This window comes from Rhodococcus sp. 14C212 (assembly GCF_011058195.1).
GTDB classification, from domain to species: Bacteria; Actinomycetota; Actinomycetes; order Mycobacteriales; family Mycobacteriaceae; genus Rhodococcus; species Rhodococcus aetherivorans.
Map to the genome: position 1 here is coordinate 1 of NZ_JAALEH010000010.1, position 56818 is coordinate 56818.

The 56818-nt window shown below is 68.7% G+C and carries 56 protein-coding genes, 1 tRNA gene and 1 pseudogene (1 of these 58 cut by a window edge); 30 read left to right on the plus strand and 28 right to left on the minus strand.

Translation table 11 applies throughout. The annotated features are described in order from the left end of the window. From G6038_RS07125 to G6038_RS07135, 3 genes and pseudogenes are all read right to left on the minus strand, one after another. Positions 1 to 436: pseudogene (locus tag G6038_RS07125) on the minus strand (lytic transglycosylase); the annotation flags it as partial. A gap of 285 nt (positions 437 to 721) precedes the next feature. Continuing rightward, a complete protein-coding gene (locus G6038_RS07130; RefSeq protein ID WP_165036964.1) occupies positions 722 to 1876 on the minus strand; it encodes a cystathionine gamma-synthase in 1155 nt (384 codons plus the stop codon). 70 nt (positions 1877 to 1946) lie between these two features. Further along, on the minus strand, positions 1947 to 3332 hold the full coding sequence (locus tag G6038_RS07135; protein WP_165036966.1) for a cystathionine beta-synthase: 1386 nt from the start codon (positions 3330 to 3332) through the stop codon (positions 1947 to 1949). Positions 3333 to 3453: 121 nt separating this feature from the next. On the opposite strand from G6038_RS07135, the gene G6038_RS07140 reads away from it, so the two are divergent. Next, positions 3454 to 4416, plus strand: a complete 963-nt coding sequence (locus G6038_RS07140) for an SGNH/GDSL hydrolase family protein (protein ID WP_165036968.1) — start codon at positions 3454 to 3456, stop codon at positions 4414 to 4416. Here G6038_RS07140 and G6038_RS07145 read toward each other — a convergent pair. From G6038_RS07145 to G6038_RS07155, 3 genes are all read right to left on the minus strand, one after another. Continuing rightward, positions 4413 to 5264 (minus strand): Bax inhibitor-1/YccA family protein, encoded by an 852-nt coding sequence (locus G6038_RS07145; RefSeq protein WP_029542200.1) that lies wholly within the window; start codon positions 5262 to 5264, stop codon positions 4413 to 4415. The two genes, G6038_RS07140 and G6038_RS07145, sit on opposite strands and share 4 nt — an antisense overlap. 96 nt (positions 5265 to 5360) lie before the next feature. Continuing rightward, positions 5361 to 6506 (minus strand): methyltransferase, encoded by a 1146-nt coding sequence (locus G6038_RS07150; RefSeq protein WP_165036970.1) that lies wholly within the window; start codon positions 6504 to 6506, stop codon positions 5361 to 5363. Continuing rightward, positions 6500 to 6859 (minus strand): hypothetical protein, encoded by a 360-nt coding sequence (locus G6038_RS07155; RefSeq protein ID WP_165036972.1) that lies wholly within the window; start codon positions 6857 to 6859, stop codon positions 6500 to 6502. The genes G6038_RS07150 and G6038_RS07155 overlap by 7 nt, the downstream gene beginning before the upstream one ends. 161 nt (positions 6860 to 7020) lie before the next feature. Between G6038_RS07155 and G6038_RS07160 the strand changes: the two genes are divergently transcribed. Both G6038_RS07160 and G6038_RS07165 read left to right on the plus strand, forming a co-directional pair. Next, the gene (locus G6038_RS07160; protein WP_165036974.1) at positions 7021 to 10515 is read left to right on the plus strand and encodes a serine/threonine-protein kinase; all 3495 of its coding nucleotides are present in this window, start codon (positions 7021 to 7023) and stop codon (positions 10513 to 10515) included. 65 nt (positions 10516 to 10580) lie between these two features. Beyond that, a complete protein-coding gene (locus G6038_RS07165; protein WP_165036976.1) occupies positions 10581 to 11597 on the plus strand; it encodes a magnesium transporter CorA family protein in 1017 nt (338 codons plus the stop codon). Positions 11598 to 11605: 8 nt separating this feature from the next. Here the strand turns inward: G6038_RS07165 and G6038_RS07170 are convergent, their stop codons facing one another. Next, positions 11606 to 11797 carry a hypothetical protein gene (locus G6038_RS07170; protein WP_165036978.1) on the minus strand — a complete coding sequence of 64 codons (192 nt, stop codon included), beginning with the start codon at positions 11795 to 11797 and terminating at the stop codon, positions 11606 to 11608. 127 nt (positions 11798 to 11924) lie between these two features. On the opposite strand from G6038_RS07170, the gene G6038_RS07175 reads away from it, so the two are divergent. After that, a complete protein-coding gene (locus G6038_RS07175) occupies positions 11925 to 12122 on the plus strand; it encodes a CsbD family protein (protein WP_165036980.1) in 198 nt (65 codons plus the stop codon). 72 nt (positions 12123 to 12194) lie between these two features. Here G6038_RS07175 and G6038_RS07180 read toward each other — a convergent pair whose 3' ends face one another. Beyond that, positions 12195 to 13706 carry a DUF4389 domain-containing protein gene (locus tag G6038_RS07180; protein ID WP_165036982.1) on the minus strand — a complete coding sequence of 504 codons (1512 nt, stop codon included), beginning with the start codon at positions 13704 to 13706 and terminating at the stop codon, positions 12195 to 12197. Positions 13707 to 14069: 363 nt separating this feature from the next. Between G6038_RS07180 and G6038_RS07185 the strand changes: the two genes are divergently transcribed. The 3 genes from G6038_RS07185 (at position 14070) to G6038_RS07195 (ending at position 15433) form a co-directional block, all read left to right on the plus strand. After that, entirely contained in the window at positions 14070 to 14213 is a 144-nt protein-coding gene (locus G6038_RS07185; protein ID WP_006935784.1) for a hypothetical protein, read from the plus strand. Positions 14214 to 14488: 275 nt separating this feature from the next. Next, entirely contained in the window at positions 14489 to 15190 is a 702-nt protein-coding gene (locus tag G6038_RS07190) for a type 1 glutamine amidotransferase domain-containing protein (protein ID WP_165036984.1), read from the plus strand. Between the two features lie 93 nt (positions 15191 to 15283). After that, positions 15284 to 15433, plus strand: coding sequence for a hypothetical protein (locus tag G6038_RS07195; protein ID WP_165036986.1), 150 nt, complete (start codon positions 15284 to 15286; stop codon positions 15431 to 15433). Positions 15434 to 15451: 18 nt separating this feature from the next. Here the strand turns inward: G6038_RS07195 and G6038_RS07200 are convergent, their stop codons facing one another. Further along, positions 15452 to 16945, minus strand: coding sequence for an amidase family protein (locus tag G6038_RS07200; protein ID WP_165036987.1), 1494 nt, complete (start codon positions 16943 to 16945; stop codon positions 15452 to 15454). Between the two features lie 143 nt (positions 16946 to 17088). Between G6038_RS07200 and G6038_RS07205 the strand changes: the two genes are divergently transcribed. Further along, positions 17089 to 17268, plus strand: coding sequence for a hypothetical protein (locus tag G6038_RS07205; RefSeq protein ID WP_165036989.1), 180 nt, complete (start codon positions 17089 to 17091; stop codon positions 17266 to 17268). Positions 17269 to 17300: 32 nt separating this feature from the next. Here G6038_RS07205 and G6038_RS07210 read toward each other — a convergent pair whose 3' ends face one another. After that, positions 17301 to 17471, minus strand: coding sequence for a hypothetical protein (locus tag G6038_RS07210; protein WP_165036991.1), 171 nt, complete (start codon positions 17469 to 17471; stop codon positions 17301 to 17303). Between the two features lie 363 nt (positions 17472 to 17834). Between G6038_RS07210 and G6038_RS07215 the strand changes: the two genes are divergently transcribed. Further along, the gene (locus G6038_RS07215) at positions 17835 to 19430 is read left to right on the plus strand and encodes a DUF1254 domain-containing protein (RefSeq protein ID WP_165036993.1); all 1596 of its coding nucleotides are present in this window, start codon (positions 17835 to 17837) and stop codon (positions 19428 to 19430) included. 152 nt (positions 19431 to 19582) lie between these two features. Further along, positions 19583 to 20080: an SRPBCC family protein gene (locus G6038_RS07220; protein WP_165036995.1), complete on the plus strand. Its 498-nt coding sequence runs from the start codon at positions 19583 to 19585 to the stop codon at positions 20078 to 20080. 72 nt (positions 20081 to 20152) lie between these two features. Here the strand turns inward: G6038_RS07220 and G6038_RS07225 are convergent. The 6 genes from G6038_RS07225 to G6038_RS07250 all read right to left on the minus strand — a co-directional run bounded on the left by G6038_RS07225 (position 20153) and on the right by G6038_RS07250 (position 24652). Beyond that, positions 20153 to 20229 (minus strand) — tRNA-Leu (locus G6038_RS07225). Positions 20230 to 20297: 68 nt separating this feature from the next. Beyond that, positions 20298 to 21257: a Ppx/GppA phosphatase family protein gene (locus tag G6038_RS07230; protein ID WP_165036997.1), complete on the minus strand. Its 960-nt coding sequence runs from the start codon at positions 21255 to 21257 to the stop codon at positions 20298 to 20300. Next, positions 21254 to 21781, minus strand: coding sequence for a DUF501 domain-containing protein (locus G6038_RS07235; RefSeq protein WP_165036999.1), 528 nt, complete (start codon positions 21779 to 21781; stop codon positions 21254 to 21256). Before G6038_RS07235 ends, G6038_RS07230 begins: the two co-directional genes overlap by 4 nt. Further along, a complete protein-coding gene (locus G6038_RS07240; RefSeq protein ID WP_165037001.1) occupies positions 21778 to 22440 on the minus strand; it encodes a septum formation initiator family protein in 663 nt (220 codons plus the stop codon). Before G6038_RS07240 ends, G6038_RS07235 begins: the two co-directional genes overlap by 4 nt. Positions 22441 to 22450: 10 nt before the next feature. Continuing rightward, positions 22451 to 23737, minus strand: a complete 1287-nt coding sequence (gene eno, locus G6038_RS07245) for a phosphopyruvate hydratase (RefSeq protein ID WP_165037003.1) — start codon at positions 23735 to 23737, stop codon at positions 22451 to 22453. A gap of 153 nt (positions 23738 to 23890) precedes the next feature. Then, entirely contained in the window at positions 23891 to 24652 is a 762-nt protein-coding gene (locus G6038_RS07250; protein WP_165037005.1) for a lytic murein transglycosylase, read from the minus strand. 139 nt (positions 24653 to 24791) lie between these two features. Here G6038_RS07250 and efeU point away from each other — a divergent pair, with 139 nt between their 5' ends. Genes efeU through efeB form a run of 3 tightly spaced genes read left to right on the plus strand, consistent with a single transcriptional unit; the run spans position 24792 to position 28110 of the window. Next, positions 24792 to 25670 carry an iron uptake transporter permease EfeU gene (gene efeU / locus G6038_RS07255; RefSeq protein WP_165037102.1) on the plus strand — a complete coding sequence of 293 codons (879 nt, stop codon included), beginning with the start codon at positions 24792 to 24794 and terminating at the stop codon, positions 25668 to 25670. A 29-nt stretch (positions 25671 to 25699) separates the two neighbouring features. After that, entirely contained in the window at positions 25700 to 26839 is a 1140-nt protein-coding gene (gene efeO / locus G6038_RS07260; protein ID WP_165037007.1) for an iron uptake system protein EfeO, read from the plus strand. Continuing rightward, positions 26836 to 28110 (plus strand): iron uptake transporter deferrochelatase/peroxidase subunit, encoded by a 1275-nt coding sequence (efeB, locus tag G6038_RS07265; protein WP_165037009.1) that lies wholly within the window; start codon positions 26836 to 26838, stop codon positions 28108 to 28110. Before efeO ends, efeB begins: the two co-directional genes overlap by 4 nt. A gap of 38 nt (positions 28111 to 28148) precedes the next feature. Here efeB and G6038_RS07270 read toward each other — a convergent pair whose 3' ends face one another. The 6 genes from G6038_RS07270 to G6038_RS07295 form a co-directional block, all read right to left on the minus strand. Next, positions 28149 to 29498 carry a sugar transferase gene (locus G6038_RS07270; protein WP_346772764.1) on the minus strand — a complete coding sequence of 450 codons (1350 nt, stop codon included), beginning with the start codon at positions 29496 to 29498 and terminating at the stop codon, positions 28149 to 28151. Positions 29499 to 29782: 284 nt separating this feature from the next. After that, positions 29783 to 31639 carry a bifunctional diguanylate cyclase/phosphodiesterase gene (locus G6038_RS07275; RefSeq protein ID WP_165037013.1) on the minus strand — a complete coding sequence of 619 codons (1857 nt, stop codon included), beginning with the start codon at positions 31637 to 31639 and terminating at the stop codon, positions 29783 to 29785. Between the two features lie 45 nt (positions 31640 to 31684). After that, a complete protein-coding gene (locus tag G6038_RS07280; RefSeq protein WP_165037014.1) occupies positions 31685 to 33817 on the minus strand; it encodes an Rv1355c family protein in 2133 nt (710 codons plus the stop codon). Further along, entirely contained in the window at positions 33814 to 34203 is a 390-nt protein-coding gene (locus tag G6038_RS31195) for a hypothetical protein (protein ID WP_240918337.1), read from the minus strand. Before G6038_RS31195 ends, G6038_RS07280 begins: the two co-directional genes overlap by 4 nt. Before the next feature lie 469 nt (positions 34204 to 34672). Further along, positions 34673 to 35098: a hypothetical protein gene (locus G6038_RS07290; RefSeq protein WP_165037018.1), complete on the minus strand. Its 426-nt coding sequence runs from the start codon at positions 35096 to 35098 to the stop codon at positions 34673 to 34675. After that, entirely contained in the window at positions 35095 to 35556 is a 462-nt protein-coding gene (locus G6038_RS07295) for a GyrI-like domain-containing protein (protein ID WP_165037020.1), read from the minus strand. The genes G6038_RS07290 and G6038_RS07295 overlap by 4 nt, the downstream gene beginning before the upstream one ends. A gap of 248 nt (positions 35557 to 35804) precedes the next feature. Between G6038_RS07295 and G6038_RS07300 the strand changes: the two genes are divergently transcribed. Genes G6038_RS07300 through G6038_RS07315 form a run of 4 tightly spaced genes read left to right on the plus strand, consistent with a single transcriptional unit; the run spans position 35805 to position 39532 of the window. Next, the gene (locus G6038_RS07300; RefSeq protein ID WP_165037022.1) at positions 35805 to 37061 is read left to right on the plus strand and encodes a class I SAM-dependent methyltransferase; all 1257 of its coding nucleotides are present in this window, start codon (positions 35805 to 35807) and stop codon (positions 37059 to 37061) included. Then, a complete protein-coding gene (locus G6038_RS07305; RefSeq protein WP_165037024.1) occupies positions 37058 to 37852 on the plus strand; it encodes a glucose-1-phosphate cytidylyltransferase in 795 nt (264 codons plus the stop codon). The genes G6038_RS07300 and G6038_RS07305 overlap by 4 nt, the downstream gene beginning before the upstream one ends. Next, the gene (locus tag G6038_RS07310) at positions 37849 to 38502 is read left to right on the plus strand and encodes a PIG-L family deacetylase (protein ID WP_165037027.1); all 654 of its coding nucleotides are present in this window, start codon (positions 37849 to 37851) and stop codon (positions 38500 to 38502) included. The genes G6038_RS07305 and G6038_RS07310 overlap by 4 nt, the downstream gene beginning before the upstream one ends. Position 38503: 1 nt before the next feature. Then, positions 38504 to 39532 (plus strand): SDR family oxidoreductase, encoded by a 1029-nt coding sequence (locus G6038_RS07315; RefSeq protein ID WP_165037029.1) that lies wholly within the window; start codon positions 38504 to 38506, stop codon positions 39530 to 39532. Here G6038_RS07315 and rfbC read toward each other — a convergent pair. Beyond that, complete coding sequence (gene rfbC, locus G6038_RS07320; RefSeq protein ID WP_165037031.1) at positions 39516 to 40070, minus strand: dTDP-4-dehydrorhamnose 3,5-epimerase; 555 nt, start codon at positions 40068 to 40070, stop codon at positions 39516 to 39518. The genes G6038_RS07315 and rfbC overlap by 17 nt on opposite strands. A gap of 14 nt (positions 40071 to 40084) precedes the next feature. On the opposite strand from rfbC, the gene G6038_RS07325 reads away from it, so the two are divergent. The 3 genes from G6038_RS07325 to G6038_RS07335 all read left to right on the plus strand — a co-directional run bounded on the left by G6038_RS07325 (position 40085) and on the right by G6038_RS07335 (position 43728). Then, complete coding sequence (locus G6038_RS07325; protein ID WP_165037032.1) at positions 40085 to 41155, plus strand: methyltransferase domain-containing protein; 1071 nt, start codon at positions 40085 to 40087, stop codon at positions 41153 to 41155. A 44-nt stretch (positions 41156 to 41199) separates the two neighbouring features. After that, positions 41200 to 42144 (plus strand): TIGR03621 family F420-dependent LLM class oxidoreductase, encoded by a 945-nt coding sequence (locus tag G6038_RS07330; protein WP_165037034.1) that lies wholly within the window; start codon positions 41200 to 41202, stop codon positions 42142 to 42144. Between the two features lie 96 nt (positions 42145 to 42240). After that, positions 42241 to 43728 carry a lipopolysaccharide biosynthesis protein gene (locus G6038_RS07335; protein ID WP_165037036.1) on the plus strand — a complete coding sequence of 496 codons (1488 nt, stop codon included), beginning with the start codon at positions 42241 to 42243 and terminating at the stop codon, positions 43726 to 43728. Here the strand turns inward: G6038_RS07335 and G6038_RS32025 are convergent. Next, the gene (locus G6038_RS32025) at positions 43725 to 44861 is read right to left on the minus strand and encodes a glycosyltransferase (RefSeq protein ID WP_165037038.1); all 1137 of its coding nucleotides are present in this window, start codon (positions 44859 to 44861) and stop codon (positions 43725 to 43727) included. The two genes, G6038_RS07335 and G6038_RS32025, sit on opposite strands and share 4 nt — an antisense overlap. A 296-nt stretch (positions 44862 to 45157) precedes the next feature. On the opposite strand from G6038_RS32025, the gene G6038_RS07345 reads away from it, so the two are divergent. Then, a complete protein-coding gene (locus G6038_RS07345; RefSeq protein WP_165037040.1) occupies positions 45158 to 45661 on the plus strand; it encodes a YdcF family protein in 504 nt (167 codons plus the stop codon). Positions 45662 to 45914: 253 nt separating this feature from the next. Here G6038_RS07345 and G6038_RS32030 read toward each other — a convergent pair whose 3' ends face one another. Further along, on the minus strand, positions 45915 to 46079 hold the full coding sequence (locus G6038_RS32030; protein WP_346772770.1) for a hypothetical protein: 165 nt from the start codon (positions 46077 to 46079) through the stop codon (positions 45915 to 45917). Here G6038_RS32030 and G6038_RS32035 point away from each other — a divergent pair. Further along, positions 46071 to 46283: a hypothetical protein gene (locus G6038_RS32035; protein ID WP_346772769.1), complete on the plus strand. Its 213-nt coding sequence runs from the start codon at positions 46071 to 46073 to the stop codon at positions 46281 to 46283. The two genes, G6038_RS32030 and G6038_RS32035, sit on opposite strands and share 9 nt — an antisense overlap. On the opposite strand, the gene G6038_RS07355 is transcribed toward G6038_RS32035, so the two are convergent. From G6038_RS07355 to G6038_RS07365, 3 genes are read right to left on the minus strand one after another with little or no spacing between them, the layout of a single operon-like run. Beyond that, positions 46246 to 47571, minus strand: a complete 1326-nt coding sequence (locus G6038_RS07355; RefSeq protein WP_165037044.1) for an oligosaccharide flippase family protein — start codon at positions 47569 to 47571, stop codon at positions 46246 to 46248. The two genes, G6038_RS32035 and G6038_RS07355, sit on opposite strands and share 38 nt — an antisense overlap. Then, positions 47571 to 48479: a glycosyltransferase gene (locus tag G6038_RS07360; RefSeq protein ID WP_165037046.1), complete on the minus strand. Its 909-nt coding sequence runs from the start codon at positions 48477 to 48479 to the stop codon at positions 47571 to 47573. The genes G6038_RS07355 and G6038_RS07360 overlap by 1 nt, the downstream gene beginning before the upstream one ends. Then, the gene (locus tag G6038_RS07365) at positions 48476 to 49669 is read right to left on the minus strand and encodes a hypothetical protein (protein WP_346772765.1); all 1194 of its coding nucleotides are present in this window, start codon (positions 49667 to 49669) and stop codon (positions 48476 to 48478) included. Before G6038_RS07365 ends, G6038_RS07360 begins: the two co-directional genes overlap by 4 nt. A 148-nt stretch (positions 49670 to 49817) precedes the next feature. Between G6038_RS07365 and G6038_RS07370 the strand changes: the two genes are divergently transcribed. The 8 genes from G6038_RS07370 to G6038_RS07405 form a co-directional block, all read left to right on the plus strand. Then, positions 49818 to 50366 carry a colanic acid biosynthesis acetyltransferase gene (locus tag G6038_RS07370; RefSeq protein WP_346772766.1) on the plus strand — a complete coding sequence of 183 codons (549 nt, stop codon included), beginning with the start codon at positions 49818 to 49820 and terminating at the stop codon, positions 50364 to 50366. Between the two features lie 4 nt (positions 50367 to 50370). Beyond that, positions 50371 to 51492 carry a glycosyltransferase gene (locus tag G6038_RS07375; protein WP_165037048.1) on the plus strand — a complete coding sequence of 374 codons (1122 nt, stop codon included), beginning with the start codon at positions 50371 to 50373 and terminating at the stop codon, positions 51490 to 51492. After that, positions 51489 to 52169: an SGNH/GDSL hydrolase family protein gene (locus G6038_RS07380; RefSeq protein WP_240918339.1), complete on the plus strand. Its 681-nt coding sequence runs from the start codon at positions 51489 to 51491 to the stop codon at positions 52167 to 52169. The genes G6038_RS07375 and G6038_RS07380 overlap by 4 nt, the downstream gene beginning before the upstream one ends. Continuing rightward, positions 52166 to 53152: an SGNH/GDSL hydrolase family protein gene (locus G6038_RS31820; RefSeq protein ID WP_165037050.1), complete on the plus strand. Its 987-nt coding sequence runs from the start codon at positions 52166 to 52168 to the stop codon at positions 53150 to 53152. The genes G6038_RS07380 and G6038_RS31820 overlap by 4 nt, the downstream gene beginning before the upstream one ends. Beyond that, a complete protein-coding gene (locus G6038_RS30900) occupies positions 53149 to 54462 on the plus strand; it encodes a Wzz/FepE/Etk N-terminal domain-containing protein (protein ID WP_206024397.1) in 1314 nt (437 codons plus the stop codon). Before G6038_RS31820 ends, G6038_RS30900 begins: the two co-directional genes overlap by 4 nt. Continuing rightward, positions 54459 to 55739, plus strand: a complete 1281-nt coding sequence (locus G6038_RS07395; protein ID WP_165037052.1) for a hypothetical protein — start codon at positions 54459 to 54461, stop codon at positions 55737 to 55739. Before G6038_RS30900 ends, G6038_RS07395 begins: the two co-directional genes overlap by 4 nt. 100 nt (positions 55740 to 55839) lie before the next feature. Beyond that, on the plus strand, positions 55840 to 56595 hold the full coding sequence (locus G6038_RS07400) for a hypothetical protein (RefSeq protein ID WP_165037054.1): 756 nt from the start codon (positions 55840 to 55842) through the stop codon (positions 56593 to 56595). Beyond that, positions 56592 to 56818: the 5' portion of an O-antigen ligase family protein gene (locus G6038_RS07405; RefSeq protein WP_165037056.1), read on the plus strand. The gene runs 1183 nt beyond the window's last position; only the first 227 of its 1410 coding nucleotides appear in the window; it begins with the start codon at positions 56592 to 56594; its stop codon lies off the right edge, out of view. Before G6038_RS07400 ends, G6038_RS07405 begins: the two co-directional genes overlap by 4 nt.

Below are 56818 nucleotides of genomic sequence, written 5' to 3' on the forward strand. Positions count from 1 at the left end.
GCCCCCACCCGCCGCTGCCCGTCGCCCCGGTCGCCGGCGCCCCGAACACCGACGGCCGTCCCGCCGGTGCCGCCGGCGCCAGCACCGACGGCACCTGTTCGACCACGGCCTGCACCGGGTTCTCCACCGGCGCCGGCGGCGGCTCGAGCACCGCCGCGGCCTCCGCCGGCAGGTGCGGCATCAGCGCGTCCTTCGCCGCCGACGTCGCGTCCGCCACGGCCTGCTCCGCCGCCGGACGCATCGGCTCGGGCAACCCCGCCACCAGGTCGGCGACCTGTCGGTCCGTGGTCGCGGCGGAGGATTCGGTCGATGCCTGGAACGACTCGACCGCCTGCGTCACCTGTTCCTTGATCTGCTCCGGGATGTCCGCCCCCTGTACCAGGGCACTCGCCGCCGTGGCCACCGCCACAATCACCGCCGACGGGTCAACTGACATACGCGAACTCCCCCATCCCTCTGACGACCGACTTCACCGTACTTGTGATCTCCGTCACCGGTGCGGTTTCGTTACTTGGATATCACCCGCATGCAAGAACGTGTTCCAGTTTCACACTTGTGACGCGCCACACAGCGAACTCGAAGTTACATCAACAGCGGAGGCGGCGCTCGATCACCCGTCGTCAGAGGGGTCGACCGGGCGGTTCGGGGGTCGACCGAGCGGTTCCTGCGGCAACTGAGAGAAGAGACGTCCATCCGCCGCCTCGCCGCAGTCACATCCGGGTTACGCCTCCAGTGCCTGCTCGATGTCCGCGACGAGGTCGGCGGCGTCCTCGATGCCGACGGACAGGCGTACCAGGTCTTCCGGGACCTCGAGCAGCGAGCCGGCGGTCGACGCGTGCGTCATCGCGCCCGGGTGCTCGATCAGCGACTCGACACCACCGAGGGACTCCGCGAGGGTGAAGATCTCGGTGCGTGCGCAGAAGTCGAGGGCGGCCTGCTTGCCGCCGGCCAGGCGCAGCGAGACCATGCCGCCGAACCGGCGCATCTGCTTCGACGCGACGGCGTGGTCGGGGTGTGCCTCGTGGCCGGGGTAGATCACCTGGGCGACGGCGGGATGCCCGTCGAGCAGCTCGACGATCTTCTCGGCGTTGTCGCTGTGCCGTTCCATGCGCAGCGCCAGCGTCTTGATGCCGCGCATCGTCAGGTACGCGTCGAACGGGCCCGGGACGGCGCCCGCACCGTTCTGCAGGAACGCGAACTTGGTGTCGAGTTCCTCGTCGTTCGTGACCAGCGCGCCGCCGACCACGTCGGAGTGGCCACCGAGGTACTTGGTGGTCGAGTGCAGTGCGACGTCGGCCCCCAGGGCGAGCGGCTGCTGCAGGTACGGCGACGCGAACGTGTTGTCGACCACGATCTTCGCCCCACCGGTGTGCGCGACGTCGGCGAGCGCCGCGATGTCACCGATGTTGAGCAGGGGGTTCGTCGGGGTCTCGACCCACACCAGCTTGGTGGTGGGCCGCATCGCCTCGCGCACGGCGTCGACGTCCGAGATGGGCGCGGGCGTGTACTCGATGCCCCACTGCGTGAACACCTTGTCGATCAGCCGGAAGGTGCCACCGTAGGCGTCGTTGGGGATCACGAGGTGATCGCCGGGCCGCAGCACCGAACGCAGCAGGCAGTCGGTAGCGGCCATGCCGGAGCTGAAGGCCCGGCCGAAGGTGCCCGCCTCGATGGCCGCGAGGTTCGCCTCGAGCGGTCTGCGGGTGGGGTTTCCGGTGCGGGCGTACTCGAATCCGCCGCGCATCCCGCCGACGCCGTCCTGCGCGAACGTCGAACTCGCATAGATGGGGACGTTGACGGCGCCGGTCGCCGGGTCGGGATCGTATCCGGCGTGGATCGCTCGGGTGGAAAATCCGTGGCTGCGCTGCTCACTCATGCCGCTCAGCCTAGTCGGGGACGGAACGACGACGGCCCGGGGAACACCCCCCGGGCCACCGTCGCGGCCGCTACGACCCGGCGCTGATGAACCCGAGCAGGTCGTGGCGGGTGATCACCCCGACGGGCTTGCCGTCGTCGATGACCAGCAGCGCGTCGGTGTCGCCGAACGCCTTCGTGGCGGCGGCGATCGACTCGCCGACACCGATCAGCGGCAGCGACGGGCTCATGTGTTTCGCGACGGGGTCGGCCAGCCTCGCGCGGCCCTCGAAGACGGCGCTGAGCAGCTCGCGCTCGCTGACGCTGCCCGCGACCTCACCGGCGGTGACGGGCGGCTCGGCGCCGACGACCGGCATCTGCGAGACCCCGTATTCGCGCAGGATCTCGACGGCGTCGCGGACCGTCTCCGACGGGTGCGTGTGCACCAGGGCGGGCAGCTCCCCCGACTTGCTGCGCAGCACGTCGCCGACGGTCGAATCGTCCGGCTTGCCGTCGAGCGGGGCCCGCAGGAAACCGTACGAGGCCATCCAGTTGTCGTTGAAGATCTTCGACATGTAGCCGCGCCCACCGTCGGGAAGCAGTACCACGACGAGCGCGTCCGGCCCCTCGCGTTCGGCAACCTTCAGGGCGGCGACGACGGCCATGCCGCACGACCCGCCGACGAGCAGACCCTCCTCGCGGGCGAGACGGCGGGTCATGTCGAACGAGTCGGCGTCGGAGACGGCGATGATCTCGTCGGGGATCGACGGGTCGTAGGCGCTCGGCCAGAAGTCTTCGCCCACACCCTCGACGAGGTACGGGCGACCGGTGCCGCCGGAGTAGACGGAGCCCTCCGGGTCGGCGCCGATCACCTTGACCCTGCCGCCGGAAACCTCCTTGAGGTAGCGGCCGGTGCCGGTGATGGTGCCGCCGGTGCCGACGCCGGCGACGAAGTGGGTCACCTTGCCGTCGGTGTCGCGCCAGATCTCCGGGCCGGTGGTCTCGTAGTGGCTCTCCGGGCCGGCCGGGTTGGAGTACTGGTCGGGCTTCCAGCCGCCGGGCAGCTCCCGGGCGAGCCGGTCGGAGACGCTGTAGTAGCTGTCGGGGTGCTCCGGGGGCACCGCGGTCGGGCACACCACGACCTCGGCACCGTACGCGCGGAGCACGTTGCGCTTGTCCTCGCTGACCTTGTCGGGACACACGAACACGCACTTGTAGCCGCGCTGTTGCGCGACGAGCGCGAGACCGATGCCGGTGTTGCCGGAGGTCGGCTCGACGATGGTGCCGCCCGGTTTCAGCGCACCCGAGGCTTCGGCGGCGTCGACCATCTTGACCGCGATGCGGTCCTTGGAACTGCCACCGGGGTTGAAGTACTCGACCTTCGCCGCGACCAGCCCCGAACCCGGCTTCGTCACCGAGTTGAGCTTGACCAGCGGCGTGTTTCCGATGAGACCGACGACGGAATCCGCTATGCGCATTCCTCCATGGTCTCAGATGGCTCGGTGCGACGTCGTTCCGGCTGCTCGAGCGGCGCATTCGACGCACACTGGACACGGCAACTCCAGGGTGTGGTCGTCCCCGTCGGAAAGGTGTTCTCCCGTGCCCCGAACGTCCTGGCGCGCCGCGGCGCTGGCCGGCGCGACGGCCGTCGCCGCCGGCTCCGGCGCCGGCGGCGCCTCGTGGCTGACGTACACGTACCTGATGCGCCAGGCGACGGCGGCGAGAGGCGTCATCGGCCGCACCTGGGCGAAGCCGCCCGAGGCGGACGGGGTGTACCTGCCCGGAGCGCAGTCCCCGGTTCCGTGGCGCAGCGACGTGCCGTCCGACCTGCACCTGATGATCTTCGGGGATTCGACGGCGGCCGGCCTGGGCTGCGCGAGCGCCGCCGAGGTGCCCGGGGTGCTGCTGGCCCGCGCTCTGGCCGACGAGTCCCGTCGCCGGGTCCGGCTCAGCACGAAGGCGATCGCGGGGGCCACCTCGCGGGGCCTGGCGGGGCAGGTCGACGCGATGTACGTGGCGGGCCCGCCGCCGGACGCGGCCGTGATCCTGGTCGGCGCCAACGACGTGACCGCGAAGCAGCCGCTGCATCGTTCGGCGCAGCGGCTGGGCTCGGCGGTGCACCGGCTGCGCGCCGGCGGCGCCGTCGTGGTCGTCGGCACGTGCCCCGACCTCGGGGTGGTCGGTGCGATCCCCCAGCCGCTGCGCACGGTGGTACGGACGTGGGGGCGGCAACTGGCCCGCGCACAGGCCGCGGCGACGCGCGCGGCCGGTGGGCATCCGGTGCCGCTGGCCGACCTGTTGACGCCCGAGTTCCTCTCCGCGCCGGACCGCCTGTTCTCCGCGGACGGGTTCCATCCGTCGGCCGCGGGATACGAGCTGGCGGCCGGCCACCTGCTGCCGGTGCTGGCCGCCGCGCTGGGCCACTGGGCGGGCGGTCCGGTGCCGGAGCCGCCGCTGACGTCGTCGGCTGCCCGGCTGTGGCTGCCCCGGACGCGCCGCGGGCCCCGGGAACGGCTGTTCCCGGGGCCCGCGGCCGGCACGGTGGCCGGAGAGCTCGGCTAGTCGTTCTGGAAGTACGACAGCAGACGCAGGATCTCGACGTACAGCCAGACCAGGGTGACGGTCAGACCGAAGGCGACGCCCCACGCGGCCTTCTCCGGCGCCTGGGCGCGGATGAGTTGATCGGCGGCATCGAAGTCCAGCAGGAAGCTGAACGCGGCGATGCCGATGCAGACGAGGCTGAAGACGATCGCCAGGGTGCCGCCGTCGCGCAGGCCCAGGCCGCCGTCGACGAAGAAGCTCGCCACCAGGTTGCCCAGCGCCAGGACGAGGACACCGATCAGCGCACCGACGATCATGCGGGTCAGGCGCGGGGTCACGCGGATGGCTCCGGTGCGGTAGACGACGAGCATGCCGAAGAACACGCCGAACGTGCCGAGCACCGCCTGGACGATCAGGGTTCCGCCGCCGGCGCCACCGAAGGTGATGTCGGTGAACATGAACGACAGCGCACCGAGGAAGAAGCCCTCGGCGACGGCATAGGCCAGGACGATGGCCGGGTTGTCCATCTTGCGGCCGAAGGTGGCCACGAGGACCAGGACCAGGCCGATGAGACCACCGCCGATGACGAACGGCGCGGCGAGGTTCACGTTGCCGTTGACGAGGACGTAGGAGATCAGCGCCGAGATCGCCAGCACGCCGAGCGTGATGCCGGTCTTGGTGACGACGTCGTCGATCGTCATCGACCGCTCGGTGGTGGGCCGGGCCCAGGGGTCCGCCTGCGCGTACTGCGGCTGGCCGAATTGCTGGGTGACCTGCGCGGCGCCCGCCGTCGCAGAGCCGAACGTGGCGTATCCGCCGCCCTCTTGCTTGGGCAGGTTGCGGAACACCGGGTTACTGGTGGTGCGCACCGTGCACATCCCTTCTCGTGGTCGGTTCTGTCCGTTCAACGATCCGCGGACGCCGGGAGTTCCCCGGACCGGAGCCGAGCACGGACAAACCGGACTCTACCGGGTGCGCACGGAGCGGGTCACGGTGAACTTACGGTTGCGTCCTGCAACTTCTGTGCGGCCGACCGTCCGTTGCAGCATCCCACGATAGTTCAGGTGGGTGTTGTAGACGGTCCACAGTTCCCCGCCCGGGCGGAGCAGCCGGGCCGCCGCGCCGAACATCTTCACGGCCGCGCCGGTGTGCACGGCGGCGCCGACGTGGAACGGCGGATTGCACAGCACCACGTCGACGGAGGCGTCCGGCAGCGACCCGGCGACGTCGTCGCGCAATACCTCGACCCGGTCGGCGACATGGTTCGCGGCGGCGGTGGCGGCGGCCGACGCGACCGCCGCGGCCGACTGGTCGGTGGCGATCACCCGCAGCCCGGGGAACCGCCGGGCCGCCGCGACGGCGAGGATGCCGGTGCCGCAGCCGAGGTCGACGGCGGTCTTCGCGTCGTGTGGCAGCCGGGGCAGGAAGTCCAGCAGGAAGCGGGTGCCGATGTCCAGGCGGGAACCGGCGAACGCGGCACCGTGCGCGACGACGGTGAGCCCGACGTCGGGCACCGTCTCGGTCACCGGGTAGGTCGGCTCGGCGACGATCGGGCCGCGGGCGGTGAGCACCCGCGACTTCTGCCGGCCCCGGGAGGCACGGACCTCGGTGAAGCTCCGGGCCAGCACCTCGTTCATTGCGGGCGTGATGTGCTTGTCGCGGCCACCGGCGAACACCGTCACGCCGGAGTCGGCGTGCCGGGCGACGGTCTCGGCGATCTCGGTGAGCGCGGCGAGCGACCGCGGCAGCTGCAGCAGCACCACCCGGGAACCGGTGAGCAGATCGGCACCGAGACCGTGCACGGCGAAGCGGTCGGACAGGCCCTCGCGCGCGGCGTTCGCGGCCAGGGCCCGCTCCCCCACCACCGAGTCCTGATGCACCCGGATCCCCGCCGTGGAGTACCGCACGGCGACGCCGAGGGTGAGGGCGCCGTAGTGGTCGTCGATCACCGCGACGGTCCCGGCCGGCGCCGCGGCGAGCGCGGCGTCGGCTTCGTCGAGGATCAACCTGTCGGCGGCGTCGACGGCGACCAGGTTGGGCGCCTCCACGTCCGGGAGGCGCCGCAACCGGCCGAACAGCTCGTCGCCGGCAGCAGAGTCGCCGGTCAGCACTGCCCCTTGCCGGCGTTCTCGATGGCGCGCAGCGTTTCCGCCTGCTGTTCCTCGCTCAGCTCCGCCCACCCCGGCAGCGACTGCTGCGCGTCGGCGACGGAGGTCGCGGCCTGGGTGCGGTCCTGCCCCCAGGATTCGAGCTGGTCGAAGTACGGCACCAGGGCGCTGCAGATCTGGTCGTAGCTCTGGCCCAGCTCGATGCCGGTGCTTCCGGTGACCTGACTCGTGCTCGGCGCGGCGGTGGTGGACTCGGTGGTCCCCTCGCCTGCGGAGCCGGAGTCGCCGGACGATCCGCAGGCCGCCGCGAGCAGCACCGCACCCGTACCGAACAGCGCCGCGAGAGTCTTCTTCATCGTTTCCCAATTCCGATCGCAGTGTCGTTTCCCGGAGTTTCCGGCCGTCGTTGCCGGGTGACCCGGCCGGACAACGGTAATGGAGAACCGGCGATCGATCCGTGTCGTGCCCGCCACACCCGGGACTATCCTGGAGGAATCCACGTGAGGTGAGTGCCCCGATGGCAGAGAACGATCCGCTCGCCACCCGGCGAGCCCCGGTCTCCCCCGCCGGCGCGGCGGAGAACGAGACCGTCGAAGATCTGCGCCTCGCGGGGTTCGCGGACGCAGCGGAGATCGGCCGCGGCGGTTTCGGGGTGGTGTACCGGTGCCGGGAGACGGCACTCGACCGCACCGTCGCGGTGAAGGTGCTCACCGCGACGCTCGACGCCGACAACCTCGAACGGTTCCTCCGCGAGCAGCGCGCGATGGGCCGGCTCTCCGGGCACCCGCACATCGTCACCGTGCTGCAGGTCGGCACGACCGGCAGCGGCCGGCCCTACCTGGTGATGCACTACCACCCGCACGACTCGCTCGAGGCCCGCATCCGCCGCTACGGGCCGCTGCCGTGGCCGGACGTGCTGCGGATCGGTGTCAAGCTTTCCGGCGCGCTCGAGACGGCGCACCGGGCCGACGTGCTGCACCGCGACGTCAAGCCCGCGAACATCCTGCTCACCGAGTACGGCGAACCGCAGCTCACCGACTTCGGCATCGCCCGCATCGGCGACGGCTTCCGCACCTCGTCGGGTGCGATCACGGGCTCCCCGGCGTTCACCGCGCCGGAGATCCTGGCCGGCACGCCCCCCACCCCGGCCGCCGACGTCTACGGCCTGGCCGCCACCCTGTTCTGCGCGCTGACCGGGCACGCGGCGTTCGAGCGGCGCCGCGGCGAGCAGGTCGTCACGCAGTTCCTGCGGATCACGACCGAACCGGTCCCGGATCTGCGTGGCACCGGCGTCCCCGACGACATGTGCTCGGCCCTCGAGCGCGGCATGGCCACCGAGCCGGATGCCCGCCCGCAGTCCGCCGCGGAGTTCGGGGAGCTGCTGCAGCAGGCGCAGGAGCGGGGCGGCTGCGACGTGGACGAGATGGCGCTGCCCGTGGACGCGGACGGGCACGGGCCGCTGCCGGTCGCGGGGACCATGCACACCACCGGACCGCACCCCACGCCCACCGCGATCACCACGCCGCCGGTGCCGGTGACCCGGTTCCGGCCGCAGGCACCCACCCGGCCGCTGGTGGAGCGCACCCGGCTCATCGACCGGCTGCGCCTCGGCCGGCGCCGCCGCCTCGTCGCGATCCACGCCCCGACCGGGTTCGGGAAGTCGACGCTGGCCGCCCAGTGGCGGGAGGTACTCACCGCCGAGGGTGTCGCGGTGGCGTGGCTCGCGGTCGACCGGGACGACAACAACGTGGTGTGGTTCCTCACCCACCTGATCGAGGCGTTCCGGCAGGTGCGCCCCCAGTTCGCACGTCAGCTGCGGCAGGTGCTCGAGGCCCACGGCGACGACGCCGAGCGGTACGTGTTGTCCACCCTGATCGACGAGATCCACCGGGAGGAGACGCCGGTGGCCCTGGTGATCGAGGACTGGCACCTCGTCACCGCCCCGGGGACCGTCGCGGCACTGGACTTCCTCCTCGACCGCGGGTGCCATCACCTGCAGATCGTGGTGACCAGCCGGAGCCAGGCCGGGTTGCCGCTCAGCCGGCTGCGGGTCCTCGACGAACTGATCGAGATCGACTCGGACGCCCTGCGTTTCGACGCCGAGGAATCCGACGCCTTTCTGCGCGACGTGAGCGGCCTGGACCTCGAGCCCGAAGACGTCCGCGGCCTGACCGACGTCACCGACGGCTGGGTCGCCGCGCTGCAACTGGTGTCGTTGTCGCTGCGCGACAGTGAGGATCCGACCGACCTGATCGAGAACCTCTCCGGCCGGCACCACGCCATCGGCGAGTTCCTCGCGGACAACGTGCTCGACACCCTCGAGCCGGAGTTGTACGAGTTCCTGCTCGCGACGTCGATCACGGAGGAGATCACCGGCAGCCTCGCCACCGCGCTCACCGGCGAACCGCACGGGCAGGCGATGCTCGAGCAGATCGAGGAGCGGGACCTGTTCCTGCGCCGGGTCGACGACGAAGGCCGCTGGTTCCGCTACCACCGGCTGTTCGCGGACTTCCTGCGCCGCCGGCTCGAACGCGATCACCCCGAGCGCGTAGGCGTGCTGCACCACGCTGCCGCGGAATGGTTTGCGCACCAGCACATGCTGCGCGAAGCCGTGGACCATGCGCTCAGCGCCGACGAGCAGGAACTCGCGGTCGAGATGGTCGCCGCCGACGGGATGCTCCTGGTCGAGCACTCCCACATGACGACGCTGCTGGCGCTGGTCGCGAAACTACCGCCACGCGTGGTGGCGGCACATCCGCAGCTGCAGATGACCGTGGCGTGGGCGAATGCGTTGCTGCAACGGGCCGACCAGACCCGCGTCGCCCTCGCCGCGGCACGGGGATGCCTGAGCTGCTGCAACGCGGCCGAGGAGGACATCGCGGTCCTACAGGTCGAGGCAGACGTCGTCGACGGTGTCGTCGCCGTCTCCACCGACCACACCGCCGGCGTCGCGGACAAGGTCGCGCCGTGCCTGGACGACCCGGACGCCTTCCGGCCCTGGGTGGTGTCCGTCGCGGCGAACGTGGCGACCTTCGTGGACGTCTACCGGTTCGACTTCGAGTCCGCTCGGCGGCGGCAGCGGTGGGCCGAGCCGTACCACCGGGCCACCAACGGCCCCTTCAGCCTCGTGTACGGGCTGTGCCTGCTCGGCATCGCGGCCAACGAGCAGCTCGACGTCGCCGCGGCCGAAAGCCACTTCCGCGCGGGGTTGCGCGCGGCCCGCAAGGGGGGCGGCATCCACACCCATGCCGCGCGCCTGGCCGCCGCCATGCTCGGGGAGCTGCTCTACGAGCAGGGGCGGATCGCCGAGGCCGAAGCCCTGCTCGACGAGAGTCACGAGCTCGGAACCGAGGGCGGCGTACCGGACTTCATGATCGCCCGCTTCGTCACGGCCGCGCGGCTCAAGGCGCTGCGCGGTGACCGCGCCGCGGCGGCGGCACTGCTCGACGAGGGAGCGCGGGCCGCCGACGACTACCGGTTGCCGCGGCTGCGCGCCCGGGTGATCAACGAACGCATGCGGCTCGGCCTGCCGGTTCCGCCACCCGTCCCGCGGGAGATGCCGGATTCCGACGCCCCGGATCCGGACGGCATCGCGGAGATCACCGCACAGGTGGAGGATGCCACCGCCATCCGTCTCCTCTACGGCACGGGCCGGCCCGAGGACGTGTCCCGGGCCTGCGACTGGGCCCGGCTGTGGCATCGCCGGGTCTCCGGCCGCGGCCGGTACCGCGCCGAACTCCAGGCCGCGCGGCTGCTGGTGGCGTGCCTGCACGCGGCCGGACGTCTCGAGGAGGCCCAGCACGTGCTGGCCCCCGCGGTGGCCACGTGTGGGCGGCTCGGCATGCTCCGCTATCTCGTCGACGGCGGAGCCCATGTGGTGTCGGTTCTCCCGTTGCTCCGCGACCGGCTGCGGACCCTGCTGTGGCCCCCGGACTGGCCGGCGGTGGACGAGGCCTTTCTCGACGAGATGCTGCGGCTGGCGGAGACCGGCGGCACGAGCACCGCGCTCTGAGCGCCACCCTCCGGGTACCGGCCGTCGGGGCACGCGTCGGCGGCCGGGTAGGGCAGACTGCGAGCGTGACCGCTGCTGTTCCCGACCACGTCCGCACCCGGCTCTGGCACCACGGACGGCTCGTCGCCGAGAACTTTCCGCTGGCCGAGGTCTCCGAGCACCTTCAGGAAGACGGGGCCCTGGTGTGGGTGGACCTGCACGATCCGACGCACCGCGAGCTGTCCGCCGTCGCGGACGAGCTGGATTTCGATCCGCATGCCGTCGAGGACGTGGTGGCGCACGGGGAACGCACGAAGGTCACCCGCTACGCCACCCACACCTTCATGACGATCTACGCCACGTCGCTGGCGGACGAGAGCGAGCCGGCCGACGCGCACGGGTCACGGCTCCGGACCACGCGGGTCTCGGTGTTCGTGGTCCCGCGCGGCCTGGTCACGGTGCACCGGGGCACCGGATTGGACGTCGTGGAGGTGATGCGGCGCTGGGACGACAACTCCGATCTGCTCCGGCACGGCACCGCCGCATTGCTGCACGGGCTGCTCGACGTCGTCGTCGACGGTCAGTTCGAGACCATTCAGGGGCTCGACGACGCGATCGAGGAACTGGAGGACCGATTGTTCGACGAGCGCGCGCACATTCGCGCGCTCCAGCGTCACACCTACCGGGTACGCAAGGAACTCGTCCAGCTGCGCCGGGTCGTGCTTCCGATGCGTGAGGTGGTGGCCACGGTGATGCGGCACCGGGCCGAACGGGGCAACTCCGTCGAGCTCGACGGCTGGTACACCGACCTGTACGACCACGTGATCCGCGCGACGGAGTGGACCGAGTCGCTGCGCGACATGGTCACCACGGTGTTCGAGACCAACCTCTCGCTGCAGGACGCGCGGCTGAACACGGTGATGAAGAAGCTCACGGGGTGGGCCGCGATCATCGCCGTGCCCACCGCGGTGACGGGCTGGTACGGCCAGAACCTGCCGTACCCGGGCTTCGGGCAGTGGAGCGGGGTGATGTCGAGCACCGCGATCATCGCCGGGTCGGCGGGGATGCTCTACATCGTGTTCAAGCAACGCAACTGGTTGTGACGGGCGCGCTACGAGGTTCCTTCGGTGTCGTCGAAGAACCGCCAGTCGTGGTCGCCCTCGACCTTGACCTCCATGCGCCAGCCCAGCTCGCTGTTGTCGGCCTTGGAGTCCACGAACCAGGCGTGCGCGTCGTCCGCGCTCTCGATGTCCTTGGTCGCCACCACTTCGCCCTTGGGGTCGATCACTCGGTAAGTAGCCATGCCCGGGGCTTTCCCCGGTGACGCGGCGCCCAAACCCGCGGCGCGGGGATTGGGTTGGCGCGGGGGATTGGGTTGCAGTGCGGTGGGGTAACCGGCAGCGGAAGCGACCACGGACGAAGGAGGAGACATGGCTGATTTCATCGACAAGGCCAAGCACAAGGCGGAGGACGTGTCCGGCCAGGCCAAGGAGGGCGCGGGCCGCGCGACCGGCGACCGTGACCTCGAGGCGGAGGGCCGGGGCGACCAGGCGTCGAGCGGCCTCAAGCAGGCCGGCGACAAGATCTCCGACGCCGCCGGCAAGGTCAAGGACTCATTCAAGAAGTAGTGCCGCGGCACGCCCGGACGCGCGTGGCCTCGTCGACCCTGTCGACGAGGCCACGTCTCATGTCCGGGACCGTCAGCGCCCCTCCCCGGGGCGGGCCTGCTCCCCGGAGGTCGCGTCGCCGTACTGCTCCTTCGAGAGCGGGATCTGCGTGCGGGTGGAGCCGTGTTCGGGCGAGAGGTCGTCGCGCGGCCCCTCGGGTCCCGCGTACTCGTGCAGTTCCCGGGGACCCTGGTCGAGCCGGAACGGCGGGTACTCGTCGCGCAGCAGGGCCGCGTAGGCCCACACGCGGAATCGCCAGCGGTTGATGCCCACGACGAGATCGAACACTCCGCTCGGGTAACGGGCGGTGAACAGCAGGGCGATCGCTGCGACGAGCACGAGAATGCCGAGCAGCGACCACGAGTAGGTCCACACCGCGTCGTCCCAGTCGTCGCCGTTCCCGGACGCCGCGGTGGCCCCACCCCCGACGAGCACGGCGAGGATCAGATAGTGCGGGACGGCGAGCAGCCACCACTTGACCAGCACCAGCCCCCGGGAGAGACGTTCCGGGTAGGGGACGTCGAAATCGGCGGGATAGTCCGTGCGGTGCAGCGTGAAGGGCGGATACCGGTCGGTGCCCAGGGCCGCGTACGTGTAGAACCCGACGCGCCACCACCACCGCATCACCCCGACGTTGAAGTCGAACAGCGGCCGCGGGTAGCGGCCGGTGAACAGGATCGCGAAGCCCGCGACGATCGTCGTGACGAAATGCGCGATCGCGAGGAAGAAGAGCACGATGTAGTGCGGGATCGCCAAGAGCCACTTCACGAGCCACAGCCCGCGCGACGGCGCGTCCGGATCGCCGCGCAGCATCACCGGATAGGCGCCCGGGGCGACGGCTGCGGGCGGCGGAGCGTGCGCCGAGGGCGGGCCGTGCCGGCCGAGTCCCACCGCTCCGAGGACGAGCAGCGGCACCCCGATCACCAGTAGCACGAGCCCGCTGATCAGCAGCCACAGCGCGAGCGGTCCCAGGAACGGGAACTGGGCGCCCGCCTGCAGGTCCACCGCCACGCCCGGGGTGGCGTCGGCGTTCATCACGACGATCGACCACACCCCTTCCTGGAATTCCCAGCGCAGCTCCTGGGTTCCCGGGCCGGAGGCCGACGCGGCCCAGAAGTCCTCGTCACCGGGCACCCGGGCAGGGTCGTCGCCCGGGATCTCGCGATACTCGGCGCGGAACGGCTCGAACCGGACGTCGGTGAGCTCGGCGTGCGCGACGCCGGACAGGAAGGCGTCGACCTCCGCCTGCGGGCCGATGCCGACGAACACCGGCCGGCCGGGATCCTCCGACGCCGCACGCAATCTGAGCCGGCCGAGGTCCTCGGCGCCGAAACCTGTCGGCGCGTCGTCGAAGACCAGGTCGATGCGCTCGGAGACGAGGGCGCTCGAGTCGGTGCGGAAACGCTCGGTGGGAGCGGTGAACCAACCGTCGTCGCGCTGGACGAAGTATCCCCAGCCGAGCACTCCGGCGGCGACGAGCAACGCCAGGCCGAGCATCGACAGCAGGACGCCTACAACGAACATGACGATCTTGCCGGCCTTCATAGCGGCCTCCGATTCGCAGTGTCGTACACGCGGTCCGCACTCACCGTAGACGCCCTCGAACAGGACGAACAAGACTTTGCCCCACCTCGTCGCGCCGCACCCCGCGACACGTCACGCACAGGTTCCATACGCGTAACGCATCGGCCACCTCCCGCCGTGTAGGGTGACTGCATCGACGACACGTCTCGGTCGATCGCTTCCGATCGGGCGAGTACAGCGTGATTTCGGTCGAGCACCACCAACCGAGCCTGTCCCGTGACCGTCGTACCCGCATACCGGGTACGGGTGTAGCGGCGGCAGCGTCGGGGTACCACAGCTGCGGCTCCGCCGCCCCGACCCGGCTCGCCGGCCCGAAAGGACATCATGCACAACGAAACCGAGTTCCAGACGCCGCTCTTCGTCGAGCCCACCACTCCCGGCGACGAGGGGAACACCGAGCCCGTCGCGACCTCGCAGCCGCCGAGCGGTCCGTACGACTACCACGGCATCTTCTCCGCCCGGGCCTGACCCGCGTCACTGCCGGACCGGATTGCGGGATGACAAGCCCGCCAGACGATCCCGGCGGTCTTTCTGCCCTGGAGGCCCGTGCGAAGGGCCGCCGTCCGGAGGGCGTACAGTGGACGGCGGCCGGTGGGGAAGACCCGGCCACGCGAACGCCCCGGCCCTGCGCCGGGGCGTTCGTCATTCCGGGCGACGTTCGGTCGGCGATTGGAATCGGCCGGGAACGGGAACGCAGTCCGGGGGTCGCCCACGACCCTTTCCCGACCGGAAGGACTTCAATCATGACCAAGGTGCTGTTCGTCGTCACCGGAGCCGATCACTGGACGCTGGCCGACGGGACGCGACACCCCACGGGGTTCTGGGCCGAGGAGCTGATCGAGCCGTACCGGGTGTTCACCGACGCCGGATTCGACATCACGTTCGCCACACCGGGTGGTCGCACCCCGGTCGTGGACGAAGCCAGCCTCGCGCCCGACGCCGCCGGAAGCGAGGAACGCAGCGACGAACTGCGGCAGACCCTCACCGACCTGAAGCCGGTCCTCGACTCCCCCACCGTGCTCGAGGACGTGCGCGCCGAGGACTACGACCTCGTGTTCGTCCCGGGTGGGCACGGCCCGATGGAGGACCTTGCCGTGTCCGAACCGTTCGGCCGGCTGCTCGGGAACTTCCTGGACGCCGACAAGCTCGTCTCCGTCGTATGCCACGCCCCCGCCGCACTGCTGCCGGCCCGACGCGCGGACGGCGTCTGGCTCTTCGACGGGTACCGGATGACCGGCTTCACGAACGAGGAGGAGACGCAGGCCGGGCTGGCAGAGAAGGCGCCGTGGCTGCTCGAGGATCGCCTCCGCGAGAGCGGCGCCCAGTTCTCCACGGGACCGGCGTGGCAATCGCACGTCGTGGTCGACCGCCGCCTCTACACCGGGCAGAACCCGGCGTCGTCGCGTGAGGTGGCGGAGCGGGTGGTCGAGGCGACGAAGAACTGATCTCGACCCGAGCGGCGACGCTTGTCGCCATGACCGAGCCGGTGCACGGGTCGTCACATTGCGGACATACCGGTCACCCGGTTTCATAGAGGGGTGCGCCGGCCGTGGAAGTGGAACAAGGAAGAGCCGTTCTTCGGAGACCCCGAAGAGCCTCGTGGCACGGCAGCGATCGTCGTGATGATCGCGGTCGTCGTCGCGGTGGGGGCCGTGCTGTTGCTGACGGCGGGCGCGCCGCTGCCCTGACGCGTGGCCGACACTCCGTCAGGCAGCCGCCGCCGACAACGGTGGTTGCCGATCGAACCACGGTCGCGCCCGCTCGAGTTCGGCCGCCAGGGACAGCAGCAAACCCTCCCCGCCCAGGGGCGCCACGAACTGCACCCCGAGCGGCAGGCCCGTCGTCGTCCAGTGCAGCGGCAACGAAATCGCCGGCCTTCCGGTCAGATTCGCCAACTGGGTGTAGGGCGTCCGACCGAGGTTCTCGTCCACGATGCGGTCCATGACGCCCACCCGGCGGACGACCCCTCCCAGATGTGCCGCGAGGAGGACGCGACCGGCGGCGCGGACGACGCGGGGGGTGGTCAACTCACCGATCCGCGCCGGCGGGAACGCGAGCGTCGGAGTCAGCAACAAGTCGTACGTCTCATGGAAGGCCGCCAACCGGCGGGCGTATCCGTTCCACCGCTCGAGCGAGGCGAGGTACTCGGACGGCCGCACCGAGTCCCCGAGGGCGGCGAGAAGGCGGGTGTCCATCTCGAATCCCTCGGGACCACACCCGGTGAGCCGACGGGCCCGCCGGATCTCGACGGCCACCCCCGCGAACCACATCGTCAGGAAATCCACTGCGAGGCGACGTTCGTCGACTCCGGTGGCCGCCGGTTCCACGTGGTGCCCGAGTTCGCCGAGCAGGCTCGCCGCATCGGCGACGGCCGCGACGGCCTCCGGATCCACCGGCGTACCGAGCGGCGATTCCGTCGCGAATCCGATGCGGAGCCTGCGGGGTTCTACCGACGCCGCAGAGGAGTACGAATACTCGGGCATGGCAACCAGATACGGCCCCGCCGGGTCCGGACCGGCGAGCACGTCCAGCATCGCCGCCGTGTCCCGGACCGTGCGAGTCACCACCCCGTGGGTGACGGCTCCGTGCAGGAGTTCACCGAACGCGGGACCACTCGGAACCACGCCACGTCCCGGTTTCAGGCCGACCAGCCCGCAGCACGCCGCCGGGATACGGATCGAACCGCCGCCGTCGTTCGCACCCGCCGCCGGCACCACCCCCGCTGCCACCGCGGCGGCCGAACCCCCGGAGGATCCGCCCGGGGTGTGCGCGGGATTCCACGGATTACGGGTGGGACCGTTGACCTCCGGCTCGGTGATGCCCTTCGCTCCGAACTCGGGTGTGTTGGTCTTCCCGAAGATCACCAGTCCCGCCCCGAGCCACCGGTCCACGACCAGCGCGTTGCGCTCGGCGGGCAGTGACGCAAGGGCGCGGCTGCCACTTCCGGTGGGCGTCCCGGCGACGTCCTGCAACAGGTCCTTGACCAGGAACGGCACCCCGGCGAACGGACCGGTGAGCGGTTCGCGGGTCCGGGCACGGGCACGCTCGTCGAGCCGGTACACCACCGTGTTCAGAGTCGGCTCCACAGCGTGGAGTCGGCTCAGCGCCGCATCGAGCAGCTCCCCCGCGTCGACCTGCCCGCTCGCGACGAGCCCGGCAAGGCCCACGGCATCGAAACGACGGTATTCGGCGTAGTCCACGGCTCCGCCTCCTCGGGAACCCGGCTGGCCTCCTCATTCTCTCGCCGGGGCCTGCGCGAGGGGAGCGCTTTCACGCGAGTTCGCACGGCCGGGTTCGGCCGAATGCGGCCCGATCGGGACGAGCGCCTGCAACGATTTTGACTATGAAGCACTTTCGGATAGTCAACGAGGACGGGTCCGTCGTCGACCAGCAGCCGTTCGCGACCGAGGACGAGGCCCTGGCGTGGGCGCACACGCATCCGCGGGCGGGAACCCCGGGATGGACCCTGGAGGAGCAGGTCGACGCCGACTGGGAGAAGCGGGAGAACTCCGAGCGGACCTGACCGCAGCGGGCCGGGCTGCTCGGGCGGTGGATTCAGTCCTCCTGACGCTTCGCCCACGTCAGCACGAGCTTCGGCTCTTCCGAGTTGGACGAATCGAGTTCCAGCGTGGCGTCTTCCGGGGCGCCCGCGAGGAACGCACGGACGATGCTCATCGTGACCGGGGTGCTGAGGGGCAGAACGGCACTTTCGGTTTCGTTCGACATACACCGAACGTATCGTCATCGCGGGCTCGCCGCCGGGCGAGACGAGCGGTCGTCCGCCTCCGTCAACGCTCGCCGGTAGTCATGAGCGTCCGGCGACGGAGCCGCCGACAACGGCGAGCGCCCGGTCGGCCGGCTGTCAGGACAGCAGCAAACCGTCGCCGTCGGCCCCATGTTGCGTGCAGGTGATCCGACGAATGCGCCGCGACCAGGGCCTTTGTCTGGGACGATGCCCGATGGGAGCACTTCCGGATCGTGCACGAGGGCGGCCCCGGCGTCGACGAGCAGCCGTTCGGTCGAGGTCCGAGACCGGCGCGAGATCCGCACCCGCCGGCACTCCACCGATTCCGAGAGGAGACCGACATCATGGACGAAACCACGCGGCCTTCGGAGCAGGTTCTGAATTCGATCTCGACACCCGGGGAAATCGAGACAGCTTTCGGCAAGCTGGAGTTCCCGCTCGGTAGGCCGACCGAGGAGACCACGAAACGGATCTACGACCATCTCGACTACCTGCATGCCGTCAACGCGTTCCTGAATGCACTTCCCGGAGTCAACACCTGGGCGATGCGCAAGGGGTATCTCGATGCGGGCATCCGGGACAACGACGTCGTCGTGTGGTCGGGGATGTTGGACTCCGAGACGATCCTGCTCGGGGGAAGTTCCGACTCCCTCTACTTCTCCACGTTCGCGGACCTGACCGACGGCCCCCTGGTGGTGGAGATCCCGCCGCTCACATTGACGTTCATGAACGACATGTGGGCACGCGGGGTGACCGACGGCGGAATGGGGGGCCCGGACCGCGGCGCCGGCGGGAAGTACCTGTTGCTACCGCCCGGCTACGAAGGCCCCCTACCGGAGGGCGGGTTCTTCGTCAGCCGCTGCAGGACGACGCGGATCTTCGTGTGGGGACGGGCGTTCCTCGAGGACAACGACCCGAAGCCAGGGGTCGAACGGATCAAGGAGACGATGCGGATCCACCGCTACATGCCGGGAGGCTACGGTACGAGCATCGGAGCCATCGTGACCGGTGGTCCGGCCCCTGCGCTCCCCTGGACTGCAGAAACCTGGGCTCCCCGGATCGAGAAGCCACCTGCTCCACGGTTCGTCGAGGGAACCGGTCTCTCCATGAACACCGTCAATCCCAACGACAGTTCGTTCTACCAGTTCGCGAGTGACCTGGTGAGCGACCAGCCCGCAGAGGCGCTCGATGCCGAGATCGCCGGCGAGCTCGCCGCGATCGGGATCGTCAAGGGCAAGCCCTTCGAGCCGGACGCGCGGATGCGGGAGATCCTGACCGAGGCAGCCGCCGTGGGCAATGCGATCGCACGCACCCTCACCTTCCGCCCGCGCACGGAGGACGGGGTCCACTACTACGGGGAGTCGTCGCAATGGGTCAACGGCCTGTTCGCGGGCGGCTACGACTTCATGACCCCGCCTGCGGAAGTCACCGACACGGGAATCCGGCCGTACCCGTCCGACGGCGCACGGAAGCTTCATCTACGCACCCAGTTCTTCTACCTCGCCTGGGGAATCAGCCCGGCGATGTGCATGCGGATCACGAACCTCGGCTCGCAGTACCTCGTCGCGGCCGCGGACAGAGAGGACCGCACCCTCGACGGCGCCAAGCACTACAAGATGTCGCTTCCCCCCGGTATCCCGGCCGCCAGGTTCTGGTCCCTGACCGCGTGGGACAACCAGACCCGGTCCATGCTCGACACACCGCAACGATTCTCGAAGGTCGGCAGCCAGGCCTACCCCCGCCCGGCTGCAACCGCCGATCCCGACGGGTCGACGACGGTGCACTTCGCGCCCGACCTCCCCGACGGCGTACCCGATGGCAACTGGATCCAGACGACGCCGGGCAGGGGATGGTGTGTGTGCCTGCGGCTCTACAGCCCGCTGGAACCGTTCTTCGACAAGTCCTGGCGCCCCGGGGGGATCGAAGAAGTGGAGAACTGAAGCGATCACGCCGTCGACGCTGAGCACCTGTTGCTCTTCACCCAACGACGCACCTCGCCACACCGGTATCGCCGCGAGGGGACATCGAGGACTTCGAATAGCATCGGCACAGCGTCACCGTCGGATATCGATTCGAGTTCCCGAGGAGCCTCATGCGTCTGCGTGATACCCCGACCGTCGAGGTCGCCGAACGTCTGGCCTGCAGTCCGGAGCAGGCCTGGGCGCTGGTCACCGACATCGAGCTGCCCACCCGTGCCGACGGCGAACTGCAGCGGGTGGAATGGCTGGACGGGGCGACCGGGGTCGCCGTCGGCGCCCGATTCCGCGGGCACAACGCCAGCCCACGGATGGGCGAATGGTACACCGAGCCGGAAATCATCGAGGTCGAGGACGGTCGCCGCTGGGTGTGGCGGGTGGGGCCGGCGGAAGCGCCGGTGGCTGTCTGGGGCTTCGAGGTCGAATCCGACGGCGACGGCGCCATCGTTCGACAGTGGGCCAAGGTGGGCACCGGCCGCTCACCGCTCTCCGATTTCATCGAGCAGCACCCGGACAAGGAGAGCGCGATCCTCGCCCACCGGATGGCCGTGTGGCGAGACGGGATGGCGGCCAACCTGGCGGTGCTCGCGCAACTCGCCGGCTGCAACGCCTGACGCACCAGGTGGCCGCTGGCGGGGCACTGCTCCCTGCTGGGCGTGCCGATCGCGGGGATCTCGGCGGGAAGGTGGTGCCCCCAGTCGGACTCGAACCGACACTCGGCGGATTTTAAGTCCGCTGCCTCTGCCAATTGGGCTATGGGGGCGCAAGAAGAGAGGGTAGTGCGTGGTGTCCTTCCGGACCCGGGCAGGTCCGGAAGGACACCACGGCGACCTACGCGATCGACAGCGCGATCCCGTCGAGGATGTCGTGCTCGCTGACGACGAGCTCGCCGATGCCCGCGCGAGGGCCGAGTTCGTCGGCCAGCACGGTCGTGACGACGGCCCCACCGCCGATGACGTCGACACGTCCGGGGTGCATCGGGCCGAGCGCCGCGCGCTCGTCGTGCGTGGCGGCGAGCAGGCCGTCGCACACCTCGCGCAGCCGGTCGAAACCGACGGTGGACAGGTGCACGCGCTCGGGGTCGTACTCCGCGAGGTTGTTCGCGAGGGCCGCGATCGTGGTCATGGTGCCGGCGACGCCGACCCAGGTGCGGGCCGGCTCGACCGGCACGTGCGCGAGCGCCTCGGCGATCTTCTCCCCCGCGAACTCTCGGGCCGCCGCGATCTGTTCGGCCGTGGGCGGGTCGTCGTGCAGGCACCGCTCGGTGAGCCGCACGCAGCCGATGTCGGTGGAGTAGGCGGCATGCACACCGTCGGCGTCGCCGAGCACCACCTCGGTGGAGCCGCCGCCGAGGTCCACGACGACGAACGGCCCCCGGGTGGGGTCGAGTTCGCCGACGGCGCCGGTGAAGGACAGCCGCGCCTCCTCGTCGCCGGTGATGACCTCGGCCTCGGCACCGGGGATCACCGCACCGAGGACCTCGCGGGTCATCGCGAAGAAGTCGTCCCGGTTGGCGGCGTCGCGGGTGGCGGAGGTCGCGACCATCCGCACCGCCTGCGCGCCGGTCTCCCGGATGAGGCCGGCGTATTCGACGAGGGCGACGCGGGTGCGTTCGATCGCCTCGGGGGCGAGCCGGCCGGTGGCGTCGACGCCCTGCCCGAGCCGGACGATGCGCATCAGCCGCGTGACGTCGGTGAGCCGGCCGTCGTCGCCGAGGTCGGCGATGAGCAGGCGGATGGAGTTGGTGCCGCAGTCGATCGCCGCGACGCGGCGGGCGCCGACGGCGGTCACTCGGTCTCCCCGCGCAGCTCGGCGTAGGTCGGCCAGTCCGCAGGGACGGCGGTACCACGCAGGCCGGCGTCGGCGGCGAGGGCGACGGCCTCGTCGCCGAACGGGTTCACGCCCGGCCCCTTGGCGAGGGAGTGCGCGATCAGCACGTGCAGGCACTTGACGCGGTCGGGCATGCCGCCGCCGCTGAAGTCGGTGCCGAGCGATTCGATGGCGTCGCGTTCGGCGAGGTAGGACTCGTGGGCCCGCCGGTACGCGGCCGCGAGGTCGGGGTCGGCGGTGAGCCGCTCGGTCATCTCCTTCATGACCCCGGCGGACTCCTGCCGGCTGGCCTCGGCGGTGAGCCGCGGATCGGTGAGGTAGAACAGCGTCGGGAACGGCGTGCCGTCGGGCAGTTTCGGCGCGGTCTTCACGACGCCGGGGGCTCCGTCCGGGCAGCGGTAGGCGATGGCGAGGACGCCACGCGGGACCCGCCCGAGCTGGGCGGCGACGGCGTCGAGGTCTTCCTGTGCGACGGGATCGGTCACCCGGTCGGTTCTCCTGGTTCTGGGGGCGCCACCGGCATCTGCCGCGGCACCGGGGCGGGTTCGGGTTCTGGCGCGGGAACGGACACCGACTGCCACAGGTCGCTGTACCAGGCGCCGGTGGAGGGCAGTTCCTCGGTCTGCTCGGTGACCGGTTCCTGGTAGTCGCCGGGCAGTTGCACCTGGTAGGGAGTTTCGCCGGGCATGACGAACCGCAGCCGTTCGCGGGCCTGGGCGCGGATCCACGCCGGGTCCTCGATCTGCGCCTTCTGTTCGCGGAGCGCCACTATCTCCTGCTCGAGCTGTGCCCGTTCCGCGGCGACCCGCTCGGCCTCGGAGCGCTGGCTGACGTACGTGCGCAACGGAACCGCGAGGGTCAGGGCGAGCCCGCACACCACGAGGGCGAGGACGACGGCACGGCCGGTGGACAGGCCGAAGAAGGTGCGCTCGGCACGGGCCGGCCGGGATTCGCGCGGCGTTCCGACGCGGGTGGGCCGGGCCCGCCCCGAGGCGCCCCCGGTGCGGGCACCGGGGGCGTCGGCGGGCGGTTCCGTCGAGGCGGTAGGTCCGGCCGGGCGGGCCCGCCCGGGCCGCCGGACGCCCGGCACACCCTCGGTGCGGGTGCGCCGGGCACCGGGCCGGGACCTGCCGCGCTGGCTCATGCGGGTGCGCTCAGCCCTCGATGGTGAAACGCGGGAACGCCAGTTCGCCGGCGTACCGGGCGGCGTCGCCGAGCGACTCCTCGATGCGCAGCAGCTGGTTGTACTTGGCGACGCGCTCGGAGCGGGCCGGGGCACCGGTCTTGATCTGGCCGCTGCCCACGGCGACGGCGAGGTCGGCGATGGTGGTGTCCTCGGTCTCGCCGGAGCGGTGGCTCATCATCGACTTGTAGCCGTTGCGGTGCGCGAGGTCGACGGCGTCGAGGGTCTCGGTGAGGGTGCCGATCTGGTTGACCTTCACCAGCAGCGCGTTGGCGGCGCCCTTGACGATGCCTTCCTCGAGGCGCTCGGGGTTGGTGACGAACAGGTCGTCGCCGACGAGCTGCACCTTGTTGCCGATCTTGTCGGTCAGCGCGACCCAGCCGTCCCAGTCGTCCTCGCTCAGCGGGTCCTCGATGGACACGAGCGGGTACGCCGAGAGCAGCTCGTTGTAGAAGTCGGCGAGCTCGTCCGCGGTGCGGTCCTTGCCCTCGAACTTGTAGCCGGTGCCCTCGGTGTAGAACTCGGTGGCGGCGACGTCGAGCGCGAGCGCGACGTCGGTGCCGAGCTTCAGGCCGGTCTTGGCGACGGCCTCGCTGATGAGGTCGAGGGCTTCCTTGGTGCCGGCGACGTCGGGCGCGAAGCCACCCTCGTCACCGAGCCCGGTGGCCAGGCCGCGGCTCTTGAGCACGGACTTGAGGGCGTGGTACACCTCGGCGCCCCAGCGCAGGGACTCCTTGAAGGTGGGGGCGCCGATCGGGGCGACCATGAACTCCTGCACGTCGACGCCGGTGTCGGCGTGGGCACCGCCGTTGAGGATGTTCATCATCGGCACGGGCAGGATGTGGGCGTTCGGGCCGCCGAGGTAGCGGAACAGCTCGAGTCCGGAGGACTCGGCGGCGGCCTTGGCGACGGCGAGGGACGCGCCGAGCAGGGCGTTGGCGCCGAGCCGGCCCTTGTCGGGGGTGCCGTCGGTGTCGAGGAGGGCCTGGTCGACGGTGCGCTGTTCGGTCGCGTCGAGGCCGATGATCGCCGGGGCGATCTCGCCGAGGACGCCCTCGACGGCCTGCTCGACGCCCTTACCCAGGTAGCGTTCGCCACCGTCGCGCAGCTCGACGGCTTCGTGTTCACCGGTGGACGCACCGGAGGGCACCGCAGCGCGGGCGAAACTTCCGTCGTCGAGCAGCACCTCGACCTCGACCGTGGGGTTACCACGCGAATCGAGGATCTCGCGGGCTCCTACCTGCTCAATGATGGCCACTGGCTGATTCTCCTTCGATGGACTTCACGCTGCGGGGTCTGCACGCTGGGAACAGCCTAACCGCCCCGACCTGCGCCCGAAGCACGGCGCGCCCCGCGGTGGCGGCCACCGGCCGCTCGCCCGGCCGGGAGGCGGACGGATCGGACAGCCGCGTCAGGGCCGACGGCCCACCCCGTACGCGGCGGCGCGGTCGCGCACCAGCGCGAGGTATTCGCCCGAGAGGTTGTAGGCCGTGAGCGCCCGCGTCCAGCCTTCGGCGGTGGTCAGGTCGCCGCCCCGGTCGCACAGGTACCGGCCGGCGGTCAGGGCCGCGTCGTCGATGTTGTCCGGGTCGGCGACGCCGTCGCCGTTCGCGTCCACGCCCCAGCGGAACCAGGTCTCGGGGATGAACTGCATGGGCCCCACCGCCCGGTCGAGAACGGGGTCGCCGTCGAGCCGGCCGCCGTCGGTGTCCCGGATCTCGGCCAGTCCGGGACCCCCGTCGAGGGGCACGCCGCGGATGGGCGGGTCGACGCGTCCGCCGGGGGCGATGCTCGCGCCGTTATACCGGCCGTGCCGGCTCTCCACGCTCCCGATGCCGGCGAGGGTCGTCCATGCGAGTCCGCAGTCGGGGCGCGAGGCGGCGAGCACGGCCGCGGCGTGACCGTAGGCCTCGAGCGCGGTGCGGGGGATGCCGAGCGCCTCGGCCTGCGGTGCCGCCCAGTCCCGCAACTGGTCGGCGGTGCGGCCGGGGGCGTCGACGTCGATCGCCGGGACCGCGGTTCCGGGGGCGGGCGGGACGCCGTCGGGGATCGGGATGCGCGGCTCGCGCGGGCTCCAGACGGCCACGCCGACGGCCACCAGGATCACCGCGGCGACGGCGGCGAACAGGACGCGCGGCCACGGTGAGCGTCGGCGCGAGGCGGCAGGGGGCATGGTTCCCATCATCCATATCCCCGGCAAAGCGCAGGTAAAGGGACCAAGGCCCCTGTTGACGTCGTCCGGACCGGGTGTATGTTTTCGGCTTGCATCACCTAAGAGAGGTTCGCCTCACCTAACTGTTGGAGTCATGCCCATGTCCGCACTCGCCGCGAGCTCCGGGGCCCCGTCGATCGCTACCCAGCTGGTCGGCTCCGGCCTCATCGGGCTCCGCGAGGGCCTCGAAGCGGGCATCGTCGTGATGATCCTGGTCGCCTTCCTCGTCAAGGCCCAGCGCCGCGACGCCCTGAGGTGGGTATGGCTCGGCGTCGGCACCGCCGTCGCCATGGTCGCCGCGACGTTCGGGATCATCCACTTCGGCACCACCACCCTCACCGGCCTCGCCGCCGAGGTGGCCGCGGGCCTCGCGTCGCTCGCCGCGGTCGTGATCGTGACCGCCATGGTGCTGTGGATGCGCAAGGCGTCGCGGTCGATCTCCGGGGACCTGCGCTCCGGAATGGAGAAGGCACTGCTCGCGGGACCGGCGGCGGTGCTCACCCTGTCGTTCGTCGCGGTCGGCCGTGAGGGCCTCGAGACCGCGCTGCTCATGGTCGGGTACGCGGAGAACACCGCCGGCAGCGCCTGGCCCCTCGTCGGCCTGCTCCTCGGCATCGGCGTGGCCGCCGGACTCACGGCATTGATGTACCTCGGGGCGATCCGGATCGACATGGCCCGCTTCTTCACGTACACCGGCGCCTTCCTGATCGTGGTCGCGGCCGGCATCCTCGCCTACGGCCTGCGCGCCCTCCAGATCGGCGGCGTCCTGCCCGGGGGCTCGAACCTCGCCTTCGACGTCTCGGCCCACTACGACGCCGACAGCTGGTACGGCACCGTGCTGGCCGGGATCTTCAACCTCCGTCCGGACCCCACCGTCCTCCAGGCCCTCGCGTGGGTGAGCTATCTCGTCGTCGTCCTGTACCTGTTCCTGCGTCCCGTCGCGCCGGCCCGCACACCCGAACCGGCCGTCGCCGTCTGACCCCTCCCCTGTTCGAAAGGCATCCATCCATGCGTCGATCCACGTACGCCCTCGCGGCCGCAGCGGCCCTGCCCCTCGCCCTGGCGGGCTGCACCGAGAAGTCGACCGCCGGCGACGACGCGATCGCGGTCACCGCCACCGACACCGCATGCGACGTGGCGGCGGCGGACGGCGCGACCGGGCACTCGACCTTCAGCATCACCAACAACGGCACCAAGGTCACCGAGTTCTACGTGTTCGCCGCCGGCGACCGGGTGATGGGTGAGATCGAGAACATCGGCCCCGGACTCACCCGGCAGCTGATCGTGAACCTGCCCGAGGCCGGCACCTACGAGCTGTCCTGCCGCCCCGGCATGGTCGGCGACGGGATCCGCCAGGAGTTCGTGATCACGGGCGATTCGCAGACCGTCACCGACGCCGACGGCAAGCTCGCCGAGGCGGGCGACGGCTACCGCCGGTACATCCGCAGCCAGACCGAAGCCCTCGTCACCGCCACGGGCGAGTTCGTGGCCGCCGTGAAGGCCGGCGACGTCGACGAAGCCAAGCGGCTGTTCCCGGTCAGCCGCACCTACTTCGAACGCATCGAGCCGGAGGCGGAGAGCTTCGGCGACCTCGACCCGCGGATCGACCTGCGCGAGGCGGACCTCGAGCCCGGCCAGGCCTGGACCGGATTCCACCGGCTCGAGAAGGACCTGTGGGTGCAGGGCGCCCAGCCCGACACGGGCGCGATCGCCGATCAGCTCGCGGCCGACGTCCAGGAGCTGGCCGACCTGGTGAACGCCGCCGACTACACGGTCGACCCGACCAAGATCGCCGGCAACGCGCAGGGCCTGCTCGACGAGGTCGCCACCTCGAAGATCACGGGTGAGGAGGACATCTTCTCCCACACCGACCTGTGGGACTTCCAGGGCAACGTGGACGGCTCGCAGGCCGCGGTCGCCGCGCTGCGCCCGATCCTCGACGCGAACGATCCCGAGCTGGCGCAGGCCATCGACGCCCGGTTCGCCGACCTCGACGCCGCGCTCGCCCGGTACCGGCAGGGCGACGGCTTCGTCTCCTACGAGACCGTGACCGAGCCGCAGCGGCAGGAACTCTCGCGCCTGATCGACGCGCTCTCGGCCGCGGTGAGCAAGGTGCAGGGTGTCGTCGCGGGGGCTGCGGGCGCATGAGCGGGACCCCGGACACCGCCGCGGCCCCCGCCTCCGGCGGGGGCATCTCCCGCCGCCGCCTGTTCGGTGCGGTCGGTGCCGGCGCCGCGCTCGCCGGAGCGGGCGCGGTGGTCGGCCGGGTCACCGCACCCGGCGCGGACACCGGCCACGCCGGCGCCGTCCCGTTCCGGGGCGCACACCAGGCCGGGATCGTCACCCCCGCCCAGGACCGCATGCACTTCGTGGCGTTCGACGTCACCACCGACGACCGGGACGAGCTCGTCGCGCTGCTGAAGACGTGGACCGAGATGGCCGAGCGGATGACCGCCGGGCTCGAGGCCACCGAGGACGGCGCCACCGGCGAGGGCCCCTACCATCCGCCCACCGACACCGGCGAGGCACTGGACCTCGACGCCTCCCAGCTGACCCTGACCATCGGGTTCGGCCCGTCGCTGTTCGACGGCCGGTTCGGTCTCGCCGACCGCAGACCGTCTGCACTCGAGGAACTTCCGCACTTTCCCGCCGACAACCTCGATCCGGCCCGCAGCGGCGGCGACATCGCCATCCAGGCGTGCGCCAACGATCCCCAGGTGGCGGTGCACGCCATCCGCAACCTGGCACGGGTCGCGTTCGGCACCGCGTCGGTGCGCTGGTCGCAGCTCGGGTTCGGCCGCACCTCGTCCACCTCGACGTCGCAGCAGACGCCGCGGAACCTGTTCGGATTCAAGGACGGAACCAACAACCTCAAGGCCGAGGACCCCGGCGCGCTCGCCGAGTCGGTGTGGGTCGGCCCCGGCGACGACCAGGCCTGGCTCGCCGGCGGCACCTACCTGGTGGCGCGGCGGATCCGCATGCTCATCGAGCAGTGGGACCGAGCGGTGCTGCAGGAACAGGAGCAGGTGATCGGCCGCACCAAACGGGACGGCGCTCCGCTCGGGAAGACCGGCGAGTTCGACGAACTCGACCTCGAGTCCAGGGGACCGGACGGGCCGTTCGTCCCCGTCGACGCACACGTGCGCCTCGCGTCGGCCCAGCACCTCGGCGGGCTGAAGATCCTGCGCCGGGGTTACAACTTCACCGACGGCTCCGACGGCTTCGGCCACCTGGACGCGGGCCTGTTCTTCATCGCGTTCTGCCGCAACCCGCTCGAGCAGTTCGTGCCGATGCAGCGCGAACTGGCACGGCGCGACGCACTCAACGAGTACATCCAGCACGTCGGGTCGGCGGTGTTCGCGTGTCCGCCCGGGCCGGCACCGGGCGAGTACTGGGGGCAGGCGCTCTTCGAGGCGTGAACCGTGCCCGGAACGAGATCGGTGAGGCCGAGCGGGGCTCAGTAGGCGCCGTCGCGGTGCAGGACGGCACGGAGAGTCCTGCGCAGGATCGACAGATCGAGGGCGAACGTCCAGTTCTCGACGTAACGCAGATCGGCACGCACCGATTCCTCCCAGCTCAGGTTGCTTCGTCCGCTGACCTGCCACAACCCGGTCAGTCCCGGCTTGACGAACAGCCGCCGGCGGGCGCCGTCCTCTCCGTACCGCGCCACCTCGCATTCCAGCGGGGGACGGGGGCCGACCAGCGACATGTCGCCCGTGACCACGTTGAACAGCTGCGGCAGTTCATCGAGCGAATACCGGCGGATGAAGCGGCCGACCCGCGTGACACGGGGGTCCTCCCGCATCTTGAACAGGATCCCGTTGCCGTCGCTGCAGTCGGTCAGGTCGGCGAGACGATCCTCCGCATCGACCACCATGCTGCGGAATTTGAACATCGTGAACGTCCGCCCGTCCCTGCCGACCCGGGTCTGCCGGAAGAGCACGGGACCCGGGCTCGTGACCCGGATGGCGAGGGCAATGGCCAGCAGCAACGGCGCCAGGAGCACCACGATCATCAAGGCGGCGACGCGGTCGAAGATGTTCTTCACCAACCACGCCGGGCCGGCATAGCGCGGGGCACTGAGCTGAAGCAACGGCAGCCCGGCGAGCGGTGCCATGTGCAGGCGCGGCCCCACCAGGTCCATCAGAACCGGAGCCATGAGGAGATCGGCGCCCGTGTGCTCCAGATCCCAGCTGAGTCTGCGGGTCTTCGAGTGCGTCCAACCGCTCGACGGCAACAGCGCCACCGCCTGGAACCCGTGCAACTGGGTGATTCCGACGACGTCGTCCTCGGTCCCCAGCACCGGCACATCGTCGACGGCGAGGGGCAGCACCACTCCTGACGTCCTGGCGGGCAGGCAGATCCCGTCCACCTGCCACCCCGCATCGCGGAACTCCCCCGCCCGGGCCAGCAGCTCGTGCACCTCGATCGCGTCACCCGCAACGAGCACCGACCGCACGAGGCGTCCCCGGCGCCGGCGCATGCGGACGAATCGCCGCAACAGCAGGCGGGCACCCAGCGTTGCAGCGCCGGCCAGGGGCAAGGCGCCGAAGATCCAGGACTGACCGCTTGCCGTTCCCCACGCGTATCCGGCCCCGGCCAGGACCGCGACCGCAAGGACGTAGGCCCGGCCGACACGCCGGAACTCCTCGACTCCCGCCCCGAGAACCCGGGCATCCCATGCCTTTTGCACCGCCAGGGCGAGCACGGCAGCGAACGGTACCACCGCCACGAGCACGAGCGCCTTACCACCGGCCACCTCCCCCCGGTGGTAGCCGAAGGTGATGGCCAGGTCCGCAATCAGCACGCACAGGAGGTCGATGCAGAAGACAAGAATCGCATAGCGCCGTTCCCAGGCCGGCCGCGGCACGGCTTCCGGAGCACACAGCCCGGGCAGGCTCCGGACCACTCCTGTTCGGTCCCCGCCCGTCCGCTCCACGGACGAGCCTTCTGGGGCGTTAACCGCCCCGGCGAAAGTTCTCGCCGTTTCCCGGTTCTGCATCAGGGCCCGCCCCATTTCGGAGTCGCACGACTCTCGGACCCTTAAAACATACTCGGAGATTGTTTAACCGGCAATAACGGACTGGTGGTTCATTCGGGGAGCGAAGCTGGGAGTCTCCACGGTAGTTCGATCCTGCCGTGACGCAGCATCTCGACGATTTGCTCGGGCGGCTGGGGCCGGCTGAGGAGGAATCCTTGTGCGCGTCGACAGCCGAGTTCCAGCAGCTTCATCGCTGCCGCCACGGACTCGAGCCCTTCGGCCACGACATCCAGCCCGAACGCGGAGGCCAGCCCCATGATCGATTCGACGATGACGCGGTCGCTCTCGCTGCGCTGCAGATTGAGCACGAACGCCTTGTCGATCTTGAGGGTATGGACCGGCAGAGACTTCAGGTGGGCGAGTGAGCTGTAGCCGGTGCCGAAGTCGTCGATCGCGCAGCACACGCCCAGGCGCTCGAGCCGGCGCAGTGTCTTGCGGGAGCGCTCCAGATCGCTGACGACCACGTATTCGGTGATCTCCAGGCACAGGCACGAGCTGCCGAGGCCGAACTCCTCCAGCGTACTTTCCACCGTCTCCACGAAATCCAGGCTCACCAGCTGCACGGGCGAGACGTTCACGCTCATCTGCAGGTTCAACCCCGGGATCCGGCGCCGCCACTCGGCCAGCTGCCCGCACGCCGTCCGCAGCACCCAGCGCCCTAGTTCGCCCGCAAGGTTCGTCGACTCGGCCACCTCGATGAACTCGGCCGGCTGCAGCTTGCCCAGCACCGGGTGATTCCACCGCACCAGGGCCTCGACACCGAGAATGCTGCCGTCACGCAGATCGAACTCGGGTTGGTACTCGAGGGTGAGGTGCTCGTCGTCGATCGACGTCCGCAGGCTCAGCTCGATGAGGTTGCGGCGTTCGCTCGCACCCCGCATGTCGTCGGTGTACGCGACGACGCTGTTGCCGCCCTTGCTCTTGGCCATCAGCATCGCCTCGTCGACGCGCCCCAGCAACGCCACCGGAGTGATCCGTCCGGGCTCGCCTACGGCAACGCCGAGGCTGCCGCCGCGACCGACGACCTGGCTGCCCAACTGCACCGACATCCCGACCGCCCACCGCAGTGCCTCGGCGCGTTCCCGGGCCACCTCCAGCGACACCGCCCCGTCGAGCACGATGACGAACTCGTCACCGCCGAGGCGCGCCACCATGTCCTTCGGATCGCACACCCGCGACAGCCGCTGCGCGGTGCGGCACAGGAACACGTCGACGGCGGCGTGACCGAGGAAATCGTTGAGCGGCTTGAGGCGGTCCAGATCGAGGAACAGGACGGCGACCGGTCCCGGCTGCCCCCGCTTCAACCGCTCCTCGAGGTGTTCGAGGAGGGCCCGCCGGCTCGCCAGGCCGGTGAGGTCGTCGTGATAGGCGGCGTCGCGCAGGTCCTGTTCCGCGCGGACCCGGGCCTGCACCTGGGCCAGCAACGCCGCGATCATCATCAAGGTGTTGATCTCGTCCTCGCTCCAGTCGCGATCACCGGCCTTGATGAAACCCAGGGTGCCGGTGGTGACGCTGCCGGAGATCAGCGGCACCGCCGCGACCGAGACCTCCGGCACGCCCGAACCCGCGCGCACCCGGTTCGCGTATTCGGCACCCGACTGCGCCGGACGGCTGACCGCCGGTTCCTTCATGGTCTCGGTCATGGCGAAGATCGGGTCGGCGTCGCGGAAGTGCACCACTCCCAGGGGATCCGGGCTCGGCACGAACTCCCGCGGCGGCCACTCGGCAACGAGCACCGTCGCGTGGATGTCGTGGTCGTTGTAGCGAAGGAAGCAGGTGTCGACCTCGAAGTGCTCGACAAGGTCCTGGAGCACCCTTTCGATCACCGAGTGATGAGACGCGGCGTCCGCCGGCATGAGGCGGGAAGCGACCCGGGTGACAATGTTCTCGAAGCTCTTCTCCGCCATCCCAAACCCCTTGTGAGCAGCACATCCGACGCGATCGTGACCGCATCAGGGATGTCTTCGAACCCTATCCGAGCGGCGCGCACTGCGAACCCGTTCCGGCCGCGCCCGCGCCACCCGGAGCAGGAGGGCGAAGCGTTGTCCGATCGGTCTGTCGAACACGTCGTCGAACGTCGACTGCAACTTTCCGAGAGCGCCGAACCGGACCTCCGAGAGCCGTGTGAGGTCGGTGTCGTCCTCGGCGTAGAGGAACACCGGTGACGCCGGCTGGACCGCCAGGCCCATGCCGTGGGCGCATATCCACACGCTCTCGGCCGCCATTCCCGCTCGGACGTAGTCGACCGGCCGCGGTCCTGCCGCGAAGACCGCTACGAGTGCCGAACTGCTCCGCACCCGCGTTCCGGTCAGACGCCCCAGGCCGTGCCCGAGGTCCCACTCCCCGAGTTGATCGAGCACATCGTTTCGCACCGTCAGGTCGAGCATCGTGCGCTCCGCGTCGTCCATCCCGAGTGCGCCGACGTCGATGCCGCTGTCCATGTCCGCGGAGTGCGGCCACCGCAGTTCCGCGAGCATCTCCCGGCGCAGGACCGGAGTCAGATAGCGGATCCTGTCCGATTCTGCAAGCAACTCCGCGGTCTCGGCCAGGCGATCGGCGTCCGTGACGACCCGGATCCGGCCACCCTCCCGCTCGGCGGCCTCGTACAGGGCAGCCGTCTCGGCATCGGACAGTGGCGATCCGTCACCGGGTTGCCGATTGGTGCCGCGCGTGAGCATGGACTCGTACTGGGCGGCCAGCACCGGGTCGGTGTCGTCGGAGAACCGCATCGTCGCGATCACCTCGCGCGGCGGCTCGCCGCCGCCCCGCGCGAGCACTCGGACCGGACCGAGTATCCGGTGTGCCGCCGCGGCGATGCGCGCGTTCTGCAGGGCTGCGCCGAGCGCCACGTAGCTGCCCCGAGAGTGGATGTCGATCCCGGTCGGCACGAAGTCGTCCGCGATGTCGATCTCCAGCATCCCGCCGCCGGCCGTGATGGACCAGGGTTGGCTGTTACCTCCTGAGGGGGCTCTGTTCGCGGCATGCAGTACCCGGTCGATCGGATCGTCCGATTCCGCGGGCAGGGGGGCTTCTGCGACGGCCCGGTTCCCCGGGTCCGCAGGTGCGGTCAGGGCGTCGAGGCAGGCCTCGACGTCCACGCGGCCTCGTCCCGAGTTCAGCGGCTGCCCGAGGCCCAGCCGGCGCACGACCGCGGCGACCGTCGCGCCACCGAGCATCACCTCGCTCCCCAGTTGAGGCCAGGTGACCAGCGTCCGCTCCACCTCCAGGAGGGAGGCGGCCATCCGCGTCGAGATCCGCTCCGGGCCCAGCAGGCGCAGAGCGTACGGAATCTTCTCCCGACCCGACAGGGCGGCGAGCCTCCGCGGGTCGATCTCTCCCAGCAATCCGTGGAACGGCGGTCCCGGCCGCAGATCGAAGCGCTCGACGTCGATCAACCCCCGGTCACTCGTCTCCATCACCACCGGTACGGCTCGCCGGGCCGCCTCCGCGCGCAACACGACCTTGACGTCCAGCGAGTCGCACTCGTCCACGACGACGTCGAGTCCGTCCAGGAACTCGCTCATCGTTTCCGGTCCGACCCCGTCGGGCCACACCGACAGGGAGAGGTACGGATCCAGCTCCGAGAGTCGTCGCGCGGCCACGACCGCCTTGTTCGTGCCCAGATCGACGAGGGAGGCCGGCACCCGGTTGAGATTCGACAGCTCGATCGGGTCGAAGTCGGCGAGTCGCAGCTCCCCGCACACCCCGTCGAGCACCAGCGCCTGCGCGACCGAGAAGCCGACGCTCAATCCGACGATCCCCACCGTCACCCCGCGCAGCCGGTCCTGCTCGGCCGATGTCACCTTGTTCCGGTTACGGTCCAGCCGCAGCCGCCGGAACGAGTGCGGGCCGAGCACGCGGACGACGGTCCGGCGCCAGGGGTAGTGGACCCACCGTGCCGGTTCGTCGAGCAGTTCGGTCCCCGGCGGCGGGAGCACTTCGCGCAGTCCTCTCACCTGATCGGCGAGACGGTCGACGACCACGAGGCCGGGTTCGGAACGAACGCGCCGGAGTTGCTCCATATCCTCCGGTCGGTCCTCCGCAAACACGGAAGCCGTCCATCCGGCCTCGCCCTCGGCCGTCACGCCGGCTCCCCGTCGAACGGAAAACCACCCACTTCTCGTCGGAGTTCGTCGCCGAGCGGATCGACGCGCAGACGGTCCCACCACATGAGCCGGGTCCGATAGCGGGCGTCCGGGTACGGGGTGGCCGGCATGCTCTCGTCCACCACTCCCCCGCAGGTCTTCCACAGATCCAGAAGGTTGTCGGCGGCCGTGGCCATCATGTACCGGGATTGGAGCAGGTCCATGAACTTCGCGCCCATCCGGGCGATCGCAAGGGTGAGCTCTCGACGCTGGGGCACATCCTCGGACACCCATGCGGCCTTCGCCTCGATCAGACCGAACGGGATTCGGCTCTCGATCATGCTGCGGAGGTGATCGACGTGCTCGGGAGCACTCCACTCGGTCACGGCATGGGACTCGTCCGCACTGCGAAAAGGCCCCTGAGCTCGTACCCCACCCACGACGACCCCTCTTCGATCGAGCCCCGCGCAGAACATCGCCGTGTTCTCCCCGCTTCGCACATTCTCGTACTCGAGTGCGGACTCGACGCCGAATCTGCGATAGGCACCCAACGCGCGGGCGAGATATTCGTTCCACAGATCCGGCGCCGCACTCGGTACGGCAGCGACGAACGAATACCCGGAGGCGGGATCCCTGTAGGTCGAGACGCGCTCGCGCACCGAGTCCGATGCGACCCGCACTGCTCGATCCACTGTCGGCCTCCGACCTTGCGGATGACCCCGATCGGAGTCACCCGGCGGACCACATCAGGCCCTCTCGCTCACCGCCGTCGTGATCGTCGACCTGGGACGGCACGGGTCATACATGTGGCTGTATGGGTCGAGTATGCAGTATGCGGGGTGTTCCCCACGGTCTTCAAGCCAAAGAAATGTAAAGTTCCGTTACTCCCGACGGCCCGATGACAGCCACCTCCTCCCGGTACGCCCGTTCGATCCGTCCCTCCTTCTCGGCGATCTCGACCTGGTGCCACACGTCCTCGACGGGATCGGAGTGATCGCCGCCCGGAACGAAGCGGGCGAAGTATCCGGTCGGAACCCGCACCAGCGAGTCCCCGACCGTCAGGTCGGACAGGCCGGCGCAGCGACGGCCGACCACCGCGTTCCATCCGACCTCGGGGTGGCAGATGTAGACCACGATCACCTCGCCGATGCCGCGCGCGCGGATGCGATCCTCCGTGAAGGTCAGCAGTTCGGACCGCTGCCCGGTCGACCCCGGCTCGAGTCCCGGCAGAACGAGCCCCCCCACATAGTGGTCGTGCAGCTTGGTGAGTTCGAAACTCATTGCGCACCAGCCTTTTCCGTGGTACGGATCGCCACGTACATGTCGATGCGGTACGCGTGGGGATAGAACTCGAAGTCGCCGGTGAACGACCGGACGATCTCACCGGCCTCCTCGGCCGCACGGATCTGGTTCCACAGATCGATGAAGACGCCGGGGAAAGTACCGGTCGAGGAGAACTTCGCGTAGGTCCCGGCCGGCAGGCAGGCCACCAGGTGACCTTCGGTCACCTGGTCCAGCGACTCACACTGATACCCGACCGTCTGGGTGTAGTAGGAGTCGATGTCCACCGCGTGATCGGTGTAAGCGGAGGCCAGGGGCCCGCCGAGCTCCTGCTTGAGCACCGCCGACCACGCCCGTTCGAGCGCCCGGTCGCGAACCTTGCCGAGGGCCCGGCGCGGACTGCGCACGGGCAGGCCGGCGACGAGCGTCTGTTCGCGCTGAACAATCTGAAACGACATCGGGCGACCTCCCCAGGATCTCACCGTACGCCTCGACACCCCGGCGTGCCCGACCCACGAGTGAGGGTGTGAGTGGTTCCGAGTCTAGGGGTGTCTACCAATTGGCGCCAAACAGCGGGCAAAACAATCTCACAGATTGTTTCGGGGTTCCATTCATCCCTTCAGTATGATTATCTAATCGAGTCGGACCTGATGTTGCGAATATCTCGTCGGCACGGTTCCTACCGACTGCCCGAGGGGTGCCATCGATGAAGTGCCGCCTGTGCGAATCGGAACGACTCCTCAGCGTGCTCGATCTCGGCGCCACGCCACCGTGCGAGCGCTTCCTGGCCGCGGACGAGCTCGACCTGCCCGAAACTACCTACCCCCTGCACCTGAGGCTGTGTGAGGACTGCCTGCTGCTGCAGATCCCGGCGCTCATCACGCCCGAGGACACGTTCACCGAGTACGCCTACTACTCGTCGTTCTCCGACTCCTGGGTCGACCACGCGCGGCAGTTCGTCGAGAACGCCATCCGCGACCTGGGTCTCGGCCCGCACTCGTCGATCGTGGAGGTCGCCAGCAACGACGGTTATCTGCTGCGGCATGCGGTCGCGGCCGGCATCCCGTGCCTGGGCATCGAACCGTCGGTGAACGTCGGTTCCGCGGCCCGCGCGACCGGAGTCCCCACCGTCACCGCCTTCCTCGACGAGAGCCTCGCCGAGGACATCCGCCAGGAATACGGGCCCGCGAACCTGGTCGTGGCGAACAACGTCTACGCCCACATCCCGGACCTGCTCGGGTTCACCCGATCGTTGCGCACCCTCGTCGCCGACGACGGCTGGATCTCCATCGAGGTGCACCACGCACTGAACCTCGTGCGCGAAGCGCAGTTCGACACCGTCTATCACGAGCACTTCCAGTACTACACGGTGCTGTCCGCGATGCGGGCCCTCGCCACCGGCGGTCTGTCGGTCGTCGACGTGGAACTGCTCGGCACACACGGCGGATCGATCCGGCTCTGGGCCCGGCCCGACGAGGTCGCAGATCCCCCTGGAGCACGGGTGGAAGCCGTGCTCGAGCAGGAACGCCGGGCGGGTCTGCACACGACGGCGGGTTACCGCGAACTCGAAGCCCGCGCCCGCTCCGTCCGCCAAACCCTCCTGCGCTTCCTCCTCGACTGCCACGACCAGGGCCTGTCCGTCGTCGGTTACGGCGCGCCGGGCAAGGGCAACACCCTGCTCAACTACTGCGGCATCCGACCGGACCTCATGGCGTACACCGTCGACCGGAATCCGTACAAGCACGGGCGTTACACGCCCGGCGCCCGGATCCCGATCCTGCCGCCGGAACAGATCGAGAAGGACCGGCCCGACGTGGTCGTCGCCCTGCCGTGGAACCTGGCGGCGGAACTGACGACCCAACTGCAGTACATCTCCGCCTGGGGCGGCCGGCTCGTCGTCCCGCTGCCCACTCTGCACACCACCATCGGCCCCGCCGACTTCGTCAGGAGGATCACGGTATGAAAGTCGTTCTGTTCTGTGGCGGCTACGGCATGCGGATGCGCAACGACCGCACCGACGAAATCCCCAAGCCCATGCAGATGGTGGGCCCCCGGCCGCTGCTGTGGCACATCATGAAGTACTACGCGCACTTCGGCCACACCGAGTTCATCCTGTGTCTGGGCTACGGGGGAACCAAGATCAAAGAGTTCTTCCTCGACTACCACGAGGAGGCATCCAACGACTTCGTCATGCACCGCAACCGGGTCGAACTGCTCCACACGGATATCAGCGACTGGTCGATCACCTTCGTCGACACCGGCCTCGAATCCTCGATCGGCGAGCGGCTTCGACGCGTGCGGGACTATCTCGGAGGCGACCAGTACTTCCTGGCCAACTACGCGGACGTGCTCACCGACGCGCCACTCGATCGGATGATCGAGCGGTACCACGAATCCGGCGCGACCGCCGCGCTGCTGGTCGTACCCCCACAGTCCTCGTTCCACTGTGTCGATCTGGCCGAGAACGGCGAGATCAAGGACATCGTGCCTGTCAGCCACTTCCCCATCTGGGAGAACGGCGGCTACTTCGTACTGAATCGGGAGATCTTCGAGCTGTTGCCGCCAGGGGGTGACCTCGTCAGCGACGTGTGCGGCACCCTTGCGGGCCGCGGCCGGCTGTTCGGATATCGGCACGACGGCTTCTGGAAGCCGGCGGATACGTTCAAGGAACGTGCGGAGCTCGACGACAACTACGCGCGAGGCATCCGCCCGTGGATGCTGTGGGAAACGACCGCCGTGGCGGGGCAATCATGATCGAGCTCTGCGCCGGCGACGTCCGAGAGATCGCAGTGCTCGGTGCGCACTGCGACGATATCGCCATCGGTGTCGGCGGCACATTGCTGACGCTGTCGGCTCGGGTCTCGTCCCCGCTGCGCGTGCATGCGTTCGTACTTTCCGGTGAGGACTCACGGCGCGAGATCGAGGAGCGGCACGCTCTGGCGGCGCTGTGTCCCGGTGCCGAGGTCGAGGTGAGGGTCCTCGACGTTCCCGACGGCCACGCCCCTGGATACTGGGAGCCCATCAAGAACGCACTCGAATCATTCCGGCACACTTGCGAACCCGACGTGGTGTTCGCGCCGCATCGCGACGACGCGCATCAGGATCATCGAATACTGGCCGAGCTGGTGCCCACCGTTTTCCGTGACCACCTGGTCCTGGGGTACGAGATCCTCAAATGGGAAACGGATACGCCACGACCGACGATCTACCATCCGCTGACCCGCAGGATTGCCGAGGAGAAGGCACGGATCCTGCTCAAGCACTACCCGTCCCAGACCGACCACGACTGGTTCGACGAACAGGCATTCCTGGGCCTTTCCCGTCTCCGCGGCGTGCAGTGCCGACGACCGCACGCCGAGGCGTTCGTCGTGGAGAAGGCCACCGTCCACTTCGGAAAGGCATGACATGCGTGTCCTCGTCACCGGTCATCAGGGATACCTCGGGTCGATCATGGTGCCGGTCCTCTGCTCGTACGGTCACGAGGTGATCGGTCTGGATTCCGGCCTCTTCGCCGACTGCATTCTCGGGCCCGCTCCGCAGGATCCTCCCGCGATCCGCCTCGATCTACGGGACATCACCGCATCGCACCTGACGGGATTCGACGCCGTGATCCACCTCGCGGCCCTGTCCAACGATCCCCTCGGCGCGCTGGAACCGAGAATCACCTACGAGATCAATCACCAGGCCTCCGTGCGGCTCGCTCGATGCGCGAAGGCAGCTGGTGTGCGTCGCTTCCTCTACGCATCCACGTGCTCTGTCTACGGCGCCGCCGGGGAAGAAGCCGTCGACGAGAGTGCACCGCTGCGCCCACTCACGCCGTACGCGGAGAGCAAGGTGCGCGTCGAGGACGACGTGGCTGCGATCGCCGACCCCGACTTCTCTCCGGTGTTTCTCCGCAACGCCACCGCATTCGGGTTCTCCCCCCGACTGCGAGCGGACATTGTTCTGAACAACCTGGTGGGGTATGCCGTTCTCACCGGTGAGGTGCGTGTGCTGTCGGACGGAACCCCTTGGCGACCGTTGGTGCACGCTCGGGACATCGCGGAAGCGTTCGCGCGCTGCCTCGTGGCGCCGGTGGACGCCGTCCACTGCAACGCATTCAATATCGGCACCGAAACCAACAACCTGACGGTCGCCGACATCGCCGGTGCCGTGGTGGACGTTGTCCCCGGCTCCGAGCTCGTGATCACCGGGGAGAGCGGCCCCGACCCTCGCTCGTACCGGGTCGACTTCTCTGCTGCTCGGGATCGGCTCGGCTACGAGGCGAAATGGACAGTTCCCGAAGGCGCCGCGGAACTGTACGAGAAGTACACCGCCTTCGGCTTGAAAGTGGAGGACTTCCACGAGCGGTTCACCCGGCTCTCACACCTGAAGGAGCTACGAGGAACAGGAATCCTCGACGAATCGATGCGGTTTGTCAATGCAAACGCGTGAGCAAATCCCGCCAGCTTCCGGCCTTCGCGTCCCTCGCGGACACGGCCGTTACCGGCAGCGGCCAGTCGATCCCGAGATCCGCGTCGTCGTAGGCGACGCCGATGTCCTCCGCCGGGTCGTGCGGCCGATCGATCCGGTAGCAGACGTCCGCCGTCGCGGTCAGTGCCTGGAACCCGTGCAGGAATCCCGGCGGAACGTAGAGGTGGCGAAACTCTTCGTCGTCGAGCCGGAACACCTGGCGTCGTCCGAACGTCGGCGAGTCGGGCCGGATGTCGACCAGGACGTCGTGCACCGCGCCGTTCGCACAGCGCACGAGTTTGGCTTCGCCACGGCCGGACCTACCGTGCATTCCCCGGACGACGCCGCAGACCGACCGGGATTGGGAGTCCTGCACGAACGCCGCGGCAGTTCCCGGCCTGCCGAGGTGGTCATCGAACGTCTCCGCGTCGAACGTGCGCGTGAACAGCCCACGTTCGTCGCGGAAGGGCTGCGGAATCAGCACGATCACGTCGGCCAACTCGGCTTCCTCGATGCGCACGAGGAAATGTTCCCATGAGTGTGTGCCGAGCGTGCGGAATGCCCGATCTGGATCGAGTACTCGATCTCGGAAGGGTGCCGGCCGCCGATCACTTTCCCCCGGCCGACGAGGCCATCAGCGACGACGAGGTCTCGCATCCCCTTGCCATGGATCTGTGTGCGACGTGCGGCCTCGCGCAACTCGCCGAGGACGACACGATCATCGAGGAGCCACGCGGCGTCGAACCGCAGGCCCTGAGAGAACAGGCCGTTTGTGCGGTACGGTGCGTCGCTCGATCCGAGCGGTTACGGGGCTCGACAGTACGGGAGTTCGGCAGTCCCCACGGAGGGACGTGGCTTCCGCTGCTCGTCGAGCGTGGCTTCACCGTAGCCGACGGTACCTGCGACGTCGTGCTCGACTGTTTCGGCCTGATGCACGAACCGGACCAGTTGAAGGCCATGGTCGAGCGAGCGACTGCCACAACGCCGGACGGGGTGCTGCTGGTCCAGTTCCATTCCCTGGCCACCATCGTCTGCCGCGGCCAGTGGAACGCGCTTCGCCATGGCCACTTCGCGTACTACTCGATGACAGCGCTGACCCACCTCCTCGATGACGTCGGCATGGGTCCGGTCGCTGCCTGGACGTTCGACCTCTACGGCGGGACGGTGCTTGTCGCGGCCATGCACGGGCAGGTCGAACCGGACGAATCGGTGCGGAGGGTCTTCGCCGACGAAACCGGCATGACCGATCCACACACCGTAGGTTCACTGCAACGTGCTGCCGACGACCATGTGCGCTCACTGCGCACCTGGCTCGAGGACGAATACCGGTCCGGCAAAAGCGTGTACGCATACGGCGCGGCGTCCCGTGCGGTGGCGTTGTTCAGCCTCGCGGCCGTCGACCGGAGGCTGGTGGCCGCCGTGGCCGACGCCTCACCGGCCAAACAGGGGCGCCGAATGCCCGGCACCGACGTGCCGATCATCTCGCCGGAGGAACTCGTTGCAGCTGAGCCGGATCGGGTGCTGCTGACACTTCCGGATCTGCTACCGGAAGTCGCTCGGAGGTACCCTGCACTGGCCGGACGATGGAAGGTCGACGGTTCATGAGCTCGATCGGACAAGCCCCTCCCCCGATGCGCATGATCGCGCCCATGCCTCGGCTCCAGGCCGACGGCGCCAGATGGATCGCCGACGTGCGCCGGCTCGAATGCCTGGGGTTCGACACGGTAGCCGTCTCCCAGCACGTCAGCCACGGCTGGCAACTTGCTCCACTGGTCGCTATGGCATACGCCGCGGCCGGCACCACCCGGCTACGGGTCCTGTCCCTCGTGTTGCCGAACGATCTTCACCACCCGGCGTTGCTCGCCAAAGACATCTCGACGATCGACGTGCTCTCAGGCGGACGAGTCGAAGTCGGGATCGGAGCCGGCTGGCAGCCGGACGACTACGCGGCCCTCGGCCTCCGATTCGACACCACCGGCCGGCGGATCGCGAGGCTGGACGAAGCATTGACGGTGTTGCGGCGCTACTTCACGGCCGAGTTCGTCGACTTCGAGGGAGAACACTATCGAATCGGCCACATGGAAGCCCTTCCACGGTGCGTACAGCAACCGAGTCCTCCGATTCTCGTCGGCGCCGGCGGGCCCCGGATGCTCGACCTGGCCGGACGTGCCGCCGACATCGTCGGGATACACCCGAGCATGCGCGCCGACACGATCGACGAAGCGGCGATCGCCGACCTCACGCCCGATCGCATCGAGGCCAAGATCCGGAGAGTCCGGGCCGCCGCCGACGCCGCGGGACGGCCCTGCCCCGTCCTCCAATTCAACTGCTACTACGTCCGCGTGACGGACGCGCCGCGCGATTCCGTGCCACGTTCATCGTGGTCGGGGCACATCGAGGCGGCCGGCGACACGTTGAAGGGGTCGCCGGCGATACTTGTCGGCACAGCGGCGGAATGTGCTGCGCAACTGCTCGAGTGGCGAGACCGATACGGAATCACATACTGGCACTTGGGTCAGGACGTCGACAGCGCTGCTCGGATCATCGAAGAACTGGCTGTACAGTCCGTTTCGGTCCGGACGGCTGCGCCGTGAGTACATCGGCTGCACCCGGCACTCCGCTACGCCGGGGCCTTCGGCGATTCGCCACGCGCCGAGGGCTCCCGCTGCGATCCCGGGCACGGGCCCCCCATGGCTGACAGCGGTCTGTCCTCGGGAATCCGCTGGAGCGGCATTTCCGTGATCGGTAGGGAAGTGTCCCGAGCCGGGTTCACGATCGTGCTTGCCCGGTTGATCGGTCCCGAAGCATTCGGCATCGTCGCGCAGGCATTGGTCTATATCGGCATCGTCGCGCTTCTACTGGACCAGGGCTTCTCCAGCGCACTGATCCAGCGCGAACGCATCGAACCCGACATGCCCGGTGCGGTCGTTACGGTCAATCTGGCCGTCGGGGGGGCGCTGACCGTCTTGACCTGCGCCGTCGCCCCGACATGGGCCTCCTTCATGCACTCCCCCGACCTCACCCTCGTACTCGTTGTGCTTTCGCCCAGCTTGCTCATCCGAGCCGCCTCGATCACGCCGCGGGCGCTGCTCCAGCGCGATATGCGGTTCCGCGAGATCGGCCTCGCCGACATCACCGCCGCAATGGTCGGCGGGTTGGCCGGATTGGGTGTCGCGCTGGCAGGGGGAAGTTACTGGGGACTGGTGGCACAGATTGTCACCACCGACTCGGTGCTGCTGCTGATGCTGCTGGCATCGGGAGCCGGACGGTCGCCGAATCTGCGTCTGAGGCACCTGCGCGAAATCGCCGCCTTTTCCTGGCGAGCGTTCACTGCCGGACTCCTGATCAACTCGGTGTCCCGGAATATCGACAACCTGTTGGTAGGACGGTTTCAGGGTCCTCAAGCCCTAGCCTTCTACGGCTTGGCGTATCGGCTGCTGCTCTTGCCGGTTCAGCTGGCATGCACCACCGTCGGCGCGGTGTTGTTTCCCGCGTTCGCCCGACTGGCGCACGACCTCGATGCACTCCGTAGGGAACTGGCGCGTGCAACGCGCGCCAATGCCGTCCTCGCGCTGCCCGTCATGGCCACGGCCGCCGTAGCAGCGCCCCAATTCATGGCCCTACTGTTCGGCTCCCAATGGGAGCCTGCAATCCCCATCATCCAGGTACTCGCCATGGCAGGCGCCATACAGGCGATCTACCAGCCGTCGACAGCTCCCCTGATGCTCGGGCTCGGGCACGCAGGGCTCAACCTGCGCTATGCGTGGCTCACCACCGTCGTATCCACCACAGGCATCGTCGCCGGCCTGTCGTTCGGCCCGTTCGGCGTGGCGGTCGGCTACAGCCTTGCGACCGGACTGCTCGTCCCCGTCGAGTGGCTCATCCGGCGGCGACTCCTCGGTGTAACCCTGCGCAGCCAGGTCGCCCTGCTGCTGCCGGGTCTCCACGTGGCCATCTGGGCGGCGGCGGCCTACCTTCTGGTTGCCGTCATCGTGCCGGATCGCACTGTGGTCGTGCTCGTACTCGGATTGCCGGGAGCGGCCGTTGCGGGTGCAACCGTTCTGCGACTCGCGCATCCAACACTCTTCGCCGAACTTCGGCACATGGCCGACCGGGTACTCGGCCGCGGGGGCGGTCCGCCCGTTTCCTGCGAGGGTCGCACCGACGTCGCGAACTAATCGACAGCGGCCTCGACCACGGGCTGCATCCGACGCTCCCACGAAACCGCGTCGATGAACTGCTGTCGCCGGCCTTCCGGTGCGCTCCCCATGTCGAGGACCCGCTTCACGCCACTCGCCCATTCCTCACGCCGGCAGATACACACCCGCTCGTCGTCGACTCCGTGGATGGGGGGCAGATCAACCGACAGCACGGGTAGCCCCGCAGCGAGATACTCGTACAGTTTGAGGGGCGACATCGCGCGGATACAGGCTTGATCGCGGTGCGGAATCAATCCGACGTCGCAGGCTTGCACCAACGCTGCGAGTTCATGCTGCCCGACTGGGTCGAACACATGCACGCGGTCGAGCGAACGCAGCCACTCGACAGTCCGCGCATCTCCTGGATAGCCGATCATGACCAGCGAACCCACCATGCTCGCCGTGGTCTCGACCAGGTCCGCTTCGAGACGGTCGTCGATCGTGCCGGTGTAGACGGCGCGAGGTCGCGGCAGCGCCGCGATTCGACCGGGTTCAGGATGCCGCGGACGCCACACGTCGGCAATCACCCCGTTGGGCACGACTGTGGTGCGCGGCGAAATACGCTCTGCGAGTTCCTCGGACACTGCGAATATCGCGGCTCCGCGTTCCTCGATGCGCCGGTAGGCTTCGCGGTAGAGGTCCCACCATCGGACCACCCCCTCCCCTGTCGCCCAATCGTCCTGGCCGAAATACACGACTTTGCTGATCCACGGAGAATCACAGAATGCCGCCACGAACGGGTTGTAGGTGACCAGGGCCGCCGACCTCGGACGCGGTTTCCGTTCGCCGCGAGTCCGAGCCAGCGCGCGCCCGAGCACAGCTCCGTAGCGGCGATAGGACCGTTCCACACTGCCGAGATCGGTGGGATCGTCCGTCCGCAATCGGTGAGGCCGGACGCGTACCGCGTTTCGCCCGGCGACTGTGATGTCCTCGACGAGCCGGACCGGCCGACGGCGCGCCGCAGATACGACGTAGGAACGCCACGGATCGGCCACGATCAGTCTGCCGACCCGATCGTCGTGGGCAAGGGCAAGCAGCGTCTGGTCGGGCGGTCGGCAGAATTCACGACCGACTGCATCGTCGAACATCTCGTACGAGAACCCGAACACCACGTCAGGCCGGGGAGACGCCGAAGGGCTTCGCTCCATACCTCCAGATCCTAGGTCGATCGGTGCAGGGAAGGTCGCCGATCGGGATCCGCGATATCGAGGTCCTCGCGTGCCGATCAGGCCCGACCGTAAGGCAAGATTCCGTCCGTATCGATTTCGACGCCGACCGCACGATCCGACAGCGCTGTGTCCCATACACTGGCCGGTAGTCACGGCACCCTCGGCTCGAAACGGAGAATGCGTGGGTGAGGCTTCGAAACAACCGACCTTCCATCCGTATGGTGGTGGCCTCGATATGCATGCTGGTGATCGCAGCACTGGTCACCGGGTTGCCGGTCTACGTCCGGCCACAGACTGATTCGCTGCGCCCTGCCGACGCGATCTTCGTCCTCGGCGGGGAGGACTGGCGCCGCCACTCGCTCGGCATCGAACTCGGCATCGCAGGCTGGGCGCCGAAGGTGGTTCTCTCCCATCCGGACGGGCCGGGTGACAACTGGGCCTCGGAGAACTGCGGGAAGGCGTATCCCGGATTCGACGTGGACTGTTTCCTCCCCGATCCATCGACGACCCGAGGCGAAGCGCGCGAAGTGCGCCGCCGGGCCGACCAGTACGGTTGGAACCGGGTGATCGTCGTGACGTACACACCGCACATCTCCCGAGCTCGATTCGTCCTGCAGCGGTGCTTCGACGGCGAATTGATCATGGTGGCAAGCCCAGCGGAGCTCTCGCCTTGGGGATGGGCGTCCGAGTACGTATACCAGACCGCGGGCTATCTGAAGGCCGAACTGGAGCCGGGATGTTGAAAGGCGGACGATGCGAGGCAATCGTGCAGTACTGCTCCAGGGCGCACGCGTATGGGCGTTTCCGCTGTGGTGGATCTCCACCCGCTGGGATTCGACGGATGCGATTGCGGAGGACGTCGACTGGTGGAGTCGGTGTATCGGGGACGCGGACCTGGCATCACTCGACAGGTACTCGAGATTCGCCTATCTGGCCGGAGCGCTCACCGAGTTTCGTACGCTCGTGCACTACCGTCTCCGTTCCGCGCCGCCGGTTCTACGGATGCTGCTTCGCGCGCTGTACCGACCCGCCGCCACGCTGACTCTCGAAGCGGACCGAATCGGTCCTGGTCTCTTCATTCAGCACGGCGTCGGCACGATCGTCACAGCCGAATCCATCGGGCGTCATTGCTGGATCAACCAGCAGGTCACCATCGGTCACGACGCGCGGGGAAGGCCGACCCTCGGTGACGGGGTCCGCGTCGGAGCCGGCGCGATCGTGATCGGTCCGATCACCCTGCACGACGGGGCGACCGTCGGCGCAAACGCGACGGTGATCCGTGATGTGCCTGCAGGGACGACCGTAGTCGCCCCGTTGGCCACCGAACTCAGGGGCCGGCGAGTGACCGGCGACGAACCAGGCTAGGTACCCACAGAAGATCCGGGAGAACTTGCGCCAGGCAGATGCCCAGTACGGAAGCGCACACCACGCCCACTGCTCCGAACGGTCCCGCCAACGCGAACCCGAGGCCGAGACTGAGTGCGGCCATGACGACCGTCCACAGCGCTTGCCACCGCGCCTCGCCGGGACCGACCAGCAGCACGTTCGCCGGGAGATGTGCGGTTTGTGCGACCATCAGCACACCGAATCCGAGCGCGAGCAACGCAGACACGTCGATCTGACCGCCCGAAAGCACGGACGCGGCCCATGGGCCGAGCAGCGCGATTCCGATGGCCCCGATCGCTGCGCACAGGACGAGTACAGCCGTGAGCCGCCACCACATCCGGATCGTCTCCTCAGGGGCGGACCGTCTTTGCACGAACACCGGCCAATAGGCCAATCCCACCGTCGAGAGAACCGACCAGACCACGCCGTAGATCTGCGCCATCACGGCGTACTCGGACAGTTCCGTGGGCGTTGACAGATGCGCCAGGAGAACCCGTCCGGACTGGAGCCCTATGGGCAGGCCCACCCCGACGACGAACAGCCATCCGCTGCCCGCCAGCAGCCTGGTTCCGGTCGTCGGTGCGGACGTCCGTGCAAACGCCGACCACCCGAGCCCGCTCAGTCGCAAAGCGAAGACGGTACCGAGAACCTGTCCGCCGAGCAGACCACCGAGCGCCGATACTGCGTACCAGATCTCGTTCACCCCGGTCACGTACAGCACGAGGGTGATCACCAGCGCGACAGCCGGACAGCTCATCTGCACCAGCGTCGCCTCAGGGATCCGTCCGATCCCGATGAGGATCCGGAAACCGAGGCCGGCAGGAATCGTGAGCGCGAAGACACACACGGCAAGAGTGATCGCCCACCGGTCCGTGGGACCGCTGGACATGCCGACGAGCACGGTCCAGCCGTCGAATGCCATGACGACCAAGGCCCCGGACACGACCGCGGCAGCGACCACGAACAGAACGCGATAGGCACGTCGGATGACATCGGCCGCACTCGAATCCCCCTCGTGCTGACGGAGCGTCGCACTGGCGCTCAGCACCGTCGCGCCGATCCCGAAGTCGACGAACGGCACAAGAAGAGTGATCGTTGCGATCAAGGACACCAACCCGAAGACCGCCGCTCCCGTCTCGTGCGCGATGACGGCCGTGTTGGCGAGTCCCAGGACAGCAACCACCGGAGTACCGAGAATGCGGTACAGCGTGCCCCGGAACAATGCTCGACGCTCCTCCGGCGTGAGCTGATCGTGCGCCACTCCCATCAACGGACCGATGCGTGTGCTGTGCGCACAAGAATCCGCGCGGCGCCGAGAACTGCGTAGACGACCGCGAACGGACCTGGCCTGCCATGACGTACCGCCGACCACATCGAGCGCCGCACACCTGCCAGCGACCGCGCGGACACCGCCGCGCTCACCGGGCTCGTGCAGAGGTAATCACCACGAACGCGCGGCGATTCCTCACCGAGATACTGCAGCCCCCAGGCAATGTACTCATCGGCTCGGTCCAACGAGCTGTGGGACAGGGACGAATTCCCCACGTGGTAGGTACTCAACACGTCCGGATGGTGGACGAGGCAGACATCAGGGACGGCGCGTCGGACCCGGAGCAGCCAGCTCGCCTCCTCGTGCGGCGCGTCCGCGTCGGCATCCCACGGGACGGTACCCACGAGATCCACGGGGAAGCACAGTGTCGAGGTCTGCAAAGTCGCGCCACCGACCGTGAATCCGGTGAACCGGAACAGATACTCCGCGATGGACTGCTCCGAGCCGACAAGTCGCCGCGGCCAGACTCGCCGCCGGGTCCCCGGTCCGACGACCGACATACGCGACGATGCGATCCAGGCCTTTCCGAAAGCCGTCTCGTGCTCGACGGCCGCCAACTGTCGTTCGAGCTTGACCCGGCGCCACTCGTCGTCGTCGTCGAGCAGAGCGATCACGCTCCCGTGCGCGGCATCGATTCCCAGTTGCCGACATCTGGCGGGTCCGACCCGACCTTCGCTGCGCAGCACCACGATGCGGTCGTCCGGCGGCAGGGACACGGGCAGATCGGTGTCCGCGACCACGATGATCTCGGCGACCGGATACGTCTGCTCGAGAGCGGATTGCACAGCGCCGTACAGGGAAGGCCGGCCGAGCGTGGGGATCACGACGCTCACACTCGGTCTCATGACGAGTCCTGTACAGCAACCTTCGGCCGGCGGACGCGTACCGCGCAGAAGAAGAGGGTGATGCAGGCAAACTCCGGGATCATGTTGTACGTCCACGGCGCGTAGAGCAGGTCCCAGATGCCTTGCAGTGCGAGGGTCACCACGAGCGGACTCCAGCGGCCGAAATATGTGCTGTTCCAGACCACGCCGACGCAGGCGACGAGGAGCCACAGCGGCAGAAGCACCGCCAGAATGCCGCCCTCGACCCAGGAGCCCAGCAGGATCGAATGGGTTGCGGAGTAATCGCTCGGCGGCAGCCGCCAGTAGAGGTCGAACGGGAAAGTGGGATCGAATCCCATCCGGATTGCCAGGTGCTGGGCCCGGGCATACACGTCCGGAGTCAGCTGGAAGGCACTTCCCCAACCGAGGAACGGACGCTCGAGAATCGCTGTGATGTTCAGCGGGGGCTCGGTGCGGCCGGCCAGCAGCAACGGAAGATTCGTGGCGTCCTGCTCCAGCGTCTTCTGCTGCAGCGCGGCCCCGAACAGTCCCGCCCGCGCGGCGATCGGCATCACCTGCGCGAAGACCAACCCGAACACCGCGACTCCCAGGAACTGCCAGCCTCGTCCGATCCGGGAGCCCAGGACGTGCCGGGTGAAGACGATGGCGCCGGCGAGGAGACACACGAGGGCATGCGACCGGAAGTTCAGTCCCAGGCTCGCCAGTCCGAGCGCCACGAGCACCGTCGACTGCAACAGCGGCTGAATCCGCGCCGTCGTCATTCCGAAGAGGACGAGAATCGTCACCGCGTGAGCGATTCCGTACTTCCAAAGGTCAGGAATGCTCCCGGTTCGGGTCAGTTCGATTCCCTGGGTCAGGAAGAAGACCAGAGTGCCGGTGGCGATTCCGGCGAGGACTGTGGCGGTCGCGTCCACCACACGGGCCGTGAGCACGGTCAGGCCCACAAGGTAGAGCAGGAATGCAGGAAATGCGATTGCGTTGGGCCATAGCGCGGTGACCCCGTTCACCGCGCACGCCGCGACAAAGGAGAATGATCCCGCCACCGCGAGTACGGCCGGCAACAGGTCGATCCCTCGGTGCATCATGAGCAGGAAACCGGGTGCCAGCAGCAGACAGACCACCGACAACCCGGTGACGGTGAAGTTCGCCAATTGAACACCCGAGGTGGCGCCGACAGCGAACAGGGCCACTCGGGCCAGCACCTGACGGTGTGCACGCTGGCGTTCGGCCACGGTAGGGACGGATGCACACCCGAGATCTGTCACGAAATGCCCCTCGGTCGGAGCCGAACACGGCGTATCCTCTCGAAGTGTAGTGCGTTGTCCTGCGGAGGTGCGCGTGTCCGCTGCACAGTCCAAGCGATCGCTGCAATCCCTGCGTGGCCGCCCCTACGACAAGGGTCGCGGCTTCGCCGCCCAAGCCCTGTGGGTTGCGGTGTCGACGCTGATCTTCACCCAGGTATGGTGCCCGGCGCGCCTGCGGTGCACGATCCTGCGCTGCTTCGGGGCCCGCATCGGCACCGGGGTGCTGATCAAGCACCGCGTCAACGTCCAATGGCCGTGGAAGCTGGTGGTCGGGAACGATTCGTGGATCGGAACAGGTGCCGATCTCTACAACATCGACGAGATCGTGATCGGTTCGGATGTCTGCGTGTCGCAGTACACCTACCTCTGCACGGGGAGTCACGACAGGCGGTCGAAGACCTTCGAGTTCGACAACGGCCCGATCGTCATCGAGGACGGCGTCTGGCTCTGCGCCGGTTCCACCGTCTTGCGGGGCGTGACCATCGGCGCGAATTCGGTCGTGGGAGCGAGAGCACTGGTGACCGCCGACGTTCCCCCCGATTCACTTGTCCGGGCTCCGCGATCGATCGTCACACCGGGTTGATTCCGTGCGCATCCTGCAAGTGGTCACGCTGCTCGACTCGGACGGCGCGTACGGGGGACCCGCCCGGGTCGCGCTCAATCAGAGTATGGAGCTGATGCGCCGGGGCCACGAGGTGACGCTCGGCGCCGGCACCCGGGGGTTCCCGGTCGTACCGACCCGCTTGAACGACGTACCGGTCAAGCTGTTCACCGTCCGAACCGTGGTTCCCGGGACGGGGTTCGCCGGTGTCGGTGCGCCCGGATTGCAGCGATGGTTCCACCGCAACCGGGCTCGGTTCGACGTCGTCCACATCCATTTCGGCCGCGACCTCGTCGTGCTCCCGCTCGCGGTGAGCGCCCGGCGCCACGGGATCCTGTACGTGCTCCAGCCCCACGGCATGGTCACTCCGTCCGATCATCCGCTCGCCGGCCCGCTCGACGCACTGTGGACGAGGAAGGTGCTGCGCGACGCCGGAGCCGTGTTCCACCTCACGGCGCTGGAGAAGGACCAGCTCGCTGCCGTCGCACGGACGTCATTGCCCTTCGTGGAGCTCGGCAACGGCGTGCCGTACTACCCACCCGGCCGACCGGGCACGGAACCTCCCGAGGTGCTCTTCGTCGCTCGCATGCACCCACGCAAACGCCCGACGGCGTTCGTGGAAATGGCCGAAGTTCTGCTCTCTGCCGGGATGGACGCCCGGTTCACCCTGGTGGGACCGGACGAGGGCGAGGGCCCGGCGCTGCGCACCATGCTCGCAGCCGACGCAGATCCGCGGATTTCGTGGGAGGGAGCGCTCGACCCGGACGACGTGCCCCGGCGGATGGCGGCAGCGACCGTGTACGTGCTCCCCTCAGTGCGTGAGCCCTACCCGATGTCGGTGCTCGAAGCCATGTCCGTGGGTGTTCCCGTCGTGGTGACCCGGGACTGTGGGCTCGCCCCGACGATCGAACGAACAGGCAGCGGAATCGTCACGGAGCCGGCAGTGCCCGCTCTGGTCACCGCTGTCGAGTCGCTGCTTGCCGACCGGTCTCTCGCGCGTGCCATGGGAGAACGAGGACGCCGTGCTGTGCGCACCGACCTGGGGATGCACGCGGTCGGTGACCGACTGCTCGATACCTACACGGACGTGGCCGGGAGTGAACGATGAAGCGACTCACCATTGCTCCACGGACGCTCATGGCCGTCATCGCGGCCAACGTCTTGGTCAGTGCTCTCGTCGCCACTTCGGTCTTCGCAATGACACGCACCAGCGAGACACGCACCAGCGAGGCAGATGCGTCCCCACTCGCCATCGCGGTCGTGGGCGACGAATGGTCGGCCGGATTCCGCAACCGAACGGTGTGGCCGACGCTCATGGCCGAACGAACGGGATGGTCCGTCGCCAATTTCGCCCTGCCCGACTCCGGCTTCGTCGCCGACGGTCAGGGCGGCCACGCGTTCACCTATCAGGTCGACCGCGCGGATGCTGTCGATCCACGGGTCGTCCTGATCGTCGGGGGGCTCGGCGACACCGGGCTGCCGGACACGGAGGCGGTCGTGGTGGGCGCGATCGATGCGATCAACAAGATCGTCGTCGATGGCCGGCGCCCCCTCTTGGTCGGGCCCACGTGGTTCGAGACGCCGGTTCCGGCATCGGCCGTCCGGGTGTCCGACGCTCTCCGCAGCACAGCAGACGAGATGGGGGTGCCGTACCTGGACGCACTCGATCCCCCGTTGCTGACGAGGGATCAGATGTGGCCGGACCTGAGCGGACCGACGGACGCCGGACAATCGGCGCTCGCCGACATGATTGCGGCGTGGGTCCGCACGGAGGTCATCGGATGAACCGCACCCGGCTGTTGGGTACGGCCGCGATAGCGCCAGCCGTGGCGATCGCGGCCGGCGCGGTGTTCGTGTTCTATCGCAAACGGCGTGATCGACGAGATCGCCCTTCACCGCCGGCAGCCCCCCGAGGCCGGACCCGTGTGATTCGAGGTACGGATCCGGAACCTCGCCGCGCCGGTTTCCGGTATTCCCCGGGCCGGAGCCAGCGAGGCAAGCCCGCCGCATCCCGACGCGCTCGGTGGGATCTGGCCGCGATAGTGTCGGCCCTGGCGATCGCGATCGGCCTGGTGTTCGTCTCGGGACCGACCTACACCGCAGATGCACCGTCCACACGCCCGTCCCCAGAGATCACTCGTCTCAACGTTGCCGACGACAGTCGGCCTTCCGTACTGTTCGTCGGCGATTCGTACACCGCCGGGACCGGTCTTGCGGAAATGTCCTACGCCTGCACGACGGCGGTCCGGATGGGGTGGCTGTGCAACCTCGCGGCCGTGCCGGGAACGGGCTACATCAGCGGCGGGCCGGCCAACAGGTTCGTGGTCGACGAGTACATCGGTCGGTCGACGTCGTTCGCCGAACGCATCCCGCGCCTAGCGGCCGTCTATGCACCCGACGTCGTGGTGCTCGACGGCGGACGAAACGATCTCTTTCCGCCCACCGAGGACGTGTTCCAGGCAATGGTCGCGACCGTCGAAGACGTACGGCGCACGTGGCCCGCGGCCACGGTCGTCTTCGTCAGGCCCCGCCTCCTCGCCGACCCGACCGACGATCTGGGATTCGACGACGCATTCATCGCGCGCCTGGCGACAGAACCCGCCTTCGAGGGTGTCCTGTTCGTCGATCCCATCGCGCCGTTGAGCGGGACGGACACATCAGCGCTGCTGGCGGCGGATCGAAAGCACCCCAATCCCCTCGGTGTGCAAACCATCGGTGCGGCGCTGACCGATTCGCTCGAAGCTCTCGGACCGGGCGTCCGATCATGAACGACACGGTTTCCGAGTACGGTCGTGTACTGCGTGAGCGGTGGCGCTGGATCGTATGGGGAGTTCTGCTGACGTTGGCTGCAACGACGCTGTTCCTGGTGCTGCGTCCGCCGCTGTACCGGTGCGAGGCCGCCGTGTTCGTCCGCACGCCCGGTGATGTCAGCCGCGTACTCGACGGGGGCGACTCCTACGCGCAGGGCCGCGCTCGAACCTATGCCGCACTGGCGAACAGCCGCGACGTGGCAGCTCGGGTGATCGCCGATCTCGGTCTCGACCTCACGCCCGAGGCGCTGTCCGCGCGAGTGGAGGCGGTCAATCCACCGGGTACGGCACTCATCGAGTTCGAGTTCGGTGCTCGTTCGGCCGAAGAGTCCGAACAGATAGCGACCGTCTACCTCTCCGAACTCGCGGCCACAGTGCGCGCTCTGGAGTCGGTTCCCGGATCACTCGTCCCACGCGCCGAGTTGATCGTCGTCGATACCCCGGGGCCGACAGCTCGTGTCGTCGCCATGCGTGCCACGATCCCGGTCATCTTGTCCGGCGCGGTGCTGATCGGGGCGCTCCTCGGCTCCGCGGGGGCCGTGCTGCGTTTCCTCTTCGATCACTCGATCCGCGACCCCCGCGATGCTGCACGGATTTCAGGGCGGCCGGTTCTCGGTTCGATCGGCGGGGAACCGACGGAGCAGTTCACGGTGGAGGAGCGCGGGATCCTCTACCGTCTGCTCGCGGCCGTCGACCGATCTGAACGCGGCGCGTTCACGGTGACCGGCGCCGGTCCAGGATCCACGGTCACCGCGGTGTCCGTCTTCCTCGCCACGGCGCTCGCCGTGCGCAGCGATTCGGTGGTACTGGTCGATCTCGACTTCCGCTCCGCTGAACTGACGGAGGCGCTGTCGGATCGCCACGCGTCCGGGGTTGCCGACGTCCTGCGCGGAGAGACGACACCGGCTGAAGCGGCGAGAGAAGTCTCGTTGCGAACCACCCACAGCAGTTTCATCGGAGTAGGCACCGCAGCGGGGGCCATCGATGACCGGATGCTCACAACCCCACTGCGGGGGATGGTCAACGCCCTCCGCGCGTCGTACACATGGGTGGTACTCACGTGTCCCTCGGTGCCGGCAGCAGTAGAGCTCGGGGCCGAATCGGACGTGGTCGTGCTTGCGGTGGGAAAGAATGTGACGACAGAGGAGCAGCTACGTCAGGCCTCGGCGTTGCTGCCGAGGGACGCGGTCGTGGTCTTCGACATGGACACCCACTGGAGTCCCGGCCGAAGGTCTGAGCCAGACAGGAACACCGAGGCGGCAGAGTGAGACTGGACAGGTTCATTGCCGAGCTGAAGCTGTACCGGAAGACGTTTCTCGTCGTCACCGTTGGGGTGTTCGTTGCAGGTCTCGCCTGGCTTCTCCTGGCCCCGGACAGGTACGTGTCGACCACCAAGCTGATGGTGTCGATCGAGGGCTCGACGACCGCCGCCGCATACCAGAACGACCAGGTGGTCGCAGGACGGGTCAACTCCTATGTAGTCCTGCTGACCAGCGACGTCGTGAACCAGCTCGTTGTGGATGAACTCGGCCTGCCGGAGACGGCCCGAGAAGTGGCCGGCAAGGTGAGCGCAACGGTCGTACCGCCGAGAACGTCGATCATCGACATCACGGTGACGGACCGATATCCGGATCGTGCTCGGCTCATCGCCGACGCGCTCGCGCGCGAGTTCGTCGGGTACGTCGAGGCACTGGAAACACCGACCGGCGACGACGGTCAGAAAGTGAACACGAGGATCGCCTCCTCCGCGTCCGAGCCACAGCAGGCGTGGGTCGAGCGGGCAGGTCCTGCTGCCGCCATCGTCCTCGCCGGACCGTTCCTGGGCGCCGTCGCGGTGTGGATCCGATCCCGAACCGACCCGATAGTGCGAACCGCCGACCGCGCCGTCACCGTGTCGGGAGTTCCGGTGCTCGGACGCGTGGACGGGGTGGATTCCGCAACGGACAGCGATATGGACGGGTATCGCCGGCTGCGGCTGCGGCTGCGTCCCGACCCTCGTGCCGAGCCTGGTGATCGGACACAGGTATGGGTCGTGACGTCGGCTGCAGGAGAGACCGACACAGCGACCCTGGCGTCGAACCTGGGGCGTGTCACGGCATCGACCGGCGATCGGACGCTCGTCGTCCATACCGACGAGAGAGGGAGCCGGGCGGAAGCCGGGACGCGGGGACCGGCCTGGACCGAACCGCCGCAACCCGACGGCGCGCCCGGCCTGCCCGACTCCACGCCCGGACTCACCGGCTACCCCTCCGACCCGCCGACGACCATCGCGACCGACGCGACCGATCCGACTGTCACGATCGACCGTCTGCGACCGGACTACGCGCAGGTCATCGTGGCCGCGCCCGCCGTCCTGTCGACGTGTACGGCCTCGATTGCGGGCGAACACGCCGACGGCATCCTCCTCGCGGCCGTACTGGACGTGACGCGACGGCGGGATTTGAGTCGCGCCGTCGAGTCCCTTCGCTCTGTCGGCGCGCCCGTGACCGGCGTGGTGCTGTCGGATGGAGCAGAAAAGTCACAATCGACGGGTTTCAGTCGGTAGGGTTGAACTGCTCGGGTCGGCGAGTCTGCGGGTCGTCGAGCACGGTTCGTCCTCGGCAGGTAGCTCACGTCGGTTCATCCGATGATGAGGGGGCATTGACATGGATCTGTTCGATGTCGTGCGGTCGTGCTTCCGCCGCTGGTATGTCGTACTTCCACTTCTGGCCATCACCGCGTGGTACAGCTACGGCGTCTACAGCTCCGTGAAACCGGTCTACTACGCAAGTGCGGTCATCGGCTTGGCTCCGCCGAGTGTCCGGCAGGATGCGCCCTCGACCGGCGGCGAGATCCGGCGGAACGGTCTCCTGGATGTCGGTGGAGCGTCACTGTTGGCGAATCTGACCGCACTCGGGCTGAGGGAACCGTCCGTGGTGGACCGGGTCGTGGCGGCCGGTGGCTTGTCCGATTACGGCGCGAAGGCATTCCCGACCCCATCTCCCAACCCGCAGCTGCCGCTGGTGTTCGTGGAGGAGACGGCGGCGGATCCTGCCGACGTGACGAAGACCTTGGAGCTTGTCGCCGCACAGGCCGAAGTGACGCTGCGGACCCTGCAGCAGCAAGCACGTGTACCCGAGGATCAGATGGTCACGTCCTTCGTCGTGACACCGCCCGGCGTCCCGACGGCCGCGATGCCCACCCGCACACGCTCGACCGTCGCGATCCTTGCCACCGGGGTCGGACTGTCGATCCTGTTCACCGTGTTGGTCGACGTTCTGCTGACGCGGCTGAAATCACGCAGGCAGACACAAGCCCAACCTCCGTCGGCGGCAGGTCCGCGCCCCGGTAGATCCTCGTACAACCCCGACGGCGAAGGCGGGCATGTGCCTGCAGACGACGGTGCCGTGGATGCCCGATGAAGACTACGGTCTTCGTTGCGCGCCGACGGCCGGGCGATCCCTTCGACGGTGCGGTCCGCGGTGCCGAACGGCGAGAACGCACTACGTGGTTTCTCGCCTTCCTGTGCCTGCTGATCCCCTGCCTGCCGGCCTTCGCCACCCTACCCGGCCCGCTCAAGAGCAACGGTTCACCCGCGCGGATGGCCGCGGTCATGCTGTTCGGCCTCGTTGTCCTCGGATTCCT

Coding starts and splice junctions, on each gene's coding strand:
- G6038_RS07130 (WP_165036964.1), bottom strand. CDS start 1,876: ATGAGTGAGCAGCGCAGCCACGGATTTTCCACCCGAGCGATCCACGCC.
- G6038_RS07135 (WP_165036966.1), bottom strand. CDS start 3,332: ATGCGCATAGCGGATTCCGTCGTCGGTCTCATCGGAAACACGCCGCTG.
- G6038_RS07155 (WP_165036972.1), bottom strand. CDS start 6,859: ATGAAGAAGACTCTCGCGGCGCTGTTCGGTACGGGTGCGGTGCTGCTC.
- G6038_RS07160 (WP_165036974.1), top strand. CDS start 7,021: ATGGCAGAGAACGATCCGCTCGCCACCCGGCGAGCCCCGGTCTCCCCC.
- G6038_RS07170 (WP_165036978.1), bottom strand. CDS start 11,797: ATGGCTACTTACCGAGTGATCGACCCCAAGGGCGAAGTGGTGGCGACC.
- G6038_RS07175 (WP_165036980.1), top strand. CDS start 11,925: ATGGCTGATTTCATCGACAAGGCCAAGCACAAGGCGGAGGACGTGTCC.
- G6038_RS07180 (WP_165036982.1), bottom strand. CDS start 13,706: ATGAAGGCCGGCAAGATCGTCATGTTCGTTGTAGGCGTCCTGCTGTCG.
- G6038_RS07185 (WP_006935784.1), top strand. CDS start 14,070: ATGCACAACGAAACCGAGTTCCAGACGCCGCTCTTCGTCGAGCCCACC.
- G6038_RS07190 (WP_165036984.1), top strand. CDS start 14,489: ATGACCAAGGTGCTGTTCGTCGTCACCGGAGCCGATCACTGGACGCTG.
- G6038_RS07205 (WP_165036989.1), top strand. CDS start 17,089: ATGAAGCACTTTCGGATAGTCAACGAGGACGGGTCCGTCGTCGACCAG.
- G6038_RS07210 (WP_165036991.1), bottom strand. CDS start 17,471: ATGTCGAACGAAACCGAAAGTGCCGTTCTGCCCCTCAGCACCCCGGTC.
- G6038_RS07215 (WP_165036993.1), top strand. CDS start 17,835: ATGGACGAAACCACGCGGCCTTCGGAGCAGGTTCTGAATTCGATCTCG.
- G6038_RS07220 (WP_165036995.1), top strand. CDS start 19,583: ATGCGTCTGCGTGATACCCCGACCGTCGAGGTCGCCGAACGTCTGGCC.
- G6038_RS07240 (WP_165037001.1), bottom strand. CDS start 22,440: ATGAGCCAGCGCGGCAGGTCCCGGCCCGGTGCCCGGCGCACCCGCACC.
- G6038_RS07250 (WP_165037005.1), bottom strand. CDS start 24,652: ATGCCCCCTGCCGCCTCGCGCCGACGCTCACCGTGGCCGCGCGTCCTG.
- efeU (WP_165037102.1), top strand. CDS start 24,792: ATGTCCGCACTCGCCGCGAGCTCCGGGGCCCCGTCGATCGCTACCCAG.
- efeO (WP_165037007.1), top strand. CDS start 25,700: ATGCGTCGATCCACGTACGCCCTCGCGGCCGCAGCGGCCCTGCCCCTC.
- efeB (WP_165037009.1), top strand. CDS start 26,836: ATGAGCGGGACCCCGGACACCGCCGCGGCCCCCGCCTCCGGCGGGGGC.
- G6038_RS07275 (WP_165037013.1), bottom strand. CDS start 31,639: ATGGCGGAGAAGAGCTTCGAGAACATTGTCACCCGGGTCGCTTCCCGC.
- G6038_RS07290 (WP_165037018.1), bottom strand. CDS start 35,098: ATGAGTTTCGAACTCACCAAGCTGCACGACCACTATGTGGGGGGGCTC.
- G6038_RS07295 (WP_165037020.1), bottom strand. CDS start 35,556: ATGTCGTTTCAGATTGTTCAGCGCGAACAGACGCTCGTCGCCGGCCTG.
- G6038_RS07300 (WP_165037022.1), top strand. CDS start 35,805: ATGAAGTGCCGCCTGTGCGAATCGGAACGACTCCTCAGCGTGCTCGAT.
- G6038_RS07305 (WP_165037024.1), top strand. CDS start 37,058: ATGAAAGTCGTTCTGTTCTGTGGCGGCTACGGCATGCGGATGCGCAAC.
- G6038_RS07310 (WP_165037027.1), top strand. CDS start 37,849: ATGATCGAGCTCTGCGCCGGCGACGTCCGAGAGATCGCAGTGCTCGGT.
- G6038_RS07315 (WP_165037029.1), top strand. CDS start 38,504: ATGCGTGTCCTCGTCACCGGTCATCAGGGATACCTCGGGTCGATCATG.
- G6038_RS07325 (WP_165037032.1), top strand. CDS start 40,085: ATGAGTGTGTGCCGAGCGTGCGGAATGCCCGATCTGGATCGAGTACTC.
- G6038_RS07330 (WP_165037034.1), top strand. CDS start 41,200: ATGCCTCGGCTCCAGGCCGACGGCGCCAGATGGATCGCCGACGTGCGC.
- G6038_RS07335 (WP_165037036.1), top strand. CDS start 42,241: ATGGCTGACAGCGGTCTGTCCTCGGGAATCCGCTGGAGCGGCATTTCC.
- G6038_RS07345 (WP_165037040.1), top strand. CDS start 45,158: ATGCTGGTGATCGCAGCACTGGTCACCGGGTTGCCGGTCTACGTCCGG.
- G6038_RS07355 (WP_165037044.1), bottom strand. CDS start 47,571: ATGGGAGTGGCGCACGATCAGCTCACGCCGGAGGAGCGTCGAGCATTG.
- G6038_RS07360 (WP_165037046.1), bottom strand. CDS start 48,479: ATGAGACCGAGTGTGAGCGTCGTGATCCCCACGCTCGGCCGGCCTTCC.
- G6038_RS07380 (WP_240918339.1), top strand. CDS start 51,489: ATGAAGCGACTCACCATTGCTCCACGGACGCTCATGGCCGTCATCGCG.
- G6038_RS31820 (WP_165037050.1), top strand. CDS start 52,166: ATGAACCGCACCCGGCTGTTGGGTACGGCCGCGATAGCGCCAGCCGTG.
- G6038_RS30900 (WP_206024397.1), top strand. CDS start 53,149: ATGAACGACACGGTTTCCGAGTACGGTCGTGTACTGCGTGAGCGGTGG.
- G6038_RS07400 (WP_165037054.1), top strand. CDS start 55,840: ATGGATCTGTTCGATGTCGTGCGGTCGTGCTTCCGCCGCTGGTATGTC.